Below are 57,671 nucleotides of genomic sequence, written 5' to 3' on the forward strand. Positions count from 1 at the left end.
AGTTTAAGCCAGCTGTTACTGCTAATTGATGACCGTGATTTCTAGATAGCAAAACCCCTGTGAAACGTTTATCTTTTTTACATAGTTGTTCAATTAAAAGAGGAGTTCTGTCTCTACTGCCATCATTAATTAAAATAACTTCACAAGAAAAATTTGTTTGGTTAATTACATTAGAAATACGTTGAATAAGCTTATCAAAGACAGCTTCTTCGTTATAAAGCGGAACGACGATAGAAATTTTTATTTCTTCCAAAATTATTTTTTTTGGGTTTTAATTGCTTTTTCAAAAGTAGATAATTCTATTATAAAATCTAATTTTAAATTAACTAAAAAGTTTGTGTTTAAATTAATCAAAATTGTTCGTAAAAAAATGATTTAAACTAGTTAATTACAAAAAAAAATTAGAAAGATTTCAAACTCTCCTCCCAATACTTTACCTCAACGCCAAACACCTTTTTAATCTTACTCTTATCCAAAACACTATACACCGGTCGTTTTGCAGGTGTTGGAAAGCTTGTTGTTGGAATGGGTTCTAAATTGATTTTAATGTTATTAAATTCAAATATTTTTTTAGCAAAATAGTACCAACTGCATTGACCTTCGTTCGAAAAATTGTAGATTCCAAAATGGTTGTAGGTTGTAGGTTGTAGGTTGTAAGCTAGGCAGATTTTTACTAAAACTTCTGCCAAATCGACTGCATTTGTTGGTGTGCCGATTTGGTCGTTAACCACGGATAACTTATCTCTTTCTTTTGCTAAACGAAGCATTGTTTTCATAAAATTATTACCAAATTGTGAGTAAACCCAAGAAGTTCGGATGATAAAATGCTTTTGCCAATTTTCTTGAATGGCTTTTTCACCCTCTAATTTGGTTTTACCGTAAATTCCTGTTGGATTTGGAACATCCGCTTCTGTGTAGGGAGTGTTTTTTGTTCCATCAAATACAAAATCAGTGGAAATGTGAAGTAAAACAGTGTCAAATTCTTTGCAAACAACGGCTAGATTTTTTGGACCAACCACATTGATTAATTGGGCTTTTTCAGGTTCGCTTTCCGCTTTATCAACGGCTGTGTAGGCAGCAGCATTAATGCAAAAAGTTGGTTTAAATTGTTTAAATACTTGTTTTACGTTGTTCAAATTGGTTATGTCCAACGTACTTGAATCACAAAAAATAAACTGAATACCAGGATAATTGGCTGCAATAAACTGTAAACTCTGTCCTAATTGACCACCCGCTCCTGTTACTAAAACTACCATGCTTTTTTGGCATTTGCTAAAGTGGGTAATTGTGTGTCTTTTTCGGAAATAATTAGCTTTTCAGCGTCAAAATTCCAGTCAATTCCAATCGTTTCATCGTTGTAAATGATCCCGCCTTCTGATTCTTTATTGTAAAAATTATCACATTTGTAGAAAAAAGTGGCTGTTTCACTTAACACTAAAAAACCATGGGCAAAACCTCTGGGTACAAAAAATTGTTTTTGGTTTTCACCTGATAAAATAACAGCCTCATATTGACCGAATGTTTTTGAATTTGGACGAATATCGACCGCTACATCGAGTACTACACCTTGCAAAACCCGAACTAATTTAGCTTGAGCATAATCGCCCGTTTGATAATGTAAACCTCGTAAAACCCCTTTTGTTGAAAACGATTGATTGTCTTGTACAAAGACAACTTTTTGACCGATTCCCTCCTTAAAAGTTTGCTCGTTAAAACTCTCCATAAAATATCCGCGTTCATCTTGAATAATTTTGGGTTCAATAATAAAGCAGTCTTTTAATTTGGTTTCTATAAATTTCATACAGTAATGTGCCAATTTAGATTAAACCCATTAAGTGAGTTCCGTAGCCGCTTTTAAGTAATGGTTCTGCCAAATATTTTAACTGATTTGCATCAATAAACCCCATTTTATAAGCCGCCTCTTCAATCGCACCAATTTTCAACCCTTGTCGTTCCTCAATTACTTGAACAAACTGTCCTGCCTGCATCAGCGATTGAAACGTTCCGGTGTCTAACCAAGCTGTTCCTCTGTCTAAGATACTAACTTTTAATTTTCCTTGGTTTAAAAACTCTTTATTTACATCGGTGATTTCTAACTCTCCTCGACGACTAGGTTTTATGTTTGCAGCAATTTCTAAAACACTATTGTCGTAAAAATAAATGCCGGGAACCGCATAATTTGATTTAGGCTGACTTGGTTTTTCTTCTATCGACAAAACATTCCCGTTTGTATCAAAATCTACCACACCATAACGTTCAGGGTCATGCACATGATAAGCATAAATGACTCCTCCATTTGGGTTATTATTCGCTTGGAGCAATTCTGCCAAACCGGTTCCGTAGAAAATATTATCGCCCAATATCAAAGCTACTTTATCGTTTCCAACAAATTCTTTTCCAATTATAAAAGCTTCGGCTAATCCGTTTGGATGTTCTTGAACCGCATATTCAAACCGACAACCTAACTTGCTACCGTCACCCAATAGCTGACGAAATAAGGGCAAATCGTGTGGTGTAGAAATAATTAAAATTTCACTAATCCCAGCCCACATTAAAGTAGATAAAGGGTAATAAATCATCGGTTTATCATAAATTGGCATCAATTGTTTACTAACCGCCAGTGTTAAAGGGTGTAGTCGAGTGCCTGATCCTCCGGCTAAAATGATACCTTTCATTTAACTATTATTATGTTTTTTAAACATTTGTTTGATATAAAAGTTTTTTACGAAACTGAAAGTAATAAATAGAAGAACAAAAAGAAACGGAAGAATCAATTTTCTTTTTCCATTCATTCCTTTTGTGTTTTTTTCATTTAAAATAACACTCGTTTCTTTAATAATTTTATCAAGATTAACTAAGTTTATCCTTAAATTAGCTTGTTCGCCAATTAAGTTTTCCTTGGTTTGTAAAACATCATTTAATTGTGTGTTTTCGTTAAAATAAACCAATTTATCACTATTGTTTGAATTTGTTCTACTTTTAAATTGATTCATTAAACCATCTATTTGAGCTATGGTTGAATCATTCGCCTTCATTTTTAGTTGAATATTATTCAAATATTCTTTTTTTAATTGCTTAAAATGATTGCTGTCGTTTAAGAAGTTCAAAATAGGTAGAACCGTTTCATCATCCGAAGTTAACTTTGAAGTACTAAAAGTGAGTAAATGGAAAGGATAATTTTTACTTGTCAATTCGTTTTCAACCACTTTGTCAATATTTCCATCTTCAGCTAATAATTTAATTAATTCAAAATTATCTTTGTTATTATTGATAAACTTGTACACATCAATAATTGGTTTTATTTCAATTGTACCAAATTTTTTTGTGTTTTGAATACCAATATTTTTTAGGAAAGTAGTATCACCTTCGTTGATTTTAGACTCTAACAAATCAACTTTTGCATACAAATAATCGACACTTCCAAAATTAGGAGAAACTATAATTTGATGATCATAAGATTTTATTTTTTTATCTAAATAATATCCAATTCCGGCTCCTAGAATAAAAAGGATGGCAAATATGGCGAAATTCTTTTTTACAAAAAGGATGAAATGAAAAAGTTTATCAATTAAACGCCCATATATACCGTTAACTTTTTGGGCAATTTGCGATAAATCAATTTCTTGATTATCAGAATTTTGAGTTGAGTTAGAGCTCATAAGTAATCTAGTTAGAATTAAAAATCTGTTCTACTATTTTAATGGTAATTAAATACGTTGGTTTTACGCCGGTTGTTCCTAATCCACCGGACGCTAATGTACTTCCGGTTTCCAAAGGATTATCAGAAGCGTAATAAGCATAACGTACTTTTACTTCTTGTGGTATACTTTTTCGAATTCTTGAGGCAGATTGAATGGCTTTTTGGTAATAGGCTCCTTCCATTTCTAATCCAATAACTCCCCAGGTAGATTCATGAAAAAACTTTAATAAATCTTTGTTTTGAAGTGAAGTGCCCAATACCGTTACCATCGGGCCAGCATACACCGGAATATCATTACCCATTAGCATCGCTGCGGTAAGCTCGTTTTCAAACGGATAATTATCGCCTGTTCCTTCGTTGATATGTGCAGATGGAATCATAATATCTCCTTTACCTCCTTGTAAAATTCCGGCTTTGCCCATGATCGAAACCGATTCAACATCCAAAAAGGTTTGTTTTGCTTTGCCCTCCTTGTAAGGTTTTAATAATTCATCAATGGTTTCGTACGCCTGTTCACCAAAAGCATAATCCATTACAATTAAAACGGGTTTTTGTCCGTTGAATTTAGCTTTTGAAAAATTAGTTTTCGTAAAATCTATTTTAGCCGTATCAAAAACCTGTACGTCAATATTGGTACCTGATGTATCCAACAATGAAATCATACCGTTTTTAAGTGCAAATTCTTCTACTTTGTTTCTCAGATCATTCGCTCCGGGCTTGCTCAATTCTTCATATATAAAGAAATCAGGTTTGTCTTTAAATTTCGTTTTTAAAACTTGCGTAGCAAAAATAGAATTCATCACACTGTGCATGTTGGCACTAATAATATGGATCGGTCTTTCCAATAAATTATTTTCTTTTAGTACCTCTTTGATTCTAGTTGCCCAAATTTCACCGTGGATATGATGTCCTAACCGCTCTCTTAATATTGGACTAAAGGTGATGGTTCTTTTATTGTTATCCAACACTTCTTCAATAGCTAATTTTCCCAACCAATAAATGATGTGTAAAAAACGATCCGGTTTTTCGGTTGAACCAAACGAATCATAAATTTCTAAAACCTCCGAAAAACTTCTTCCTAAAACATTCGAAGCATGAGAAATAGCCTTTTCTTTATCTATTTGTGCTAACTTTTTGTTTTGTAAAACATAGTGTTCAACCTTTTTCCAATCGCGAGTTACCTCAAATTGATTTTCATCCAATAAAACGCGGTCTTTAATTTTGTGTGACTCTATAAAAATAAACGTTAAATGTGTCAAAATATCATAAATATCCGAACGACCACGTGTAATTTCTACATTCATTTGCTCTTCGTCAATGCGGTAACAATTACGTCTTCTTTTGGGAGGAACAATCGCCTGAAAGTGCGATTTAGAATACCCTTCGTCTGAAGTTAAATTAATGTAGCGACATTCTTCAATTCCAATAGGAAGTCGTTCAATTACATACAATAATCCGTTTAATTCAACTTTTTCTTCGGCAATAGAACCATAAATTTCAGGGCGTAATTGCAACAATGCTTCACGTAAGGTTTCACCCGAAACACCCATTGGTTTATAGAAACCTCTGTTGAACAGGTGACGCATGGTAATATACAATCGTTCAATGGCTGCAGAAGATTCCTGAGCTCTTGAACGGGATATGTTTTTTATTTCTTTCATTAAATTCTGTTTTCTAACCTGCAAATTTACACTTTTTTAGTTTGGCTAAAATAATCTGCAATTTTTCTATCATTACTCAAACGAGGCAATTTATTTTGCCCTCCTAATTTCCCAATAGATTTCATGTACTCTTGAAAACCGTTTTGATCTACTTTTGTTATCACTAATGTTCGCAATACTTTACCCACTATTAAATCGTCATAATAGGAGTTTTGTTTTCGCATGGCATCATCAATTTTTAGAGCAAAAACCTCTAAATTTTCAGGTTCGTTTTCAAATTCGATAAACCATTCGTGATAGGGTAATCCTGATTTGGGTGTAATTTGTGGGGCAACGGTAAATTCATTCACACGAATAGACGTGCCTTCCATCGCTTCTTTCAAAGCGTGTTCTACTTCTTTGCCAATCACATGTTCACCAAAAGCGGAAATAAAATGTTTGATTCTGCCTGAAACAATTACACGATGTGGTTTTAGCGATGTAAATTGCACAGTATCACCTATGTTATAGGCCCAAAGTCCGGCATTAGTTGAGATAATGAGTGCATAATTCACCCCTAATTCCACTTCCCCAATCGTATATCGTTTTGGATTTTCTGTAAAGAAATCTTCTGTTTTTATAAATTCATAAAACATTCCGGAATTCAACAACAATAACATTCCTTTTTCGCTTTGCTTATCTTGATAGGCAAAAAATCCCTCGGAAGCGGGAAATAATTCCACCGAATCGACTTTTCGTCCGATTAAATTTTCAAATTTAGCTCGGTACGGTTCAAAATTTACACCGCCGTACACATACAAGCTGAAATTTTTAAACAATTCACCCACTTTTTTTTCTGACTTTTCCTGCAATTTTTCAAAATACATTTGCACCCATGCCGGTATTCCGGAGATAACCGTCATATCTTCGTCGATAGTCTCATCAACAATGACATTTACTTTGGTTTCCCAATCATCAATGCAATTAGTTTCCCATGATGGCATTCTGTTTTTGAGTAAATATTTCGGAACATAATGGGCGACAATTCCGGAGAGTCGTCCCAATTTGATTCCGTTTTTTTCATCCAAAATCGGACTTCCCTGTAAGAAAATCATTTTTCCTTTGACAAAATTGGCATTTCCGCTTTCATGAATATAACTTAACAACGCATTTCGAGCGGCTTGAATATGAAACGGAATCGATTCTTTGGTAAGCGGAATGTACTTGGCACCCGATGTTGTTCCCGATGTTTTAGCAAAATAAATGGGTTTGCCTTTCCACAAAATATCTGGTTTTCCTTCTACAACTAAATCTATATATGACCGTAGTGCTTCATAATCGCGAACCGGAACCTTTTCAGCAAAATCTTGAAAAGTGTTGATTTGGTTAAAATGGTGGTCTTTTCCAAATTTGGTCTGGGTAGCATCTTTGATTAGATTTTTAAAAACCTTTTGTTGAGTTTCAATCGGTTTTGAAGACCATTTCTGAGTATCTTTATTTACTTTATTAGCTAAAAGTTTAGCGGCTAAAACTTTAATTCGCGTCATTATTCAAAATCAATAAATTGAGTAGGATCGATTGTAAATCCGTCTTTCCAAAGTTCAAAATGTAAATGAATTCCCGTTGATTCTTTTCCGGTAGATCCGGCCAAACCAATTACCTCGCCTGTTCGCACCACGTCGCCTTGGGTTTTGGTTAGAGTTGCCGCGTGTTTGTAGACAGATAAAATAGCATCACGATGTTTGATGATAATTACGTTTCCGGTAGTGGGCGTCCAATCAGCAAAGACAACGGTTCCATTAGCAACCGATTTGATTGGTGTGTCTTTTGGCACCGCAATATCTACTGCAAAATGTTTGTTAACGGCACTGTAATGCTCCGTTATATGTCCTTTTACCGGAGGAAATAAAACCAAATTTACCTTTGATTGAGCTTTTTCAAAAAGATTGTATTTATCTTCTAATGCCACTTGTTCACGAAGTTTTAATTCTTCTTCCGAGGGGTTTAATTTATCTTTTGAAATATCATTGTTTTCAGGATTTAATATAGAATCTTTGTTAAAGTTAGCATATTCTAAATCTCCTGTGAGAATCTTTTTGATAGACTCAATATACAGTTCGTTTTTTTTAACTTCCAAAGCCAAAGAATCAGATTTAACAGCTAAAATAGTAGCGTCTTTTTTCAATTTATTAGAGGCATAACCCGGAATAAATTCTCGCAAAGGGGTAAAGGCAATAATATAGGTCGTGATAGAAATAATCAAAATGGCAGAAATAGTCACAACCACAAAAACATTCATTAAATTTAGTTTTAATGAAAAAATCTCTTCAAATGATTCTTCATTTAAAATGACTAATCTGTTTTTTGTGAAAAGTTGTTTTTTTAGGCGTTGTCTTTTTAGTCTTTTTGCAGACATGTTCAAAAATTATTATACAAATATAGGAATTAATGCTTCTTGAAAATGTATCGGTTTTCCTGTTTATAAAAAATATAGTTTACTTTAACGCAATTTTGGGTTAAGAATTGCTTGTGTTCTGACCAAATACATAAAATTATTTTTACCTTTGTAGTCTTAATTTAGATATTATGAATGCATTAACAATAGTTTTAGGTTTCATTGGTGTACCACAAGTCATTTTGATTGTAGTGGTTTTGCTATTACTTTTCGGAGGTAAAAAAATTCCGGAACTAATGAAAGGATTGGGGAGTGGCATCAAAGAATTTAAAAACGCTGCCAAAGAAGATCAACCGGCCGATAAAAAGACAGAAGAGGATAAAAAAGAGTAGTTTTGGTTTCCTTTATTAAAAATCCAGATACTGATTCAATATTCAGTATCTGGATTTTTTATATCACCATCGTCAACTGAATGCGTTTCCTCACTTCATCTACTTCAACTACTTTTACTTGCACGTGTTGATGCAATTTTACGACTTCATTTACATCAGAAACGAATCCGGCTTTGAGTTGCGAAATGTGCACCAAACCGCTTTCTTTTAATCCTACATCTACAAAACAACCAAAAGCAGTAATGTTATTGACAATTCCCGGTAAAACCATGCCGGTTCGCAAATCGGACATTTTCTTCACATTCGGGTCAAATTCAAAAACTTTGGCCGATTTTCTGGGGTCAAGTCCGGGTTTTTCGAGTTCTTTTAGAATGTCTTTAATTCCTAAAATTCCAATGGTTTCATTGGTGTAATTTTCAGGCTTTATTAATGCTATTTTTTCTTTGTTTCCGATTAAATCGGTTAAGGAAATTTTCAAATCTTTAGCCATTTTTTCCACAAGTGCATAGGCTTCCGGATGCACTGCTGAATTATCTAGCGGATTTTTTCCGTTTTGAATACGAATAAAAGCCGCTGCTTGTTGATAAGCTTTTTCGCCCAATCGTGGTACTTTTTTCAATTGCTTTCGATCTTCAAACGGACCATTTTCTGAACGGAAAGCTACAATGTTTTCGGCCATTTTTTCGCCAATTCCCGAAACATAACTCAACAACGATTTACTGGCGGTATTCAAGTTGACACCCACCGAATTCACGCATCGAACCACAACCGTATCTAATTCTTCCTTCAACTTCGTTTGATCTACATCGTGTTGGTATTGCCCCACTCCGATAGATTTAGCATCTATTTTTACCAATTCAGCCAACGGGTCGGCCAATCGTCTTCCGATGGAAACTGAACCACGAACGGTTACATCATAATTCGGAAATTCATCTCGTGCAATTTTGGAAGCCGAATAAACAGATGCTCCCGCCTCAGAAACTACAAAAACCTGAACAGGCTTATCGAATGCAATTTTTTTAATGAAAAATTCAGTTTCGCGACTAGCCGTTCCGTTACCAATTGAAATCGCTTCAATATTGTAAGCATTTACCATTGAACGAATTTTCTTCATCGCCATGGCATGTTCATTTTGTGGCGGATGTGGATAAATGGTTTCATTGTAGAGCAAATCGCCTTTTTCATCCAAACAAACTACTTTACATCCGGTGCGATAGCCCGGGTCAATAGCCAGAATTCGCTTTTCACCCAAAGGCGGAGCAAGTAGTAACTGACTCAAATTCTGAGCAAAAACATCAATTGCTTTGGCATCTGCTTTCGTTTTAAATTCTTGAAGTGTTTCGTTGGAAATAGCCGGTACGAGCAAGCGTTTGTAACTATCTTTTATAGCTAACTTTAATTGATGTGCGGTTTCTTTGTTGTTTTTAATCGTATTATTTTCGATGAATTCAAGAGCTTCTTCAGGTTCAATTTCGATATTCATTTTTACAAAACCTTCGGTTTCGGCACGCAACATGGCCAACAATCGGTGCGATGGTGTTTTTGAAAGTGGTTCGGCCCAATCCAAATATTGATTGAATTTTTGTGCCGCTTCGTCGTCTTTTTTGCTTTTTACAACTTTGGTAGAAACAATCGCTTTTCGTTGAAATAATCGTCGGAGATTTTTTCTAATAAACGTGTTTTCATTGATCCATTCTGCAATAATGTCTCTTGCTCCTTGTAACGCTTCGTCTTCATTGGCTACTTGTTCATTCAGGTATTTTGAAGCAATAAATTCAATATCATCGCTGTTTTGAGCCATGATGATTTTGGCTAAAGGTTCCAACCCTTTTTCGCGAGCTACATCGGCTTTGGTTTTTTTCTTTTTTTTGTAAGGGAGATAATAATCTTCTATTTCTTGTAAGTCGAACGAATTTTCAATTTTTGCTTTCAATTCCGGCGACAATTGTCCTTGCTCGTCAATCGATTTTAAAATAGATTCTTTTCGTTTAACGATTTCTTCAAATTGTTTGTTGAGTTTGAAAATTTGTTCGATTTGTACTTCATCTAAATTTCCGGTTTGATCTTTTCGGTAACGGGAAATGAATGGGATTGTGCAGTCTTCGGAAAGAAGTTGTAACGTGTTTTCAATTCCTTTAACGGGAAGTTGTGTGGCTGATTGGATATATTGGATGTGGGTCATTAGGTAATAAATTCTATATGTATTGTAAAAACCTTGATATAAAAAATACAAAAAAATGTAAATTCAGTCAATTGATTGACGGAATTTACAAAAACATGTAAATATCAAACAATATAAAATGAATTTAATCCATTAATTCAGTGATATTTACCTCTAATACAGAAGCTATTTTATGTATAGTTGCTAAATTTAACTTCACTTTTCCATTTTCCAGTTTGGCATAATGACTTTGAGAAACACCGATTTTATCTGCCACAAATTCTTGTGTAAGGTTTTTATCGTTTCTGAGTTGACGAATTTTAAGTAAGGTTTTAGAGAACATAGCATTGCATTAAAACATGAATAACTGTTTTAGGCAAATTTGTTTTGGGTTTTACAAAAGTAGAAAAAAAAAAAAAATGATTCCTACAAATTTTAAGTGTTAATTTTAGTCAGATTCTGACTAGGTTTATCATTTTTAACTCCTTAAATTTGAAATAATTAAGATAACATTCAAATTAATAAGGGTTTAAAAGGACTAACCACCCGCTTGTGACACGACACAAAAAATGCTTTTCTATTTTTTTGTAAGTACTTTTTTTAGAAACTAATTGTTGACTATTGAAGTTTGTTGAGCAACAATTTGAAAGACCTAACAAACACAAAAAAGCAGCCTTACTTTTTTAATGTTTTCGACGACATAGTAAGACTGCAATTCATTTAATAAATACAAATTTATGAAAAAATTAATTTTTCTTTTTATAATTTCTTCTTTTGGATTTTTATCATGTGAAAACAATGATGAAACAAACAAAACTTCAAATAATGATACTATATTTAAAAGGGATGGAATAAGATTTCATGTAATCTTTGCAGATTGGTCAGAATGGGGTAGAACAAGTAGAGATTGCGATGGTTGGGGATTGTGTAATTTTAGAAGTTGTACCTTTTGTTGCACAGATTCTAACGGAGTAATTGTTTCATGTAATGAAAATCAAAACAGAATATCTAGGTCGGGTAAAATTGTTTTATATGAAGACAATGAAGAAGGATTTTTGGAAATTAATCTTGATGTAGTATTTCCAGATGAAAAAAATGCAATTGATAATAAACTAATATTATACATTGATCAAGACTTAGTTAATGATGGTGTAAAACTTCACAAAGGTGAATATGAATTTAATTTAAATGTAGGAAGATATGGGGGTTATATTATCAAAGCTTCTAAAGTTTAAATCAAGGGAAAGGTTTAAAACCTTTCCTTTTCTTCATAAACTAAAAATATTGTTGTTTTTTGTTTTATTAGTTATTCTTTACTCTTGTAAAATAAACGGAAGTTTTCAGGGGCTTTACAGTTATTATCATTCAACAAAAAAAGCGAAACCTTCTTTAATTGAAAAATATGATATAACAAAAGAATGTCAATTTGAAAACCAAAAAAAAGTGATTGTAATCAATCATGAAGATTTAAAAAATTGCTTGAAACAAAACCCTAAGTCGCTCATCTATATTTGGAAACCAAAGTGTAAAAGTGAGTTTTGTTATGCTTTGAATATTGTGCAAAATAGATGTTTACAAAATGATATTGAATTATTTGTAGTTGCGGAATATTATGATGCTACATTAATGGATATAGATTATCTTCTAAAAAAACCGCTATTTGGAATTGATGTTGAATACTACAACACAAATCTAACAGAAAAATACTTGAATTTGTTTGTTTCAGGGATAACGTCAAATCAAACAATAGAAGGAAGTTTTATCTATTTTATTGATGGTAAATATGAAAAATCTTTTAAAAAAATTAATGAAATAGACGAATTATAGTGCTAATCCTGCACAATAAAATCCTTTGGATCCACTTTTTGAAATTCCGGCTGGATATTTACATGATTGATGTTGAATTTTTCATAAAGCACTTCTTCAATTTCGTGCAATAAGTCGTTAAATTCACTCATTTTGATGTCGGCAGCACAATCGAGATGAGCTTCTAAATGCAGTTCTTCTTCGTTCAAATGCCAAACGTGAATGTGGTGCAACTTCCCTACTCCTTTGATTTGATGTACCTCGCGAACAATTTCTTTAATGTCGATGGTATCCGGTGTAAACAACATCAACATTTTGGTGGATTTTAAAAACAAATCAAATCCTACAACTATTAGATAGACAGCAATCAATAATGTCATCACACTATCCACCCAATAAATTTCATAATATTTCATCAATAAACCACCTGTTAAAACTGCTACAGAAGCCATCATGTCGGTTAGCAAATGCAAATAAGCCGATTTCATATTCAAGTTATGAGCGGCATCTTTACGAAGTAATAAAACAGAAAATCCGTTGACTACAATCCCTAAAAGAGCCAACCAAATCACTAAATCCGATGCAATAGGCTCGGGATGCATTAATTTTAGTATTGCATGATAAATCAATATAAACGCCACAATAATCAAGGTAGAGGCATTGATAAATGCCGCAATTAATTCCGCTCTTTTGTATCCAAATGTGTGACTGATAGACGCTTTACGCCGCGATAATTTGTGAGCCACTAAACTAAAAATCAGTGAAAGCACGTCGGAAAAATTGTGCAACGCATCCGAAATTAATGCCAAACTACCTGAAACAATTCCACCAATTACTTGAGCAATGGTAATTAACGTATTTAATAAAATTGAATAAATTAAATTATTGCCTTTGACGTTATGTTTATGGATTTTTGGATTGGAGGACATTTAGGATTTTTTTAAACCATTAAGAGCAACTTATTTTATTCACTCGATTTAAATGTCTTCCGCCTTCAAAATCAGTATTCAAAAAGGTTTCCACCATTTCCACTGCTTGCGGAATCGAAGTAAATCTTGCCGGAATACTAATGATATTTGCATCATTATGTTGTCTGGCTAAAGCTACAATTTCTTTGGTCCAACACAATGCTGCTCTGATACCTTGGTGTTTGTTGACAGTCATTGCAATGCCGTTTCCACTTCCGCAAATGACGATACCAAAATCCGCTTTTCCGGTTTCAACATCGGCGGCTACAGGATGACCAAAATCAGGATAATCTACACTATCAGTAGTGTTTGTACCGTGATTGATGACTTGGTGACCTTGTTTTTCTAAAAAATCAACGATGGCTTTTTTATAATCCGGACCAGCGTGATCGTTTCCAATTGAGATTTTCATAAAGAGTTGTGTTGTTATTTTTATCTTTACAAAAATAATCAAATTCAATCAGGTTAGGATGAAATTTAACGGTCAGGTTTGTTCGTTTGAAGATAATGCGTTGTATTGGGAATTACACATCCCGATTCCGGCTGCAATTTTCGAAGAATTAATTGAAGAAGCCAAAGACAAACGTGTGGTATGCACACTCAATGAAAAATTTTCTTTTCATTGTGCGATGTTACCCAAAGGTAGTTTTCATTATATTTTATTGAATAGAGAAATCTCTAGAAAATTGAATTTGCATTTGAATGATGATGTGGAAGTTGAATTAATAAAAGATGATAGCAAATACGGGATGTCACTTTCGGAAGAAATGGAAGAAGTTTTTTTTAGCGACCCAGAAGGAAGTGATTTGTTTCATAAACTAACTCCCGGTAAACAACGCTCATTAATTCACATAGTCAATAAATACAAAAGTTCACAGCTACGAATTGAAAAATCGTTTGTTATTTTAGATCATTTGAAAAACAGAAATGGTATTTTGGATTTTAAATGCTTAAATGAAGATTTTAAACGATTTAAAAAATAATAATCACCACAATAACAGAATTGAATAACATTGAACAACGTTTTGTTCAGACCGCATTTGTAAGTTTGGTTAAGTTTCTATGTTCTGAATAGAGACACTCTTTCATGAGTCAATAAACGTTTAAACAATTCTCACACTCTTATCATATTATCCCAAAATTCCTTACTTTCGCAAATTGATTTTTTAGAACGAGAAAACATGAGTACAAAATTTGCAGAATACAAAGGACTTGATTTGCCCACAGTGGCTTCGGAAGTGCTAAAGTATTGGAAGGAAAATCAGATTTTTGAACAAAGTGTCACTAGCCGTGAAGGGCAACCACCGTATGTGTTTTTTGAAGGTCCGCCTTCGGCCAATGGTTTGCCGGGAATTCATCACGTGATGGCTCGTGCGATTAAAGATATTTTTTGCCGTTATAAAACCCAAAAAGGCTTTCAAGTAAAACGAAAAGCGGGTTGGGATACCCACGGTTTGCCGGTAGAATTGGGTACCGAAAAAGAATTAGGCATTACCAAAGAAGACATCGGCACCAAAATTACCGTTGCCGAATACAACGAAGCCTGTAAACGCACCGTGATGCGGTATACCGATGTGTGGAACGACCTCACCGAGAAAATGGGCTATTGGGTAGACATGAAAGACCCGTATGTGACCTATAAATCGAAATACATGGAGTCGGTTTGGTGGTTATTAAAGCAGATTTACGACAAAGATTTGTTGTACAAAGGCTACACCATTCAACCGTATTCGCCCAAAGCGGGAACTGGTTTGTCTTCGCACGAAGTAAACCAACCCGGAAGTTATAGAGATGTGACCGATACCACCGTTGTGGCTCAATTCAAAACCAAACCGGAAACCTTACCGAGCTTTTTACAAGGATTTGGCGACATTCATATTTTAGCTTGGACGACTACCCCTTGGACATTGCCCAGTAATACGGCGTTGACCGTTGGACCAAAGATTGATTATGTGTTAGTGAAAACGTTTAATCAATATACGTTTGAGCCGATAAGTGTAGTGTTGGCGAAGAATTTAGTGGGTAAACAATTGGGCGGAAAGTTCGCTTTAGCCGAGAGCGAAGCTGATTTTACGAACTATAAAGCAGAAGATAAAAAGATACCTTATCAAATCTTAACCGAATGCAAAGGAGCAGATTTAGTGGGCATTCGTTACGAACAATTGTTGCCTTGGATTTTACCGTATCAAAACCCTGAAAATGCGTTTCGTGTGATTTCAGGTGATTTTGTGACGACGGAAGACGGTACCGGAATCGTACATACGGCTCCCACTTTTGGTGCAGATGATGCGAAAGTGGCGAAAGAAGCTACGCCTGAAGTACCGCCGATGTTGGTGTTGGATGCCGCCGGAAATCCGGTTCCATTGGTGGATTTACAAGGGAAATTTATTCAAGGATTGGGTGATTTTTCCGGCAAATATGTGAAAAATGAATATTACAACGAAGGTGAAGCTCCGGAACGATCTGCGGATGTAGAACTTGCCATCTTGTTGAAAGAAGAAAATAAAGCCTTCAAAGTAGAGAAATACGTGCACAGTTATCCGCATTGTTGGCGAACGGATAAGCCGATTTTGTATTATCCGTTGGATTCGTGGTTCATCAAAGTAACGGAAATCAAAGACCGTATGTTTGATTTGAACGACACCATCAACTGGAAACCTAAAGCTACTGGAGAAGGTCGTTTTGGCAACTGGTTGAAAAACGCTAACGATTGGAATTTATCTCGTTCCAGATACTGGGGAATTCCGTTACCCATTTGGCGTACAGAAGATAAATCGGAAGAGGTAATCATGGGTTCGGTAGAAGAATTGTACAAGGCCATTGAACAATCCATTGCGGCCGGTTTCCAAAAAGATAATCCGTTTAAAGGATTTGAAATTGGCAACATGAGCGAGGAGAACTATGACTTAGTGGATTTACACAAGAATGTAGTGGATGAAATTGTATTGGTTTCGCCTTCCGGAAAACCGATGAAACGCGAAACCGATTTGATTGACGTTTGGTTTGACAGTGGAGCGATGCCGTATGCTCAATGGCATTATCCGTTTGAGAACAAGCATTTAATTGACAATAACGAAGCATTTCCGGCTGATTTTATTGCAGAAGGAGTGGATCAAACCCGTGGTTGGTTTTATACCTTACATGCCATCGGAACGTTAGTTTTTGATACAATTGCGTATAAAAATGTCGTTTCCAACGGTTTGGTATTGGATAAAAATGGGCAAAAAATGTCGAAGCGTTTGGGTAATGCGATTGACCCGTTTAAAACGTTGGCTGATTACGGTCCGGATGCCACGCGATGGTACATGATTGCCAATGCGAATCCGTGGGATAATTTAAAGTTTGATATAGAAGGGGTTGCCGAAGTGCGACGTAAGTTTTTCGGCACCTTATATAATACCTATTCGTTCTTTTCGTTGTATGCGAATATTGACGGATTTACGTATAAAGAAGCAGAAATTCCTCTAACGGAAAGACCGGAAATTGACCGTTGGATTTTATCGGAATTGCAAACGTTGGTGCAGTTGGTAGATGAAAGTTATGCCGATTATGAACCAACCAGAGCCGCGAGAGCGATTTCTGATTTTGTTCAGGAGAATTTGAGTAATTGGTATGTTCGTTTGTGCCGAAGAAGATTTTGGAAAGGCGAATACGGAACAGATAAAATAGCGGCCTATCAAACGTTGTACACGTGTTTAATCACGGTGGCTAAATTGTCGGCTCCTATTGCACCGTTTTACATGGACAGACTTTACCGAGATTTAACACAAGCCACACATTCAGAAAATTTTGACAGTGTACATTTGGCCGATTTTCCGAAATATGTTGAAAAATATGTTGATAAATCGCTGGAGAGTAAAATGTTGAAAGCACAGACGGTTTCGTCACTGGTTTTATCGCTTCGCAAGAAGGAGATGATTAAGGTACGTCAACCGTTGCAAAAGGTTATGATTCCTATACTTGACGACCAACAGCGTGTTGAAATTGAAGCGGTTTCTGACCTGATAAAAGCGGAAGTAAACGTAAAAGAAGTGGTGTTGTTAGACGATGCTTCGGGGGTGTTGGTGAAGCAAATAAAACCGAATTTCAAGGCCCTAGGCCCTCGTTTTGGAAAAGATATGGGATTGATTGCCAAAGAGATACAAAACTTTAGTCAGGAACAAATCAATGAATTAGACCGCAACGGCAGTTACACGCTTGTTATTTCGGGAAATTCAATAACTTTAACACAAGATGAGGTGGAGATTTCTTCACAAGACATCCCGGGTTGGTTGGTAGCTAATGCAAACGGAATTACAGTAGCCTTAGACATCACTATTACAGATGAATTGCGAAAAGAAGGCATTGCAAGAGAGTTAGTCAATCGTATTCAAAACCTTAGAAAGGACAGTGGTTTTGAAGTTACTGATAAAATAAAAGTTCAATTGTTGAGAAATGGTAGTTTAGAAGAAGCCGTTTTAGCCAATGAAACGTATATTAAGTCGGAAACATTAACGGAAACCTTGGTTTTTGAAGAGGATATAAAAAATGGTACAGAAATTGAGTTTGATGATATAAAAACAATAATAATAATTTCAAAATAGATTAGATTATGACAGATGAAGTAGTACGTTACTCAGAAGCCGATTTGGCGGAGTTCAAAGAAATTATCTTAAAAAAAATTGAGAAAGCACAGAATGATTTGGAGCTCATCAAGAGTGCCTATATGAATGATTTGAATAATGGAACAGATGATACTTCTCCTACTTTCAAAGCTTTTGAAGAAGGTTCTGAAACCATGAGTAAAGAAGCAAATTCTCAATTGGCCATTCGCCAAGAAAAATTTATCCGCGATTTAAAAAATGCTCTTTTCAGAGTAGAAAATAAAACGTATGGTGTTTGTAAAGTGACGGGTAAATTAATCTCGAAAGATCGCTTAAAATTGGTACCGCATGCTACTATGAGTATAGAGGCGAAGAATATGCAACGATAAGAAATTCGTAGTTGCCAATGGAAATAATTTTTAGAGAATAACAAATAATAGAAAAAGAGATAACTTTCGGGTTATCTCTTTTATTATTTCACCACTAATTTTAGAATTAAAAATTCACTATACTCATTAGCTCTAATGAGTGATTTGCACCATAGTTGTATTGAATAATTTTGTTGGTTCCTACAGCAATCAAGTGTGAATCTAAAGCAATAACATCGGTAACGTCGTCTTCATAGGTGTTTTCTAGAGATAAATCTGCTGCATTTGTTGCGTCAAATACATTTAAATTACCATTGGCACAAACGTAAAGAACATTGTTTTTGATACCCAAACCATAGGGTTGTGTCAATAAATAAGTTGAAATCAAAGTTGGATTTTCTATTGTTGTAATGTCAATAACATTTACTTGGTCCTCAATTGAACCACATGTAGAACCACCCCTAACAGTAATATACGCTTTATTACCATCTACCACTACCGGGTCACAAGCCGTTGCATGTGAAAAACTAGATAAAAAATACGGATTAAATTCATCCTCAGCATTCACAATATACATTCCGTTTGTTGAACCTATAAAAAGAAACTCTTTTTGCTTAAACAAAGTTTCAAATTGTCCACCTCCCAACCACTCACTCATATACACCGTTTTGTCGTAATAAGTTTGGCTAGGATTGGTAATATTGAAGACTTTTAAATTAAACGATTCAACGGTATACAAAGCGTTGTTGTTGATTTGGAATTTGGCATAGGAACCACCCGTTCCAACATTTCCTCCGCTAGCACTTTCAAAGCTTGCAAGAGCATCGTCAGCCCAATTCGCATATTCCTCAGAAGGTCTTTCCCTAGTTTCAATTGTAAATCCAACCATGATTTCACCTTCGGAAGGATAAATGTCATAGGCATAAAATTCAGCATCACTAGGAAAAGTAGGGTAGAAGGAAATTACATTCTCAGTCACACGAACAACTTCTATATTATTGATGTTGCTAATATCAAAAACCACTAAGTCCACAAAGTTATCCGCATACAAATAGTTTCCCTTTACCGCAATATCATGCACTCCTTCTAGGTTGATAAAAGCCATATTTTTGGGATTAGCCGGGTTAGAATTGTCAAAAATGTGGATGCCGGATTCTTGAGCAATATAAAACAATAGGTTTTCTGCAATATAAATTTTGCCCTCGGAATTAGTTTCTTGAGCAGAAGTAACCGAAATGGAATTTCGTAATGTTTCTAATGATTTGATTACGGGAACCGCAAATTTTGCAGTTTCCGTGGAACGGTCATCTTCTTGATTACAACTTGCAAAAAAGCCAACAAACAAGCACAAGCAAAGTAATTTTATTGTTTTCATTATCAGTTAGGTTAGGTTAAACAAATGTACAAATTGTTGTATGTAGTTGAGACGTAAAATCTAAAAAAGGTTGCGTAAAATGCTAAAAATTTTTTAAAGTTTTGCCTTCTGTTTTTATAAATCGGCATTTGTTTGAGATAATTGTTATTTTTGCACGATAAAATTGTCAGCATGTCTTTAAAGAAAGCTTATTTGATTGTCTTTATCATCTTGTTAGTTGATCAACTTTCCAAAATATACATTAAAACTAACTTTGTTCTAGGAGAAGAAATTAAAGTTTTTGATTGGTTCAGAATTCACTTTATCGAAAACGAAGGCATGGCTTGGGGAACCAAAATACCCGGTGATTACGGAAAATTGTTTTTAACGTTATTTCGCATAGTGGCCGTTTTTGGGATTGGGTATTGGCTTTGGGATAGCGTCAAAAAACACAGTTCAAACTACCTGATTGTTGCGGTTGCTTTGATTTTAGCCGGAGCATTTGGGAACATTATCGATAGTGTTTTTTATGGTGTGATTTTTAACGATAGTCATCACGCAGCTTCTACATTATTCTCTGATAATCCTTATGGGACTTGGTTTCATGGTAAAGTGGTAGATATGCTTTATTTTCCCATTTGGAAAGGAACTTTGCCTGAATGGCTCCCTGTTGTAGGTGGAAACTACTTTACTTTCTTTAATGCCATTTTTAATATTGCCGACATGGCTATTTCTACCGGTGTGGGTATTTTGATTGTATTCAACAAAAAGGCATTTGGTACAGATAAAAAAGAAGAATCAACTGAGGAAGTTGCTGCTTAATCAAACGAATATATTTCATTTGGTGTAATGCAGTAATTCAATTGGATATCCGATTCAAAAGCGTCTTCAATTTTTTTTTCCGGTTCAAAAAAAGACAATCCGATTTTAAGGGTTTTGGGATGACATTCCTTTAAAAATCGGTCATAAAATCCTTTTCCGTAACCCACCCGATGGCCTTTTTCATCAAACGCCAATAGCGGAATAAACACTACTTCTATTTTATTTACCGGCACTTCCAATCCGTTAACGGGTTCCGGAATATTGTATTCGTTTTTTTTGATTTTGGTGTTGTCGGTTAACAGGAAATGAGTCATGGTTCCGGTTGTAAAATCACTTTTGGAAAGGACAATTTCTTTGTCTTTTCCAGCGAGAATTTGCAGGATGAATTCGGTATCAATTTCTTTTTGTTCGGTTATGGAAAGAAAAAGATGGTAATAGGTTTTATCCCAAATGTTCAACCGAAGCAATTGGTTGGCAATGGCTAAGCTTTTTTCTTCTATCTCTTCCGACGTAAGTGTGGCTCTTAAGGATTTATACTTTACCCGAAGTTCTTTTTTATGCATATACCGAAGCGTTCAATTCGGCTATAAAAGTAATTAAATGTTCGGGTTCTACGTGGTTCATCACGACAATTTTATACCACTTGTTATCGTTCAGGTGCGATTGAGGGACGAGACGAAAACGTTGAGCCATTGCGTTGGAAATGTATTTTGCTTCGATGGTCACAATATTCATAAATGGTTCTCGGAAATAACGAATGTTCAATTGGTCAAGTTCGCGACAGAGAAAATCGGTACGCAATTGTAGCGTGCTTACTTTTTCAAACCAACCGTGCGGACCGTAAGTTGACAAAATCATCCATACCGCAATGGCGTTTGCTCCGGAACGACTACCACAAAGGGTAACATCCATCCCTTCCACATATTCTGCTTCTTTGGTGAGTACATGATGGATGAGGTTTTTTCGGCAAATAAAAATACCGGTTCCATATGGAGCTTGTAGCATTTTGTGAGCATCAATAGTTATTGAACTGATGTCTGGATTCGTGAAATTGATAAGCGAATTTTGATTGCTAAACGGATAAACAAACCCACCGTAAGCTCCATCTATGTGTAATTTAAACGATAGGTTTAACTCGTTCAAAACGGCTATGTAATCATTTGGGTTATCAACCGAACCAAACATAGTAGTTCCCATATTTGAGATAACAATAAAGTGTCTTTTACCTTTTTCTTTTGCCAGTAAAAGAATCAATTTTAATGCTTTTTTATCCACTTGACGGGTTGAAAAATCAACGGGTATTTTGAGCCAATCTACTTGTAAAAGGTTAGCCCCTTTCGGGATGGAATAATGTGTATCTTCTGATGAAACAATAGCAATTTCCTTTAAAGAAGCTTGGTGTTCTTGAAGGAAATAATTGCGGTACATCCATAAGGCTTGAATGTTAGCTTCTGTTCCCCCGGGGGAAATATATCCGTCAAAAGCATTGGGTTTTGATTTAAAAACATCAATTGCTAACGCGTTAAGTACCTCTTTTTCCAATTGTTGTGTGCCACTAAACACATTTTCGGATTGACCTAAGGTGTGACAACCAATATGATTGGGGTTGGCCACAAAAGTTTGCAGTGTTGGAGCTTCTTTCAAAAACGGAGCATTGTCGTAAAACACTTTTCCATCCAGTTTGGAAGCCGGAAATCCCAACGAAATATCTTTAGAAAAGTTTACGTTTTCTTCCAAAGCCGAATTAACTCGGTTTATCCGTTCCTGATGTGAATATTTTTTCCAATACGTCATAATAAAATTATTTTGGACAAAACTAAAAGTATTATACTAAAGGAAATATGATAAATGTTAGTTCATCCTCTATTGTTTGCTCTTCATTTTACTAATATATTTGTACGATGCAGACCACATCTTTAGAACTTCAACTTCAAACACTTCCCGACAGTCCGGGAGTGTATCAATATTTTGATAAAGAGGGCAAAATTCTCTACGTAGGAAAAGCAAAGAATTTAAAAAAAAGAGTAGCTTCTTATTTTACCAAATCGCATGACAATTATAAAACAGCGGTTTTAGTGAAGAAAATTGTGGAAATTCGTCACATCGTGGTTTCATCGGAACAAGATGCACTATTGTTGGAGAATAATTTGATTAAGAAACTACAACCTCGCTATAACATCAACTTAAAAGACGACAAGACTTATCCGTGGATTTGTATCAAAAAAGAACCGTTTTCCCGCATTTTTCCCACTCGAAAAATGATTAAAGACGGATCAGAGTATTATGGTCCTTACACCAATTTTAAAACGGTAAATACGTTGTTGGAGATGATTAAAGAATTGTATCCACTGCGAACATGTAATTACGATTTAAGTGAGCAAAATATCCGCAATCATAAATACAAAGTATGCTTAGAATACCACATTGGTAATTGCAAGGGACCTTGTGAAGGATTGGAATCGTTGGAAAATTATCAAAAGCAAGTGGATACCATCCGTGAAATTTTAAAAGGAAATTTTAAAGACAGTTTAAAAGAATTCAAGTATAAAATGAATGATTTTGCCTCTGCTATGCAATTTGAAGAAGCTCAAAAAATCAAAGAAAAAATAGAAGTTTTAGAAAATTACCAAGCTAAATCCACGATTCTCAACCCAAAAATATCCAATATTGATGTGTTTTCAATTGTATCTGATGAGTCGATGGCGTATGTTAATTTCCTTCAAATTGCTCATGGAGCAATTATTCGTTCGTATACCTTGGAGATGAAAAAAAAGTTGGACGAAACTGACGAGGAGCTATTGGAATTGGCCGTTGTAGAGCTTCGCGAACGATTTCATTTGACTTCCAAAGAACTCATTTTACCTTTTGAATTGGATTTTGGTGATAAAATCAAAGTTACCGTCCCGCAATTGGGCGACAAAAAACAAATTTTAGAACTTTCGCAACGCAACGCCAAGTACCACCGTTTGGAGCAATTGAAACAAATTCAAATTGTTGACCCGGATAGGCATACAAACCGAATTATGGCTCAAATGCAAAAAGATTTACGCCTTTCGGTAGAGCCTCGTCACATCGAATGTTTTGACAATTCCAATATTCAAGGGACTAATCCTGTTGCTGCCTGCGTTGTGTTTAAAAATGGAAAAGCTAGCAAAAAAGATTACCGTCATTTTAATATCAAAACAGTGGAAGGACCTAATGACTTTGCCTCCATGGAGGAAGTAGTGTACCGTCGTTACAAACGTTTATTGGAGGAAAAACAACCTTTGCCACAATTGATTGTTATAGACGGAGGTAAAGGTCAACTTTCTTCTGCCCTGAAAAGTTTAGATGATTTAGGATTACGTGGGAAAGTGGCTATTATTGGAATTGCCAAGCGATTGGAAGAATTGTTTTATCCGGGTGATTCTGTGCCATTGTACTTAGATAAAAAATCGGAAACACTGAAAATTATTCAGCAGTTGCGTAACGAAGCTCATCGGTTTGGCATTACACATCATCGTGATAAGCGGAGTAAATCTGCTTTGCAAACATCACTCGAAACCATTCCTGGTATTGGAGAAAAAACGACGATAACGTTGCTAAAACATTTCAAAAGTGTTAAAAGATTGTCTTTAGCCACCGAAAGTGAAATTTCTGAAGTAGTAGGTATGTCAAAAGCAAAAAAAATTCACGAATTTTACAGAACATTTATAAAATAATTTTTTTGAAGCGAATTTTTTTCAGCTTTTTGGCTTACGTTTTTCCGTCTTTGCTTATGTCTAAACTTTTTGTTAAGCGGATAAAGGCTCAATCCGGGCCAATAAAGTTTTGTCTATTATTTTTAGCTCTGTATATTTTCCCATTCGGCATTTACGCTCAAGATTCCATTCCGAAGAAGCCTAAAATCGGATTGGTTTTAAGTGGTGGTGGAGCCAAAGGATTAGCTCACATAGGTGTTCTTAAAGTCATTGAAGAAGCCGGTATAAAAATAGATTATATTGGCGGAACCAGTATGGGAGCAATAATAGGGGGTTTATATGCATCAGGTTATACTGCAACTCAATTGGATAGTATTTTTAACAATACCGATTACGACGCTGTGATTCAAGATTTTATTCCTCGCTCATCTAAAAATTTTTATGAGAAAGCAAATGATGAAAGGTATGCTTTCGCGTTACCCTTTGACAAATTTAAAATTGGAATTCCAACTGCACTCTCTAAGGGGCTGTACAATTACAACATGATGACTCGCTTAACAGCAAATGTTCGTCATGAGCGGGATTTTAGAAAATTACCCATTCCTTTTTTATGTATCGCTACAGATATTGAAACCGGTCAAGAAGTGTTGTTGAACCAAGGTTTTTTGGCTCAATCTGTTTTAGCGAGTGGAGCTTTCCCTTCACTTTATTCACCGTTAGTTATTGATGGGAAGTATTTAATTGATGGTGGAGTTGTCAATAACTATCCTTTAGATGAAGTAAAAAAGATGGGGGCTGATATCATCATTGGTGTAGATGTTCAAGATGATTTAAAAAACCGCGAATCACTAAAAGACGCCACTCGTATATTGGTTCAGATTTCGAATTTGCAAATGATTCAAAAAATGCAAGAAAAGAAAAAAAGGACAGATGTTTACATTCGTCCAAAAGTTGAAGGATTTTCTGTAATTTCTTTCGACAAAGGGAGTAAAATTATTGATGCCGGAGAAGAAGCTGCTCGAGAAGTATTAGCAGAGCTCGATAAACTAAGCACTTCTTTTAAAAAGAAAAAAACAGTAATTCCTTTAACAGATAGAGATAGTTTATATATTTCTGCTATTTCACATACGCAATTAGAAAATTACACCCGAGCATATATTGTGGGGAAATTAAGGTTCAGGGCAGGCAAAAAAATAAGCTATTCAGATTTAAAACAGGGAATAGAAAATTTGAATGCCACACAAAATTTTGGATCAATTAATTACACTTTGGAAAATGATGATGCAGAAGGTGATAGGGTTCATTTAAATTTAACTGAAAATCCCTATAAAGCTTTTTTAAAATTAGGGTTGCATTACGATGGGTTGTTTAAAAGTGGAATATTAGTGAATTTTACACATAAGAAAATATTGTTCAAAAACGATATTATTTCTACTGATATAGTGTTGGGTGATAACTTTAGGTATTATTTGGATTATTATGTTGATAATGGCTTTTATTGGAGTTTCGGAATCAAATCAAAATTTACTACTTTCAATCGAAATGTCACCACCGATTTTAGTCAAGGGGTATTATTTACGTCGGAAGATGTGAATTCTATCAATGTTGATTTTTCAAGTTTTACGAATCAGGTATATGTACAAACAATTTTTATTCAAAAGTTTTTGATTGGGGGCGGGTTGGAACATCAACATCTCAAACTAAAATCAGAAACCTTAAACACAGGTGATCCGGTTATAGAAAACAGTGATTATTTGAGTGCTTTTGGGTATTTGAAGTATGACTCCTTTGACAATAAATATTTTCCCAAAAGAGGTTGGTATTTTAATGGTGATATACAATCGTTTTTTTATTCTACGGATTACACAAACACGTATAACAATTTTTCAATTTTAAAAGCAGAAGCCGGTATTGCTCAAAAATTGTTTAACCGAACGACACTTAATCTTCAAACCGAAGGAGGTTTAACCATTGGAGAACAAACGGTTCCCTTTTTTAATTTTGTTTTTGGGGGATATGGATTTTATCCTATCAACAACTTTAAACCGTTTTATGGCTATGATTTTTTAAGTTTTGCCGGGAATAGTTATGTTAAAGCACTGTTTCAGTTGGATTATGAAATTTTTAAAAAGAACCATTTGAACTTCTCTGCCAACTTTGCAAATGCCGGCGATAAAATATTTGAATCGGATGAATGGCTCACAAAACCCTCTTATACAGGTTATGGGTTTGGATATGGTTTAGAAACTATTTTTGGCCCGGTAGAAATAAAACACAGTTGGTCTCCCGAAACAAAAGATCACCATACGTGGTTTAGTGTAGGTTTTTGGTTTTAATTGTGTTGTATTCAAATTTTTACGATATTTGTATAGTATTTTTATAAAACTTTAAAATGTATATAATTCTTGGTTTTTTAGTCGCTTTTGGTCTTGGTATTATAGTGGGTGTAAACATCAAAAAAAATCAAAACTAAATTCAAACAACTTGTAGAATGAATGCTTTTTGGCCTGGATTATTAGATTACCTTCAATTCCTTATCAAACGGAATCCCGAATGATTTGGGTTAATTAGCCAACATGGCAATTTGTCAATGTGACAATTCATAGAATGTTTAATCTAAATTCAAAAAAATGCCATTTTATCATAAATTAGGAGAAATTCCTCCCAAACGGCATACACAATTCCGAAAACCGAACGGCGAGCTTTATTATGAGCAACTCTTTGGTACTGTTGGTTTTGATGGAATGTATTCCAACATGTATCACGTTCATCGACCAACGCAAGTAAAAGAAATTCGCAAACAATATTCGGTGGCACCATCCATCGCCAAATCAAATAATATGCAATCCTATAAATTGCACGGTTTTGATGTTACTCCCGAAAAAGACTATTTAGAAAGCCGTAAAATTGTATTGACCAACTCAGATTGTCACATCACATTGGCAGCACCTCAAAACAAAACACAGGATTATTTCTATAAAAATACTGATTCGGACGAAATGATTTTTATCCATAAAGGAAGTGGAAAACTTCGTACCCTTTTAGGAAATATCGACTTTAAATATGGTGATTATTTGTTGATTCCACGTGGAATTATTTATAAAATCGACTTTGATACCGAAGATAATCGTTTGTTTATTGTAGAATCCAGAAGACCAATTTATACACCAAAACGGTATCGAAATTGGTTCGGTCAGTTATTAGAACATTCACCCTTTTGCGAACGCGACTTACGTCGTCCAACAGAATTAGAAACGCATGACGAAATAGGAGATTTCATCATCAAAGTGAAGAAAAAAGATGAAATCATCGAAATGGTATATGCTTCTCATCCTTTTGATGTGGTGGGTTATGATGGCTATAATTATCCGTATGCGTTTTCCATTCACGATTTTGAACCGATAACCGGACGAATTCATCAACCACCTCCGGTTCATCAAACCTTTGAAACCGATGCGTTTGTGGTTTGTTCGTTCGTCCCGAGATTATATGATTATCATCCGCTTTCTATTCCTGCACCTTATAATCACAGCAACATTGATAGCGATGAAGTATTGTATTATGTAGATGGTGATTTTATGAGTCGAAACGACATAAAACCCGGTAATATTTCGTTGCATCCTGCGGGAATTCCGCATGGTCCGCACCCGGGTGCTTATGAACGTAGTATCGGAAAAACAGAAACAAAAGAGTTGGCCGTAATGGTTGACACCTTTAAACCATTGATGGTAACAGATGAAGCAATGAAAGTTGCTGATGATAAGTATTACCAGTCGTGGTTGTAATTGTTTAATAAATTAAAAGAAAAATCATGTCACAAGAAATAAAATCAGTAGAATACGGATTAGAAAAAATATTTGAAGGAGCACAAGATTTCCTTCCCTTAATGGGAACCGATTATGTAGAGTTTTATGTTGGGAATGCCAAACAAGCCGCTCACTTTTATAAAACGGCTTTTGGTTTTCAATCATTAGCCTATGCCGGATTAGAAACCGGAGTAAAAGACCGAGCTTCGTATGTGTTAAAGCAAGACAAAATTCGATTGGTATTAACCACCGCCTTAAAAAGTGATTCGCCAATTGGGGAACACGTAAAAAAACATGGCGATGGAGTAAAAATCGTGGCTTTGTGGGTAGAAGACGCTCGTAAATCGTTTGAAGAAACGACTAAACGCGGTGCAAAAGTTTTCATGGAACCTACGGTTGAAACGGATGAATATGGCGAAGTGGTTCGTGCAGGAATTTATACGTACGGCGAAACCGTTCATCTATTCGTAGAACGCAAAAATTACGAAGGGACTTTTTTACCGGGTTATAAAGAATGGAAATCGGATTACAACCCTACATCAGTTGGTCTAAAATACATCGATCACATGGTGGGTAATGTGGGTTGGAATGAAATGAATACGTGGGTAAAATGGTATGAAGATGTCATGGGATTTGTGAATTTCTTATCGTTTGATGACAAGCAAATTACCACCGAATATTCTGCTTTGATGAGTAAAGTAATGAGCAACGGAAACGGAAGAATTAAATTCCCCATCAACGAACCGGCCGAAGGGAAGAAAAAGTCGCAAATTGAAGAATACTTAGATTTTTATGAAGGTCCGGGTGTGCAGCATATTGCGGTTGCCACCGATGATATCATTTCCACCGTAGCTGAAATGCGAAAAAGAGGAGTAGAGTTTTTGAGCACCCCACCGCAAGCGTATTACGATGCCATTCCGGAACGTTTAAAAGACCATATGTCGAAATTTAAAGAAGACATCAACGAACTTCAAAAATTGGGCATAATGATTGATGCGGATGAAGAAGGCTATTTGTTGCAGATTTTTACCAAACCGGTAGAAGACCGACCAACGCTTTTCTTTGAGATCATTCAACGTATGGGTGCCAGAGGTTTTGGAGCCGGTAATTTCAAAGCTTTGTTTGAAAGTATTGAGCGAGAACAAGCCTTACGAGGAACATTATAGACGCTTTTGTAAATTTAAAATCCGCTAAGCCTTATTCAATGTGTATAAAACTTAGCGGATTTCTATTTTATTACGATAACAAGAAGTTTTTTGTACAAAAAAATTAATCAAGCAGGCTTAAAATTACGAATAGTGAAATTTTACACCTTCTTTAGATGTGTTTTTTGTTGAATATGTGTTAAAGTCAAAAAACAACTAACAATTTAGCAACCAACTAATTACCTTTGCACTCGCAAAAAAGGAGGAGTGGTTACCTTCTTTAAGAAGTATAAATTTTCATAATTTATAGTTTTTTTGGTTAGTTAATTAGCATACAGCCCAATTGGAAATAGTTGGGCTTTGTGTTTTTATAATGTTTCGTTTGGGCAATCTGCCAATTGGTCGATACGCCAATTTGTTGGGAACGAAATACGTTTAAAAAAGATAACAATACTACTTCCTGCTACAAAAAGTATTCAACAAACAATTTTGATTATTTTTTCACAAATTTAACTGTAAAACTTTCAAAGTTAGGTGAGTCAATTCTGCCCAAATAAAGACCTGTTGTAAGGTTTGAAACATCCAATTGATTATTGATAATTTCACCACGATAAATTTCTCTTCCATTTATGTCAAACAGTCTAATTGAATTTGCAATACCGTCTTCTAAATGAAAATTCAAAAAATCGGTAGTTGGGTTCGGGTAAATTGTGTTGCGTTGATTGTTTTGTGCGAGGCTTAAGTTTTCACTTAATGCATTTCCAAATTTAACTACTGTAAATCTATTTTGAATAACCGTGTAAATTTTTTCCTCAGAGTCTAAAACAATCGCCATCGGTTCAGTGCCTTGAATGTTATACATAGTTGTCCATTCAAACCCGTTTTCAGCAGAATAAGCATAAATAAATGTTTCTGAGGGAGCACCTCCATTGTTATTAGAATTCCCAATAAAATAATAATTATCGTTCTCAGAAACAGTGACATCATACACCCAATTATTACTTTGTGATAAAAGCTGTTCGTTTTGATATAAAACTGAACCATCTGTTGGAGAAACTTTTGCTACATATAATTTGTTCTCTCCACCAGTAGACCAATTTGTTCCGGAGATAATTAATTCACCGGAACTTAACGATTTTAACCTTCCTGAAGTAGCTGGAACTTGAATATCGTAAGTTTGAGAAAAAATTACATTACCATTAGTATCGTATTTTGTTAATCCAATGTATGGAATGGAGCCTACATAAGTTTGTGTAAGAGAATATGTATTGCCTGAATTGTCTAACAAAACATCTGTTGCCCACGTTTGGTAGCTGTTTTGACTGTTTCCTGACCAAATCAAATTGCCATCCGAATTCCAAACGGCATATTGGTTATTGTAACCTGAGATCAACGTATTTCCAGCTAAGACAATTTTTCCATTTTTATAATTCATGCCATGAATACCGTGAACGTTACCAAAGCTTTTTACCCGTTCCCAAATTAACTCTCCATCACTGCTAAGTTTGAACAAGATAAATCCTGCTTGTGATGATGTATTTGAAATACCCGCAGTGCCAACATACAAGTTGTCAAACTCATCAATTATGCCCATGTTTCGTTTACGGATTCCCATTATATCTCCTGAATTAAATGTCCCTGGAATTGTTAAATTATAAAGTAATTCGCCTGAAGGAGAATATTTTAATACTTTTATTGCATTAGGAATTTCATTTTGAAGTGAGAAAATAAATTGATAACCCACTACGATAATGTTATTACTGCTGTCCGTTCCGGTCCAGGTTGCACGATGTGAGTTGTTTGGTAATGTCGTTGAAATAGAATCCTTCCAAATTAAGTTTCCTTCGGAGTCCATTTTTTGAGTGTAAATATAATTAGCATACCCGGCTTGATTGAGCCCATTTCCTACTGAAATTATTTTATCCGCAGAATCTACTACAATCATTTTCCCTAAAACAAGATAATTTGGGTAGACATTTTCCCATAATAAATTTTGAGAAAAAGAACTTTGAAAGAATAAAATAGTTGCGAATAAGTAAAAGTATTTCATTGTTTTTTGATTTATAAATTATAATGTTGTTAAAGTTGCAGTATTCAAAGTTATTTTAAAAAAATCATTAAAAATGTGACAAATGTCACCTGACTGCGTTTAAGTCATTAGATTCAAACATGAAACAATCTACAAACTTATTACCCTACTAAAAGGTGAAGTTTTTTAAAAACATCATAAAAAAATATTAAAAACTCCCCTTTTTTTGAGGTCTTTTTTAGATTTATTACATTTGGAACAGAAATTGCAACGGCTTCTGAAAAAAGACAAAGTTTTATGAAAAAAGTACTGTTTCTCTTCCTGTTTTTATTAACCGTAAGCTTTGATTCTCAAACGAGTTATCCTCCAAAAGAAGATGCTTTTGATGTAGGTGAATGGTTTCAGTTTCGCATTCATTATGGTTTAATAAATGCCGGTATGGCAGAGTTGAGTGTGCACGAAGCCATTAGAAACAATAAAAAAGTTTTTCATGCCAAAGGACGTGGTTACACTACTGGAATGACTAAATTTTTCTTTAAAGTAGAAGATGATTATCAAAGTTATTTTGACAAACAAACCGGAAAACCTTATCAATTTGTTCGAAAAATTGATGAAGGAGGTTATACCAAAAACCAAGAAGGTTTCTTTAACCAAAGTAGCAATACGGTTTTAGTAAAAGATTATAAACGGAAGACAGAAAAAACATTTGAAGTACCCGACAAAACCCAAGATATTTTATCTACATTCTATTATTTGAGAAATCACCCTAATGTTGATAAACTAAAAGTAGGTGAGTCAATAGACATCGATATGTTTTTTGATGAAGAAATAACAAAATTTAAACTTAAATTTATTGGTCGTCAAGATTTAAAAACTAAATTTGGGGTCGTTCCCACAATGATTTTCAGACCGTATGTGCAAGCCGGACGTGTTTTTAAGGAACAAGAAAGCTTAACTGTCTGGATTTCAGATGACGACAATAAATTACCTATTCGAATTAAAGCCGAATTAGCCGTAGGATCACTCAAAGCTGATTTGGAAAAATTTAAAGGATTAAAACATACATTTACCGTTAAAGCAAAACCGTAATGAATACTACCGCACACGAAGAAATTCTTGAAAAATTAGAAGAAAAGTTTCAAGCAATTAACCAAAAAACTGAAACGCATTTAGAAGGACTTCTGTGGGCAAAACCTATCACTTATTGGGATTATATTCAAACCGATGCTTTGCTGAACCTTCAAACGCAACGCACCACTTTGCCCGATGAAATGGTTTTTGTAATGTATCACCAAGTAAATGAGTTGTTGTTTAAAATGATTCTTTGGGAAATCGAACAAGTGTGTCGTTCCCAAAAACCGGAAACTTCTTTTTTTACCGAAAAATTAATGCGAATTAGTCGTTATTTCGATATGCTTACCACTTCTTTTACTATTATGAAAGACGGTATGGAAGTAGAACAATACATGAAATTTCGAAATACATTAACACCGGCCAGCGGTTTTCAAAGTGCTCAATACCGATTGATAGAGTTTGCATCAACCGATTTAATAAATCTAATTGATTATCGATTCAGAAGTTCAATTGATCGCAATACACCTTATGAACATGCGTTGGAACATTTGTATTGGCAAGCAGCCGGTAAAGATTATAAAACAGGTGAAAAGTCCTATTTAATTTTAGAATTCGAAAAAAAATACAAGAAAGAATTTTTGTCTTTCATGGAAGAATACAATACGATTAATCTTTGGCAAAAGTTTAAGCAATTACCGGAAGAAGATCAAAAAAATGAAGCTTTGGTTAAAGCCATGCGACACTATGATTATACCGTTAATATCACGTGGGTAATGGGTCATTTTAATGCCGCAAAGAAATACATCGAAAGTGGTCACGGTAGCGGCGAAGCAACCGGCGGAAGCGATTGGAAGAAGTACATGCTTCCTAAATACCAACGAAGAATTTTCTTCCCTGAATTATGGTCAGAAGAAGAATTGGCAACTTGGGGAGAAAAAGAAAGTGTTTAATTAGATTAAAAGCAGCAAATTGAAATTTAACAAAATACTGCCTATACTATTTGCATTGAGTTTGTTTTCATGCGAAAAAAAGGTTGATAAAGTCATTATAGAAGAAGATACAAAACCTAAAATTCCAATTGTCGTTGAATTCGGATTCACGCTAAACGATTATTTGGTTGTTCAAGACACGATTAAAAGTGGCGATACCTTCGGAAAATTATTAGAAAATCATAATATAGGAAACTTCAAAGTGCATGAAGTAACCGAACAAGTGAAAGACAGTTTCAAAATGCGTGATATTCGCATAGGAAGACCAATCACATTACTCAAATCAAAGGAAAAACCCAATCAACTTCAAGTTTTTATCTATCAAAAAGATAATATTAATTATAGCGTAGTCGATTTTCGAGATACGATTGTAAAGGCTTACAACAAACAAAAACCCATCACAATCAAACGAAGAACCATTGCTACTGCCATTCACGGTTCATTATCAGAAACGTTGAACAAAAATGGAGTTGATGCTGGAGTGGCAAATAATCTGGCTAAGATTTACGAATATTCCATCGACTTTTTTAAGATTCAAAAAGAAGATAAATTTGCTGTTACGTTTTATGAAAAATTCATCAACGATAGTATTTATGCCGGAGTAGACCGATTAGAAAGCTCGTTTTTTGAACATAAAGGAAAGAGAATTTATGCTTTTCCTTACAAATTAGATAGTCTTTCCAGAAAATTAGATTACTATGACGAGGAAGGTAAGGGGTTGAAAACCATGTTTTTAAAAGCTCCTTTGGATTTTTTTAGAATATCTTCTCGTTTTTCGCCCAAACGTTTCCATCCCGTTCAAATGACATGGAAAGCTCACAAAGGCACTGATTATGCTGCTCCACACGGAACGCCAATTAAAACCACCGCTTCCGGTGTAGTTGAACGAACTGGCTACACCGCCGGAAACGGAAACTATGTAAAAGTAAAACACAATGGAACCTATTCTACCCAATACCTCCACATGTCTAAAATATTGGTGCGTCAAGGTCAACGAGTAGAACAAGGACAAGTCATTGGAAAAGTAGGAAGCACTGGCCTAGCTACCGGTCCGCACGTATGTTATCGCTTTTGGAAAAACGGCGTGCAAGTTGATCCGCTGTCTCAAAAGTTACCCAATACCGAACCAATGAATGCAAAGCACAAAGCAAAATATTTAGAATACATTGCTCCTTTAAAGAAAGAATTAGACAGTATCGCGACACTTAAATTAAAATAAAATGGCTTTAGAAAATACAAATCCATCCGGAACAGCAGCTTGGCAAAGTTTGCGAAATCATTTTGAAGAAATGCAATATGTCACGATGCAAGAACTTTTTGAAAAAGATTCGAAAAGGGCAGACAACTTTCATTTGCAATGGAATAATTTTTTGGTAGATTATTCTAAAAATATCATCACCCAAGAAACAATGAACCATCTTTTGGATTTGGCAAAAGAAGTCAATTTAGAAGATGCTGTTAAAAAATATTTTACCGGAGATGCAATTAATCAAACAGAAAACAGAGCGGTTTTACACACGGCTTTGCGTGCTCCGTCTGATGCAATAATTTTAGTGGATGGTCAAAATGTAATGCCGGAAATTTATTCAGTTAAAAATAAAATTAAAAACTTTACAGACGAAGTTGTCAACGGAAGTAGAAAAGGATATACCGGGAAATATTTCACAGATATTGTAAACATTGGCATTGGCGGCTCCGATTTAGGTCCGGCGATGGTGGTTGAAGCTCTTCAATATTATAAAAATCACTTAAACGTTCATTTTGTTTCCAACGTAGATGGTGACCACGTGAATGAGGTGATTAAGAAATTAAACCCTGAAACCACTTTGTTTGTTATTGTTTCCAAGACATTTACCACACAAGAAACGTTATCCAATTCAGAAACCATTCGAAATTGGTTTTTACAATCGGCCAAACAAGAAGATGTAGCCAAACATTTTGTGGCTGTTTCTACAAATATTCAAAAAGTAACCGAATTCGGAATTCATTCTGAAAACATTTTCCCAATGTGGGATTGGGTTGGCGGACGATTTTCGCTGTGGAGTGCTGTTGGTTTATCGATTAGTTTAGCCGTAGGCTTTGATAATTTTGACAAATTATTAAAAGGAGCAAACAACATGGATGAACATTTTAAAACGACTCCTTTTGACAAAAACATTCCGGTTGTTCTGGCTTTGTTGAGTGTTTGGTATAACAATTTCTTTGGAGCGGAAAGTGAAGCGTTGATTCCGTATACACAATATTTACAAAAATTGGCTTCCTACCTGCAACAAGGAATAATGGAAAGTAACGGAAAAAGCATTGGACGCGATGGAAATCCGGTCAATTACCAAACGGGAACAATTATTTGGGGCGAACCGGGAACGAATTCGCAACATGCTTTTTTTCAATTAATTCACCAAGGAACAAAATTGATTCCGACCGATTTTATTGGTTATGTTAAATCGCTTCACGGTAACCAAGACCATCACGATAAATTAATGTCTAACTTTTTTGCTCAAACCGAAGCTTTATTAAACGGGAAATCGGCTGAGCAGGTGTTGGCAGAATTCGAAAAACAAGGCATATCCGGTGAAAAAGCAGAATTTTTATTACCTTTTAAAATATTTTCAGGAAACCGTCCCACCAATACGCTATTAATCAACAAATTGACTCCTGAAAGTTTGGGGGAATTAATTGCTTTGTATGAACATAAAATTTTTGTACAAGGAGTGATTTGGAATATCTTTAGTTACGATCAATGGGGAGTTGAATTGGGAAAACAATTGGCAAATTCTATTTTGGATGAAATTCATTCGGGAACCATCAAGGAACATGATAGTTCTACTAACTTTTTATTGAAGTATTTTTTAGACAATAAATAAACAGTTTTTACCATATCTTTTACGCCATGCAGAGAACTATTGCATGGTTTTTTTATTTTTAGGAAGTATATTATTTTATTGTCAAGTTATAATTTCCTAAAAATGATTAAAAAAGGCATAATCACAGTTTATGTTTCTTTTGTGTAAGCATAAGTTTATAAAATCTTCACGTTAGTTTCCTTAACATTTTCATAACGATTTTGGTTTGGTAAAGACTGAATTTTGCGGTCAAATTAAATCAAAAAAGATGAAAGAAAATTTACACTTATTTTTAATTCTTTGCTTTATGTCTGTTTTTATGACAGAAGGGCATGCCCAAGGTAACACAACAGCATCCATCTTGGGTAAAGTTGCAGAAAAAGGGGAGGATACTTTACCTGGAGCAACTATAATAGTAACGCACCAACCTTCCGGAACTCGCTATACAGCTACAACCGACGATAAAGGAGCTTACCGAATTGCCAATATGAGGGTAGGAGGACCTTATGTTATAGACGTTACTTATGTTGGCTATAAACCATTTAAAGGCGAAAATATTTACCTTCAACTAGGTGATTCTAGACTGATAAATATTGATTTAGATAGTGAGGTTAGTGCTTTAGAAGAGGTGGTTCTAACAGGGTCGAAAGATGCGGATTTTAACTCTAAAAAAACGGGAGCACAAACAATTATTGATTCTAAACGTATACAAAACTTACCAACGCTTTCAAGAAATGTTTCTGATTTTGCTCGTTTAACTCCTCAAGCCCAATTGAGAGGAGATGATGTTATTTCGATAAGTGGACAAAACAATCGTTTCAATGCTATCTATATCGACGGAGCTGTAAACAACGATGTTTTCGGTTTGGCTGCCAACGGAACTAATGGAGGACAAACAGGAGTTAGCCCTATTTCCGTAGATGCTATTGAGCAATTTCAAGTGCAAGTTGCTCCTTTTGATGTGAAAATTTCGGGATTTGCCGGAGGTTCAATAAGTGCTATCACCCGTTCAGGAACAAATAATTTTGAAGGTTCGGCTTATTATTTAAACCGAAATCAAAATTTAGCAGGTATGACACCCAATGCAATTAGTGAAACTAATAGAAGCAAGTTAGCTGATTTTGATGCCACTACTATTGGAGTTAGAGCTGCAGGTGCAATTAAAAAAGACAAGTTGTTTTATTTTATTAATTATGAACGCCAAGATAATGAAACGCCTCAACCTTTTGAAGTGAATAATTATGTTGGAAACATCGCTCTACAAGGAAGTAGCCCGGATGTTGTTCCGGGGTTAGCGGCTACAAAAATTGAAGAATTACGAAATTATTTAATTTCGAATTATGGTTATGACCCAGGAAATTACAGTAGTACAAAGTCTTCTTTAGTAAGTGATAAATTTATTGCTAAAGTAGATTGGAACATCAATGACAACCATAAGTTGGCTGTTCGTCACAGTTTAGTAAAAGCAGTAAATATTTCGCCAAACAGATCCTCTAATACCGCTATCAATTTTTATAACGGAGCCCAAGAGTTTACTTCTACAACAAACTCATCTTCAATTGAATTAAGTTCAAGGTTTAGTGATAGAGTTTCAAACAGTTTAGTTTTGGGATATACTAGTGTTAAAGATGACCGTAATGCTTTGGGAGACCCTTTTCCGTATTTAGAAATTAGAGATGGTTTAGGAACTATTTTTGTAGGTTCAGAGCCTTTTTCTACAGCAAATTTATTGGAACAGAATATTTTTACATTTACCGACAATGTAGAAATACAAGCGGGTATTAATACAATAACCATTGGAACCCACAACGAATTCAGTTCTTCTAAAAATGTTTTCTTTGGAAGAAATTATGGCTATTATCGTTATAGCAATTTGCAAGATTTCTTAGACAACAACAAACCAAACCGATTTAGAATTGGTTATTCGTTAGTGGGTGGTGATGGAGATGGTTCTCAAGGAGCTGCCGAATTTGATGTGGTACAGTTTGGGGGATATTTACAAAATGAAATGAGACTTTCTGACAATTTCAGACTTTCATACGGATTTAGAGTAGATGTTCCTGTCTGGGATGATTATATTGTGAATGAGGATTTTAATAACAGAACAATTCCTCTTCTTGAAGCTGCCGGAAAAGATTTAAAAGGAGCAAAAGTAGGTAGTAGAATCGATACCAGAGCACACATTTCGCCTCGATTAGGTTTTAATTATGATGTGAGCGGGAAAAAAACAACTCAAATTAGAGGTGGCTTAGGAATTTTTACGTCAAGACTTCCTTTAGTATGGCCAGGTGGAGCGTATAACAATAATGGGGTTACACAAGGGACTGTTGATATTAATGGAGCAACAAACCCTAATATGCCCGATTTTAATTCTAATACAAGTGTGTCATCTCAAATTGCCGGATTGCCCTCTAATATTGCTCCAGCTCAAGGTAACCCTGGTGCTCCCGGACAATTTTCTGGTGCTGTGGATTTGTTTGCAAAAGATTTTAAATTACCACAAGTATTTAAAGCTAATTTGGCAATTGACCAAAAATTACCTTTAGGAATACGTTTAACAACTGATTTTACGTACAACGATAATATAAGTGCAATAACTTACGAGAACATAAACCTAAGAGAGCCTGCATCAAATTTAACAGGGGCAGACAATCGTCCTAGATATAATGCGAATAATAGAATTGATAATACTTATCAAGGAATTTATTTAGCCTCTAACACAAATGAAGGAAAATCTTGGAATGCAGCATTTACTTTAACAAGAAATTTTATAACAGATAAAATAGATGCTAGTATACAAGCTACTTATTCTTATGGCGAATCAACTACGCTCTTTGATGCTACTTCTTCACAAAATAGTTCTCAATGGAATAATATAGAAACAGTAAACGGTTCTAACGCAATAGGAAGAGTAGCTCGTTCCGATTTTGATCAAGGACATAGAGTTCTAGCAAATTCTTTCGTTACTTACAAGTGGAATAAAAACTTGAAAACAAGAATCGGTTTATTTTATGAAGGTACTGAAGGAACCCCAATTAGCTATGTTTACAATGATAACGGAAGACTTTTAAGCGATACCTTCTCAAATTCAGCTCTTATTTACGTACCGGCAAGTCAATCTGAAATTGTTTTAGTTACAGACCCTTCTACAGGATTGGACCCTCAGCAACAATGGGATGCTTTAAATACTTTTATTGAAGGAAATGATTACCTAAGAAGTAAAAGAGGTAATTATGCGGAACGAAATGGAGATCGCTTAAAATGGAGTCATGTAATTGATTTAAAATTTGCTCAAGAGTTTATTTTAAACATTAAAAACAAGAAGCATACATTTGAGTTAACCACCGATATTTTTAACTTTACAAACTTATTAAATAAAGATTGGGGAAAACGTTATTTTGCCACTTTTGACCAAGTACAGTTATTAAATCAAGTAGGTTTTTTGGCAGATGGTACAACACCAACATTTCGTTACAACCCAGCTGTTGAGCAATCATTAAATCAAGTAGATGATCAGGGGTTAAATTCCTCAAGATGGCAAATGCAAATTGGAGTAAGATATACATTCAATTAACGTAGCGACTTTTTTCATTTGTTTTGACAGAAGCCTTTGGTTAATTTAGCCAAAGGTTTCTCTTTTTTGATTATATTTGTTTTTCAAAAAAATTTATATGTACGAACTAATTCAAAAACTTCATTCTTGGTGGGCTTATTTAGCTCTTCTAGTACTTTTTATTGCAGTTGTAAACGCTTTCTTAGGCTATACTTCTAAAAAAATGTTTTCATCCAAAGATTTACGCATTTCACTTTTTGCATTAATTTTTACACACATTCAATTGTTATTGGGATTAGCTGTTTTTTTTGTTTCACAAAAAGGGCTTAAGGCTTTTGGTGTTGAAGGAGCAATGAAAAACGCTGAATTGCGTCTCACAATGTTAGAGCATCCTTTGATTAATATTATTGCCATCGCCTTAATTACTATTGGTTGGTCTAAACACAAAAAAGTAGCTCAAGAGCTAAAATTTAAAAAGATATTTTTCTTTTACGGCATTGGATTGGTACTTATATTAAGCCGACTTCCATGGAAATCTTGGCTAGCATAAAAAAACAAACCACGGAAGACGTGGTTTTTTTATTTTTTGGGACATTTATTGTTAAATGAAAAACACAAATAAAAGTTGGATTATGAAATACAAAACCGAACTTCTTGTGTTTGGCTCAATAGCCTTACTTTTTTTTAGTAGTTTTTCTTTTAAGACAAATCGTTTTGAAAAACCTACCCTACAACGTTTGATGCTCAACGACACGATTAAGAAAGATAGTATAACAAATGATAGTATAAAAATAGAAGGTAACTATCGTTTTATAGTGTACAAAAAAGGAGCACATGCCTCCTATTATCATGATAAATTTACCGGAAGGAAAACAGCGAGTGGTCAAATTTTTGACAATCAAAAGTATACAGCCGCCCATAAAAAACTACCATTTGGTACTAAAGTGCGTGTAACCAATGAAGCCAATGATAAATCGGTGATGGTTACCATTAATGATCGCGGACCTTTTACCAAAGGACGAGAAATTGATTTAAGCAAAAGAGCTTTTCGAGATATTGCCAGACATCACGGCTACGGTACAATGAAAGTAACTATTGAAATTGTGGAACAAGTGGTAGACAGTTTAAAATTGGATTAGTAGTTACTTACTTCAATCTACTGCCTTTTGCTGCCCACCACGGAAGTGTTTCTACTGCCAATCGACCCGCCTTTACCGCAGGATCAAGGTTGGCTAAACTATCAGCCTCTTCAAGCGTCTCGGTATTAAACAGTAAAAAACCAGAAATGGTTTTATGGTTTTCAGATGGGCCAGCCAAACTGATTTTACCGGTTTTATCCAACCAAGCAATGTGAGCCAAGTGCTTTTTTTGTATTTCGGCAGTTTCTTCTTTAGAATGATTTCTGTTTTCGCCTTTTTTTAATAAAACCAAAAAATATTTTTGCATTATGTAAGTGGTATCTCCTTCTTGATAAGCAAATGTTTCGTGTTTTGTTTTAGCAATAGGAGTACTTATTGTATGAACTTTTTTAGTGTTTTGCTCTTTCGTTGAGTTACAGGAAATGAATAGTAAAAGGCAAACTAGGTTGATTAATTTGTTCATTTTTTCCAGTTTTTATAGGGATTATTGCTTAAATATGCATTGTAATATTTTTCATCATTGGTTACTTCTTTGCCCAACCAATTGGGCTTTTCAAAAGATTCTGATTCAGAATTCAATTCAATTTCTGCTAATACAAGACCTTCATTTTCGCCACAAAAAACATCTACTTCAAACACATGATTGCCCTTTTTTACTTCGTAACGCATTTTTTCAATAACGCCTTTTTCACAAATGGAAAGTAGTTGCTTTGCATCGGAAACTGTAATTTCTTTTTCCCATTCCAATCGGCTCATGCCGGAATCATTTCCTTTACCTTTAATGGTCAAAAATCCTTTTTCGCCTTTCATTCGAACACGAACCGTTCGTTCTGGAGCAGAGCTTAAATAGCCTTGAACAATGCTATATTGTTTGAATGCCTCTGTTTTAAAAGCTTCGGTAAGTACTAAAAATTTTCGTTCAATTTCTATCATAGAAATAGTTATCCTTTATATTGTAAGGTAAAGATAATTCAATACATTCGTATTGTAAAAACAAAATTGTAAAATGCCACAATTGTCTGGGAAAAAGAAAAAAGAATCGGTTGTTGAAATGGTGCTTTACTATTTTGATGAAGAAAAACGATGGGAAAATGCAACCGACACCCATGAAGTATTAGTCAATATTGTTGCGGCTGTTCGCCCCCAAAAATTAAAAAATCTTGCACCCGTTGACATCTCCGATTTGATTTGTTTATTGGCTGATAATGAACATATTAAAAAAGAATTTTCACGATATATTAAAACTTTGTTTTCCGGGAAAAAGATAAATAAGATTATTGCTGATGCTGCTATCTTGGAAGACACTGATTTTTTATTTGAGGTTAAAAAAAGAATATTTGCTAAAGTTTTACCCTATCAACATCAAACAGACTCATTAGAGTACATACTAAATCAGGTATTTTACAGTGATACAGATTCACTTTGGTTGCAAAAAATTCCACAAGGACAAATTGAAACACTGTATGATTTGTTAGAATTGACATCTATTTATGAATCAATCGGTGAAGACTCTATTTTATCAGAATTAATCATGTCGATGACATTGATTGCTCAACGTATGAGCGGTCGTGCATTGGAGTCGGATGTACTCAAAATGGTGCCGGAGTACTTTCATCACGAAAGCCCTTTTGCTGCTTTTGAAAAAGAGCTTCAAATTTTACAAAAAGACCTGAAAACCAAAGAGCGTAATCCAAGTGTTACTTCTGAAAACCTAACATATAAACAACTTTTAGTATTACATAAACAATGCGAAGAATATGTAGAAAAAGCATTTCACAATTCTTCTAAATATGGTATCACAATTCATGTAAATCAAAGTTTGCTTAGAATTCGCCAACAATTATTGCGATTAAAAGTAGTGTTGCCCTTACTTACAGTCGATTATGAAATTGATAAAAAGCGAAATACTATTCGCTTAGCTTACAAACTCATCAAGTACAATAGTACACGAAATAATCTTCGAAAATTCATTGGCGATAGTATTCAATTGTTGTCCTATGAAGTTACGCAGCATACTGCCAAAACGGGCGAAAAATATATTACACAATCCAAGGGAGAGTATTTTAAAATGTTTAATTCTGCTTTAGGCGGGGGATTAATAGTAGGCATTTTATGTATTATCAAAGTATTATTCTCAAAAGTGGAGACTAGTGATTTTGGCTATGCATTTTTGTATAGTATGAATTATTCCTTTGGTTTTATTGCCATTTTTTTGTTGGGTTTTACTCTCGCTACTAAGCAACCTGCGATGACTGCAGCAGCTTTAATCAGAGCTTTAAAAGAAGGGATGAATAATCCGGATACAGATGAAAAACACAGAGGATTTGCCATATTTTTTGCACGTGTTTTTCGCTCGCAGTTTATTGCTTTTGTAGGGAATGTGATTATGGCGTTTCCGGTTTCTTTGTTTGGAATTTGGCTAATCGATTTACTTTTAGATTACAATATTGCTGAGACCAAATGGCTTACGTTAGCAACCAATTTAAGTCCGATACATTCGATGGCTATTTTTCATGCAGCCATAGCAGGGTGTTTTCTTTTTTTATCGGGAATTATTTCCGGTAGTGTTGCCAACCGCGATAAACATTACGAAATTTATCAACGGATTAAAGAAAACCCTTTCTTGAAAAGAAGTCTAGGAAAGCGAGATGCCGAAAAATTAGCTCATTGGTACGAGCATAAATGGGCAGGAATAACATCTAATTTTTGGTTTGGTATTTTTATGGGCTCAACAGCTTCGGTAGGAATCTTTTTCGGATTGAATTTGGATATACGCCATATTACTTTTGCCAGTGGAAATCTTGCTTTGGCACTATATGGCTCTAATTTTTCCCTTGATTTTTCACTGCTTTTTTGGGGAATTTTTGGGGTTGGAATCATCGGATTGGTTAACTTTATTGTGAGTTTTGGTTTATCGTTGGGACTCGCTTTTCGTTCAAGAGATATTCCTTTTTCCGAGGTAAAAAGCATTGCTATTTCAATTTGGAGTTATTTCAAACAAAAACCATTTTCTTTCTTTTTTCCCATCGGAACCAAACCTGTAACCCATGAAGGAGGAGAAAAAACTTCGCAAAATCATTCACATTGATATGGATGCTTTTTATGCTTCTGTGGAGCAAAAAGATTTTCCTGAGTTAATAGGAAAGCCTTTGGCTGTTGGCGGAAGCGAAATTCGAGGGGTTATATCGGCAGCCAGCTACGAGGCAAGAAAATTTGGTGTTCGTAGTGCGATGAGTGGGGTACAGGCCAAAAAATTATGTCCTGAATTGATTTTTGTGCGACCGCGTTTTGAAAGGTATTCCGAAATTTCAAAAATAATCAGACGTATTTTTTATGAGTATACCGATTTGGTTGAACCGCTTTCGTTGGATGAAGCTTATTTGGATGTGACACAAAACAAAAAAGGAAACCCAAGTGCAACCTTACTCGCACAAGAAATCCGAAAACGTATATTTGAAGAAACGGGACTTACCGCCTCGGCAGGAATTTCCATTAATAAATTTGTGGCAAAAGTGGCTTCGGATTATAATAAACCGAATGGACAAAAAACGGTTACTCCAGATGAAGTTGAACCTTTTTTGGAAGCCTTAGACATCCGAAAATTTTATGGAATAGGAAAAGTCACAGCCGAACGAATGTATCAATTTGGCATCTACACCGGAAAAGATTTAAAAAACCGAAGTTTAGCATTTTTAGAACAACATTTTGGCAAAAGCGGAACACATTATTATTACATTGTTCGAGGCATTCACAACAGTCCGGTAAAGCCCAATCGAATCTCAAAATCGGTGGGAGCCGAACGAACATTTAATGAAAATTTATCCTCCGAAGTGTTTATGGAAGAACGTTTGGAAAGCATCGCCAAAGAACTCGAAAAACGATTACAAAAACATAAAATCGCAGGAAAAACAGTAACCTTAAAAATAAAATATTCCGATTTTTCGCAACAAACCAGAAGCAAAACCTTGCCTTATTTTATTTCGGATAAAGCCTTATTATTAGAAACTGCCAAAGAATTATTATACCAAGAAAAACTAAAAGAATCCGTTCGTTTGTTGGGCATTTCATTAAATAATTTGAATACTGAAATTAAAAAAACGGTGGTGGTGCAGTTGCGGTTTGAGTTTTAAATGTTTTTGTATTTTTGGTTGATGAGTAAGAAGCAGTTTGATTAATTGAAATTCGTTCACGCCACACGAAGGGATTCGTGCGGTGGCGGTACGGAGTTTGTCCTCTAACTACTAAATTACTAGCAAATTCACTTCACAAGCCAAAATTCCCCTATTTTTGTAAAAAAACATTTTGCTTTAGTAAGCTTAGTCCATTTCAATGAAAGATAAATTCTATCCATACATACAAAATCTTCAAAATAAAATTACTTCCAAATTAGAAGAAGTAGATGGCGAAGCCAAATTTAGAGAGGACATTTGGGAACGTCCCGAAGGCGGCGGTGGCAGAACCCGCGTGATTGAAAACGGAAGAGTTTTTGAAAAAGGCGGTGTCAACATATCTGCTGTTCACGGAAAGTTACCTGATTCGATGCAAAAATTATTCAATGTTGGTGAAGCCGATTTTTTTGCTTGTGGATTAAGTTTAGTGATTCATCCCAAAAACCCGATGGTTCCAACCGTTCATGCCAATTGGCGGTATTTTGAAATGTATGATGAGAAGGGTACGGTTATCAATTCATGGTTTGGTGGCGGTCAGGATTTAACGCCGTATTATCTTTTTGAAGAAGATGCCATTCATTTTCATCAAACGTGCAAAAAAGCTTGCGATAATCACAATTCTGAATTTTATCAGAAATATAAAAAACAATGCGATACTTATTTTTGGAATGCACACCGCAACGAAGCCCGTGGAATTGGCGGTTTGTTTTTTGATTATTGCAAAGCTACCGACACGATGAAGATGGAAGATTGGTATGATTTTGTGACCGAAGTAGGGAATAGTTTTTTAGATGCATACGTTCCAATTGTTGAAAAAAGAGTAAATTTACCATATTCAAACGAACAAAGGGAATGGCAAGAAATTCGTAGGGGTCGTTATGTGGAATTTAACTTGGTTCACGATAAAGGAACCCTTTTTGGTCTCAAAACCAACGGTAGAATTGAAAGTATTTTAATGAGTTTGCCTCCACATGTACAATGGGTGTATGACCATCACCCGGAAGCAGGAAGCGAAGAAGAAAAATTAATTTCTGTACTCCAAAATCCAAAAGAATGGGTCTAAAAATTATAATTGTACTATTTTTGGGAGGAATTAACTGTTCGTTTGCTCAGCAGGATGCTGAACAAGGTAGCCATTTTACAAACTACGACCAGAAAGTAATAACCAGTTTATATTATTTTGATATGTCAAATAGTTTTTTGTTTAACTACACAGAAGAGGGAATAAAAAACTTTTTGGAATTAATTCCAAACAAACGAGAACAAATAGGGATTAATGTGAGTTATAAATCAATTGATGTTTCCTACGGATTTTCGCCAACTTTTTTTGCTGAAAATAAAGATAACAATGATTCCAAATTGTTTACATTATCTACACGATTTTATTATAAAAAATGGATGCAATCTGTTTCTTTCATTAATCAAAAAGGGTTTTATGTGAGTAACGATGAAGTAGAAGTTTCTTTCCCAAGATTGCGAACAACTAAGATTGGAGGTACTACTTCTTATATTTTTAATGAAAATTTTTCGTTTAGAACACTTGCTAATCAAAAAGAATGGCAATCTAAAAGTGCGGGTAGTTTTATCCCGACTTTTTCGGTGTATTACACCAACTTCGATTTAAATGACGGTGGGAACAGCTCTAAAAGCGATGTGTTTTTTGTTTCTTTAGCTCCTTCTTATTTTTATAATTTTGTCATCAATAATCATTTTTTACTTTCCGGCGGATTGTCTTTGGGGTCAGGATTTAATAGTGTAGATGGTGATTTTTCACTGATTCATGAATGGAGTGCAAGTGCAAAAATAGGCTATAATTCAGATACCTTTTTTACCTTTATTAACCTGAATTACATAGATTTTATTCAAGATTCAGAGGCTCAAATTCAATTGAATGACGAAATATCGACTATAAAAATAACAGCAGGTTATCGTTTTGACCCACCTAAAAAAGTAAAACAAGTATACGATAAAACAGCAGAAAAAATAGGACTATAGCTCTTCAATTGGTTACAATCCTAATTCTAAAACAAATCAAAATATGTTTCCACTCATACGAAACCGTCGACTCAGAACCAACGAAACCATTCGCTCCTTAGTGCGAGAAACGATACTTTCTCCTAATAATTTTATTGTACCTCTTTTCGTTGTGGAGGGTAAAAACGTAAGGGAAGAAATTCACTCTATGCCCAACTACTTCAGGTTAAGTTTGGATTTGTTGGAAAAAGAAGTGAAAGAACTTGCAAAATTGAATTTAAAAACTGTATTGGTTTTTGTAAAAGTTTCAGACAACTTAAAAGACAATAAAGGGACAGAGGCAATAAACCCTAATGGTTTGATGCAGCGAGCTGTTAAAGTAATAAAAAATGCTGTTCCCGATATGGTCGTGATGACAGATGTAGCTTTGGATCCGTATTCATCTTACGGTCATGATGGTATATTAGAAAACGGAATGATTATAAACGACGTTACTTCGGCTATTTTAGCCGAAATGAGTTGTTCGCATGCTGAAGCCGGTGCCGATTTTGTAGCTCCAAGCGACATGATGGACGGTAGAATTTTAGAAATCAGAGAAGCTTTGGAAGACGAGGGTTACGTAAACACAGGTATTATGGCTTACAGTGCCAAATATGCATCGGCTCATTACGGGCCTTTTCGCGACGCTTTAGATAGTGCCCCTATAGAGGGACAACACGTTCCGAAAGACAAAAAAACCTATCAAATGGATTACCATAATCGCATCGAAGCCATTCGCGAAACCCAAATGGATATTGACGAGGGAGCTGATATTGTGATGGTAAAACCCGGTATTGCTTATTTAGATATTGTTCGGGAGATTAAAAATACTTTTGATGTTCCTGTGGCGGTTTATCAAGTATCCGGTGAGTATGCTATGATAAAAGCTGCTGCGGAAAAAGGATGGTTAGATCATGATGCCGTGATGTTGGAGCAAGTAACTGCAATTAAAAGAGCCGGTGCCGACATGATTGCAAGTTATTTTGCAAAAGATGTGGTAAAATTATTGCACAGCTGATAAATATCACCTCTACACCTAAATTATCAATGTACATTTGAGCATATCAAATTCTTGGTTCATGAAAAAAATTGTTCTTTTTGTTGTTGTTGTAATGGTATTCTCTTGTCGTAATACAAAAGAAGAACCTTTTTGGACTGATTCGAAAGTGGTTTCTGAAGGCACAAATAATTCCGGTGATGAAAAAATTAAAGAAGGAGAAAAACTTTTTAACGGTGTGGGCTTGTGCTATACTTGTCACAAGCCAAACCAAAAGGTAATTGGGCCGAGCATTGCCGAAATAGCAACAGTATATAAAGAAAAAGAGGCAAATATGGTAGAATTTCTCAAAGGGAACGGCAAACCTATCGTAGACCCAAGTCAGTATGAGGTAATGAAAGCCAATTTTGCTATCACCAAAAAAATGAAAAAGGATGAATTAGAAGCAATTGAGCACTACATTTATAGCTTTAGTAATTAAAAATAATTTTACTCAACAACTAATTTGAACCCAACTCTAGGAATATTTTCAAACCGTATGTTGTGTTCTTCTTTAAACAGTTTACGCAAGCGGGAAATAAACACATCTAAACTTCTTCCCACAAAATAATCATCGGTTCCCCATAGCTCCATCAAGATTTTTTCTCGCTTTAATACGGTGTTTTTATGGTCCAAAAATAACTTCAATAAAGCAGCCTCTCTTTCGGTTAAATTGGTCAATTCTTTACCTTTAGAAACACAGTAATTGGTTGGGTCAAATTGAAACGAACCTATCGAATAGGTTGCATTATTTTTAGATACTGTTTTTTGACTTCGATTTAAAAACACTTCAATCTTTAAAGTCAATTCTTCCATACTGTAAGGTTTTACCAAATAATCATCAGCACCTAATTTTAATCCTTTAATTCGATCTTCTTTCATTGTTTTTGCCGAAAGAAAAATAATCGGAATTTCCTGATTTCGCTTTCTGATTTGTGTAGCAATTTCAAAACCATCCATGTCCGGTAACATAACATCTAATATGCACAAGTCAAAATCTTCTTGACAAAAAGCTTCAAAACCTGCTTGACCATTGGTAAAATGAGCTACCTCATATTGGTTTTCCAAACTATCGGCGGTTAAGAAACCTAAAGTTTCATCATCTTCTACATAAAGAATTTTCTTTTTACTCATAAAACATCTTTTTTTGGAATGAAAATAGAAACTGTAATCCCTTTGGTTGAATTATTTTTGATTGAAATTTTCCATTGGTGCAAATCAATGATTTTTTTTACATAAAACAAACCAATGCCAAACCCCTCAATGTCTTTTTTGTTTTCTCTGGGAACGCGGTAAAACTTATCAAAAACATAGTCGATGTGTTGTGCCGAAATTCCACTGCCATTGTCAGAAAAATTGAGTAATAATCCTTTTTGGGTTGTTGCAGATTTGATTGTGATTTTTGGGTTTTCTTGACAGTACTTGATTGCGTTGTCTACCAAATTGAATACGATATTATTAAAATGAAATTCGTCTGCTACAATTGAAATTTTAGCAGAGACGTCAATATCAATTGTACATTTTTTGGTTGATTTGAGCAAGGTGTTTTCTTTAACCAATTCAAGTATTTCTTTTAAATTGAAGGCTTTTTTTTCCAGTTCAATCCATTTGGCATCTCCTTTGGCTACATTTAGAATCCGCTCAATATGATGATTTAATTTATGGCTTTGATTAGTGATAATTTGCATGTACTTAGCCAATTTAGGATTACCTTTAATTTCTTCTTGAGAAGTGGCATATTGCGAGGCTATCAAAATAGACGAAAGAGGCGTTTTAAATTCATGGGTCATATTGTTGATAAAATCTGTTTGCAGTTCAGTATATTTTTTTTGCTTTAATAACAAAATAACAGAGTAAACATAAATGATTAAAACCAAAAATAAAATGGCCGTATAAATCCAATATTGACCTAATGATGTAATGAATTTGTGTTGTAAATCGGGAAAGCGAATGCCAAAATAATAAATTAGACCTTCATTTTTTTTAAAACATTTTTCGCATTTTTCCGGTTTTCCGGCATCACTTGAAATATAACTCCCATAAATCATTTCGTCGGTAGCACAATCATAAATGGCATACTCATAATCTAACTCAAGGTTTACTTTTTGAAACTCGGTTTTAAGATAATATTCCAACACTTCGTGCTCAAAAACATCATCAAGGTTAACAATGTAGTAATCGTCTGTAATTTTTTTTACTTGATTGGTAATGGTTAATGGGGTTTTATTGTCGCGATAAATTCTTTTAACCACATCTTGAAGTGCAAAATGAATTTTTTCTTCAAAATCTTTTTTCTCAAATTGATAGGCTTGGTTCAACATCAGTAGCTGCATGACTAATACGCCGATGATGCAGAGAAGACCTGCAAAGATGATGCTGTTTAATCGACTAAATTTCAATCCTTTGTTTGTTTTAAGTTAACAAATTTACTGTGAGAAAGAGATATATTTTAGTTAATCTGTTTCGATTAACATGTTATTAACAAAACTTATATTGTGCTTAACAAATATCTGATTTCTTGTGAATATATTTGCTATGTTCAAAGATGAATAAATTAACTAATTAAATAATTACGTATGAAATCATTAAAAGTATCATTATTTGCAATTGCTGCCACATTATTTTTTTCAGCCGGAGTAAATGCACAAGAAAAAAAACCGTTAGCTACTAAACCGGCTATAACCACAACACCTGCTGCTCAAAAACCAACTTCTCCGGTAACTTGGAAAGAGGTTTCTCATGATTTTGGTGAAATCAAAAAAGGTACACCGGTATCTCACGATTTTACTTTTACAAATACAACCAAGCAAACAGTTATTATTACAAATGTAAAAGCTTCTTGTGGTTGTACGGCTACCAACTATACAAAAACTCCGGTAAAACCAGGAGAGACAGCTTCTGTAACAGCTACTTATAACGCGGCTTCTGTTGGGAATTTCTCCAAAACAGTTACCGTTTCTTTAAATGAAAATGAGGTGCCAAAAGTACTTACGATTAAAGGAAAAGTTATCGATACAACACCTGTAAACCAATAATCTACCTTCTAAATTATAATTCATCAGGACCATCTTGAAAATCAAGATGGTTTTTTTATTTTAAAAAATTTTAGTATTCATATACATGTGTTTTTCTTTTTTATATATTTATATATTAATTGAAAAGCCATGATAGATAAAATTAAACTCGACAACATCTTATTTTTAGACATTGAAACCGTTCCGGAAGCGGAGAATTTTAATCTTTTAGACGAAGAAAAACAATATCTCTTTGAGTCTAAAACACAATACCAACGTAAAGAAGAATTTACACCCGAAGCGTTTTACGATCGTGCCGGAATTTGGGCAGAATTCGGGAAAATAATTTGCATATCTGTAGGTTATTTTGTCACCAAAGGTGATATACGAAATTTTAGGGTGACCACTTTTTTTGGAGAAGAACAAAAAATTTTAAAAGACTTCAGTAACTTACTGAATAACCATTTTAACCAACCGCAGCATATTTTATGTGGCCATAATGCCAAAGAATTTGACTTCCCTTTTATTGCCAGAAGAATGATTATTAATCAAATTGAAATTCCGGCAAAGTTGAATTTATTCGGTAAAAAACCATGGGAAGTTCCTCATATTGATACTATGGAGTTGTGGAAATTTGGCGATTACAAACACTTTTCTTCCATGCGTTTGCTAACTAAAGTACTTCAAATTCCATCACCAAAAGACGATATCGACGGAAGCGAAGTGGCTCATGTGTATTATGTTGAAAAAGACATCGACAGGATTATCTCTTATTGCGAAAAAGATGTAATCGCTGTGGCACAAATTTTCTTACGATTTAGAAGAGAGGATTTACTAATCGAAGATGAAATTATTCACATATAAAAGAGGCTCCGTTTCAGGAGCCTCTTTTTATTTTTCTAAAACAATTTTCTTGGTCACTTTTGTTTTTTCATTTTGAATAGAAACCAAATAAATCCCTTCAGAAAAAGAGTTGAGATTAATTTCTGTAGTGGAATCGTTAATTTTTTTGGTTAAGATTATCCGACCTTGTAAATCAATTACATTGATAAAAGTTTCTAAATTGTCTTTCCAGTTAATGGAAATAATCCCTGTGGACGGATTTGGATAAACAACCACATCCAGGAAGTTGTTTTCAATCAATTCAAGACTATTTTCAATAGTAATTGGAATGATGATATTGGGCAACCACGCCGAAGAAGCATTCAAAACATTAACCTTGAAGCTGTCTGTAGCAGCTTCAGAAAGAGAATTGTCATACGTTATTCTATTCAAATTTATATCTTCTTGCGAAAAACTATCACCAATAGTCAAAGGAATATTATCTTTATTTAAAGAACCCAATAAAGGTAACTCTAACAAAGTATAAAAGTGATTATTTGGCTCTTGTAGTGGAGTAGTGGCGTTGATTTCATTTTGTAAAATTATTTTTGTTGTATTTATTTCCGTGACAACACCATTATTAATAAAGTTTATCTCATTTTCAATGTTTTCGGAATTACAAAAACTTAGACTAACAGCATTAATTGTACCACCATCATTATTGTATTTATCAATCACAAACAAGGTCCAAATACCATCAGCCAAAAGACCATTTAACTCATGTAAAGGTTGGTTTGGTTTAATAGTCCCTGAAATAGCAGGATTTGAACCGCAACTCAGTAATGAACCTGAATCATCGAGTGTTGCCAGAATGTCATCTTGCCCACCACAAGGTTCATCGAATAATTCAACAGAAGGGCTACCAATCTCGGGAGGACCAATCAAATAAATAGATAAATCCTGAACCCAAGTATGAGAAATGGAAAGACTAACATTCACATCGGCTATTGTCATTCCACCATTTACTAAAATTGGAACAGACGCTTCAGAATTGGCAGTATTGCCAATCGTTGCATCTATAAAATCAGTAGCATCAAACAGAAAGCCACATTCAAAAATACCGGTTTGAAAACTTGACACTGTAAATTCCGATGCTTCTCCACAACGATTGCTTGGTTTTACTCGCCAATAGTATATTGTTTGACTATTTAAGTCAGTAATAGTAATAGTTGAATTTTCAGTGTTTTCAGACCAAATAATAGTGTTGAAAGTAACATCTGTGGCCACTTCAACCAAATAATTTTCTGCATTGATGTCTTCTTCCCATGATAAATTTACTGATGCGGTTACGGCAGTTTGTCCATTAGCGGGAGAAATTGGTTGAATAAGTCCAAAATCAGCTCGTAATACTTTCAAAGAGACATATCTTATTTCAGTTTCAGTAGCTGTTGAAGCAACAATGCCTATTTCATATTCACCTGGAACCACATTCAAAAGATCAGAGAAAATTAATTCAAAAGTACCATTACTATTGATGACGTTTTGATCAAAATTAGAAACGGAACCTTCCGGCAAATTCATAGCTGTCAATGTTACATTTTCATTACTATTGGTGTTAAAAGCAAATAAAAAGGAGGTGTTTTCATTAGCACAAACAGTTTGGTTATATCCAAGAGGTACAAAACCAAATTCAGAATCAATTCCGGAAATAATCAAGGAATAATTTTGTTGATTGGTTTGTAAAGTTCCTTTGTGTGAAACAGTAATGGTGTAATCTCCACCGTTGGTCGAATCAATTGTAACAGTTTCTACAGTATCTACAAAATTATCTTCAGTTCTTATAGCGTTTAAACTCGCATCAGCTTGTAATTGCCAAGGGTAAAACACAGAAGTTCCTTGAGTAATTCGAATATCCAAATCGTGTACGATTGCCGGTGTTGGGTCGTTCAAATTACCCGTATTAGCAATTCCCGGTAAATCTGTCCAACAGATTGTAGCAACTAAAGGTTGTCCACTAATTGATTTTATAGTTTTAGTGTAAACTTGATTTTGGGTTAATTTTTCCTCCGAAATCCACGTATTTAATCCGTTGTTTGTGATAGCAGTAGCTGCTTTTTTAGCATTCAGTAGACCCCAACCAAAGACAGCATCGGGGCCAGGATTTCCTGCATCATCTGCAGTATGACATGCCACCCCTTTTAATGTGGCCGATTTCATAAATCGTTGATATAAACTGTTGTGATGCTGTTGTAATAATAATAATGTTCCCATGACATTTGGGCTAGCCATTGAGGTTCCGGACAGTGTTGTATAATCGTTATCACCACTACTATTGGTAGAATATACGCCAGTGCCGTTTCCTGTAATGTCGGGTTTGATACGCAAGTCATCTGTAGGACCTTCGCTGCTGGCTGAATTAATATTTACCGAAATAAGATTTCCATTGCTGTCAATTACTGCATCTTGGCCATTAGCTACAACCAGATTGTTTTTTGCCGTTTTATTTCCGTTGAGCTTATCGTAATTTATTGTTGTTGGGTTTTCGTTATCAACATTACCATCATTACCAGCAGCTGTAACCATAAGGTAATAGGGAGAGATGTAATGAATTAAATCCCATTCAAGTGCATCTTGCGTGTAAGCTCCGGCATACCAACTGGGTACATTAAATAAACGCGAGCCATAAGAATGATTAGAAAGCAACAATCCATCTTGGATTTCTCCTAAAACTTCTGCTTCGTCTTGTGTCCAATCAAAGGTTTTAACTGTTGCTTGAAATGCCATTCCTTTTGCATTAATATCTATTCCTGCTGCACCAACCGTTCCTGTAACGTGTGTGGCATGAAAACTATTCCCATTCAATTCTGTGGTGCCGTCTCCAACAATCATTCTTCCACCAAATTCTTGATGTGATACACGTGTTGGGCCACCATCCCAAACACCACCCACCATTCCTTGACCATTAAGGTTTAAACCTAAACTTCCTCCTGAATTCACATGATTAGCACGAGTTGAAATTGCCGCGTCAACATTTTGAATCGAATAATATTTCGGACTTCCATCGGAAAACAAACCTATTAATTCATCAACACTTCCATCAGGGTTTCTTTTAAAGACTTCCCATTGATTCGCTTTAGCAGTGGAAAGTGCTTTTTCTTTATCAACTTTTGCTTTTTCATAAAGTGTTGACTGTAATTGTCTTATTTTAGATAAATCGTATTGCTCTATCACTGCTTTTTTCTGATCAGGCGTCTGAGCCACAGTGATGTAGGGAACAAGTATTAGTAGGAGCGTTATACTAAAACAAATTTTAGAAAAGTAGCAATTTTTCATCGGTTGATTTGGAATTTTAAGAATTCAAAGATATAAATTTAAATTTTTCTGATGATTTACTTTAAAAAATAAACATTATTTAACAATGGTTTAATGTCTAATTCTTTATTGTAAAGAATTTATTAGTATTTACGAAAAAATATAAAATGCAGATGTAGATAAAAAAAATCGGTTAATTTTATAGTCATGGAAAATAAGATTCTGTTAGCCGTAAAAAAGTTGATTATTTCTTTTAAAAAAGAGAAAGAATATGTGCCGGTGGTACATGACTTAACATATTGTTTATATGAAAATGAAATAGTAGGAATAGTTGGTGAATCCGGTTCTGGAAAGTCGGTTTCATCATTAGCTATCATGGGATTGTTGCCAAAAAGAATATCATTAATCAATAACGGTTCAATTATTTTTGATGGGAAAGATATCACACATTTATCGGATAAAGAGTTCCAAAAAATTCGAGGTAACGAAATTGCTATGATTTTTCAAGAGCCAATGAGTTCGTTAAACCCATCTTTACAATGTGGTTTTCAAGTTGCCGAAATTTTAACAAGGCATACTTCATTACCAAAAAAAGAAATTAAGACAGAAGTTCTTTCGTTATTTGAGAAAGTAAAATTGCCCAACCCAAAAGAACTCTTCAACAAATACCCACATCAAATCTCAGGCGGACAAAAACAACGCGTGATGATTGCAATGGCGATTGCTTGTAAGCCAAAAATACTGATAGCCGATGAACCCACAACCGCCTTAGACGTAACCGTTCAAAAAGAAATCATTCATTTATTGAAGGATTTGCAACAAGAAACCAAGATGAGTATTTTGTTTATTTCGCATGATTTATCGCTGGTTTCCGAAATTGCCAATCGGGTTTTGGTCATGTACAAAGGTGAAATTGTTGAACAAGGAAATGCTAAAGCCATTTTTGAAAACCCACAGCATAATTATACAAAGGCTTTAATTGCCTCCCGACCGTCATTGGAATATCGGTTAAAAAGGCTTCCAACAATTCAAGATTTTTTAAGTGAAAGAGGAAAAAGAGAAGTTGTTTCTGCCGAAGAACGAAAAGAAAATCAGAAAAAAATATACGCAAAAGCTCCTCTTTTGGAAGTGAAAAATGTAGAAAAAGAATATTTGTCAACGGTAGGTTTATTCGGTAAAAAGCTGTCGTTTAAAGCGGTTGATGACGTGAGTTTTAAAATTTACGAAGGCGAAACGGTTGGGTTGGTTGGCGAATCGGGTTGTGGAAAATCAACTTTAGGCAACGCCATTTTGCAATTGGATAAAGCAACTGCCGGACAAATTTTTTACAAAGGAAATGATATTACGAAATTGAATAAAGACGAAATTCGAAAACTCAGAAAAGAAATTCAACTTATTTTTCAAGATCCCTATTCGTCTTTAAACCCAAGAATTCCAGTTGGAAAAGCGATTATGGAACCGATGAAAGTGCACGGTTTGTATAAAAATGATGCAGAGCGAAAAGCGAAAACAATTGAAATTTTGGAGCGAGTGGGTTTGGGTGAAGATTTTTTTAACCGTTATCCTCACGAATTTTCAGGTGGTCAACGCCAACGTGTCGGAATTGCCCGAACCATTGCTTTGCAACCCAAGTTGATTGTGTGTGACGAATCGGTTTCGGCGTTAGATATCTCTGTTCAAGCTCAAGTTTTGAATTTATTGAATGAATTAAAAGAAAATTTCGGATTTACGTATATCTTTATTTCCCATGATTTGGCTGTGGTGAAATACATGAGCGACCAAGTTTTGGTCATGAACAAAGGAAAGATTGAAGAAATGGCCGATGCAGATGAACTGTATGCCAATCCAAAAAGTGAGTATACCAAAAAATTAATTGAAGCTATTCCGAAAGGATGATTTTAATCCAAAACCATTTCCGGAATTTCTCCTTCTACAATTAATGTTCCTTCGGTAGCTTTGATGATTTCTTCTACAGAAACACCGGGAGCTCGTTCAAGGAGTTTGAAACCTTTAGAAGTAACATCCATAACGGCTAATTCGGTGACAATTTTTTTAACGCAGCCCACACCTGTTAGCGGCAGTGTACATTGTTTTAAAACTTTTGATTCTCCTGCTTTATTAACATGCATCATGGCTACAATGATATTTTCAGCAGAAGCGACCAAATCCATCGCTCCGCCCATTCCTTTCACCATTTTTCCGGGAATTTTCCAGTTGGCAATGTCGCCGTTTTCGGAAACTTCCATCGCACCTAAAATCGTTAAATCTACTTTTTTGCTCCGAATCATTCCAAAACTAAAAGCCGAATCAAAAAAGGAAGCTCCGGGCAACGTAGTGATCGTCTGTTTTCCTGCATTAATGATATCCGCATCTTCTTCGCCTTCAAATGGAAATGGGCCCATACCCAATACCCCGTTTTCACTTTGAAATTCAACAGAAATATCAGTGCGAACAAAATTGGCAACCAAGGTCGGAATGCCAATTCCTAAGTTAACGTAGTAACCGTCTTTTACTTCTTTTGCAATACGTTTTGCAATTTGATTTTTATCTAAGGCCATTTTTAATGTGTCAATTTGTAAATTAGTCGATGTGTCAATTGTACCATTGCCACATCATTTCTGTCTAACTGTTCTTTGTTCAATTCTTTTCTCATATTTTTCACCTTGAAATATGCGATTAATCATAATTCCCGGTATATGAATTTGATTGGGGTCTAATGTTCCAACAGGAACTAATTCTTCCACTTCAGCAATGGTAATTTTTGCTGCTCCGGCCATGCACGCATTGAAATTTCTGGCAGTTCCTTTAAAAATAATATTTCCGGCCTCATCACCCTTCCAAGCTTTAACGATGGCGAA

General features: G+C 34.9%; 50 protein-coding genes (1 of these 50 running past the window's edge). 27 read left to right on the plus strand and 23 right to left on the minus strand.

Annotated features, from left to right (window positions below):
* The 8 genes from R2782_RS08735 to R2782_RS08770 all read right to left on the minus strand — a co-directional run.
* A partial coding sequence (locus tag R2782_RS08735; RefSeq protein ID WP_371267850.1) for a glycosyltransferase occupies positions 1-253 on the minus strand: 253 nt, incomplete at its 3' end.
* Positions 254-401: 148 nt separating this feature from the next.
* A complete protein-coding gene (rfbD, locus tag R2782_RS08740; RefSeq protein ID WP_371267851.1) occupies positions 402-1,256 on the minus strand; it encodes a dTDP-4-dehydrorhamnose reductase in 855 nt (284 codons plus the stop codon).
* Entirely contained in the window at positions 1,250-1,801 is a 552-nt protein-coding gene (gene rfbC / locus R2782_RS08745; RefSeq protein WP_371267853.1) for a dTDP-4-dehydrorhamnose 3,5-epimerase, read from the minus strand. Before rfbC ends, rfbD begins: the two co-directional genes overlap by 7 nt.
* 16 nt (positions 1,802-1,817) lie before the next feature.
* The gene (rfbA, locus tag R2782_RS08750; RefSeq protein WP_371267854.1) at positions 1,818-2,675 is read right to left on the minus strand and encodes a glucose-1-phosphate thymidylyltransferase RfbA; all 858 of its coding nucleotides are present in this window, start codon (positions 2,673-2,675) and stop codon (positions 1,818-1,820) included.
* Entirely contained in the window at positions 2,676-3,659 is a 984-nt protein-coding gene (locus tag R2782_RS08755; RefSeq protein WP_371267855.1) for a hypothetical protein, read from the minus strand.
* A 7-nt stretch (positions 3,660-3,666) separates the two neighbouring features.
* On the minus strand, positions 3,667-5,361 hold the full coding sequence (locus tag R2782_RS08760; RefSeq protein ID WP_371267856.1) for a hypothetical protein: 1,695 nt from the start codon (positions 5,359-5,361) through the stop codon (positions 3,667-3,669).
* Positions 5,362-5,387: 26 nt separating this feature from the next.
* Positions 5,388-6,887, minus strand: coding sequence for a GH3 auxin-responsive promoter family protein (locus tag R2782_RS08765; RefSeq protein WP_371267857.1), 1,500 nt, complete (start codon positions 6,885-6,887; stop codon positions 5,388-5,390).
* Positions 6,887-7,756, minus strand: a complete 870-nt coding sequence (locus tag R2782_RS08770; RefSeq protein ID WP_371267858.1) for a M23 family metallopeptidase — start codon at positions 7,754-7,756, stop codon at positions 6,887-6,889. The genes R2782_RS08765 and R2782_RS08770 overlap by 1 nt, the downstream gene beginning before the upstream one ends.
* 170 nt (positions 7,757-7,926) lie before the next feature.
* Here R2782_RS08770 and tatA point away from each other — a divergent pair, with 170 nt between their 5' ends.
* A complete protein-coding gene (tatA, locus tag R2782_RS08775; protein WP_371267859.1) occupies positions 7,927-8,127 on the plus strand; it encodes a twin-arginine translocase TatA/TatE family subunit in 201 nt (66 codons plus the stop codon).
* 58 nt (positions 8,128-8,185) lie between these two features.
* Here tatA and R2782_RS08780 read toward each other — a convergent pair whose 3' ends face one another.
* Entirely contained in the window at positions 8,186-10,309 is a 2,124-nt protein-coding gene (locus R2782_RS08780) for a Tex family protein (protein WP_371267860.1), read from the minus strand.
* Positions 10,310-10,433: 124 nt separating this feature from the next.
* The gene (locus tag R2782_RS08785) at positions 10,434-10,631 is read right to left on the minus strand and encodes a helix-turn-helix domain-containing protein (RefSeq protein WP_371267861.1); all 198 of its coding nucleotides are present in this window, start codon (positions 10,629-10,631) and stop codon (positions 10,434-10,436) included.
* A gap of 394 nt (positions 10,632-11,025) precedes the next feature.
* Here R2782_RS08785 and R2782_RS08790 point away from each other — a divergent pair, with 394 nt between their 5' ends.
* Positions 11,026-11,523, plus strand: a complete 498-nt coding sequence (locus R2782_RS08790; RefSeq protein ID WP_371267862.1) for a hypothetical protein — start codon at positions 11,026-11,028, stop codon at positions 11,521-11,523.
* Positions 11,524-11,572: 49 nt separating this feature from the next.
* The gene (locus tag R2782_RS08795; RefSeq protein ID WP_371267863.1) at positions 11,573-12,115 is read left to right on the plus strand and encodes a hypothetical protein; all 543 of its coding nucleotides are present in this window, start codon (positions 11,573-11,575) and stop codon (positions 12,113-12,115) included.
* Between the two features lie 2 nt (positions 12,116-12,117).
* On the opposite strand, the gene R2782_RS08800 is transcribed toward R2782_RS08795, so the two are convergent.
* Entirely contained in the window at positions 12,118-13,023 is a 906-nt protein-coding gene (locus R2782_RS08800; RefSeq protein ID WP_371267864.1) for a cation diffusion facilitator family transporter, read from the minus strand.
* 19 nt (positions 13,024-13,042) lie between these two features.
* On the minus strand, positions 13,043-13,474 hold the full coding sequence (rpiB, locus tag R2782_RS08805; RefSeq protein WP_371267865.1) for a ribose 5-phosphate isomerase B: 432 nt from the start codon (positions 13,472-13,474) through the stop codon (positions 13,043-13,045).
* 58 nt (positions 13,475-13,532) lie between these two features.
* On the opposite strand from rpiB, the gene R2782_RS08810 reads away from it, so the two are divergent.
* From R2782_RS08810 to R2782_RS08820, 3 genes are all read left to right on the plus strand, one after another.
* Positions 13,533-14,045 carry a DUF1905 domain-containing protein gene (locus R2782_RS08810; protein WP_371267866.1) on the plus strand — a complete coding sequence of 171 codons (513 nt, stop codon included), beginning with the start codon at positions 13,533-13,535 and terminating at the stop codon, positions 14,043-14,045.
* A 198-nt stretch (positions 14,046-14,243) separates the two neighbouring features.
* Positions 14,244-17,645, plus strand: coding sequence for an isoleucine--tRNA ligase (gene ileS / locus R2782_RS08815; protein ID WP_371267867.1), 3,402 nt, complete (start codon positions 14,244-14,246; stop codon positions 17,643-17,645).
* 8 nt (positions 17,646-17,653) lie between these two features.
* The gene (locus R2782_RS08820; RefSeq protein WP_371267868.1) at positions 17,654-18,034 is read left to right on the plus strand and encodes a TraR/DksA family transcriptional regulator; all 381 of its coding nucleotides are present in this window, start codon (positions 17,654-17,656) and stop codon (positions 18,032-18,034) included.
* 106 nt (positions 18,035-18,140) lie between these two features.
* Here R2782_RS08820 and R2782_RS08825 read toward each other — a convergent pair whose 3' ends face one another.
* The gene (locus tag R2782_RS08825) at positions 18,141-19,388 is read right to left on the minus strand and encodes an LVIVD repeat-containing protein (RefSeq protein WP_371267869.1); all 1,248 of its coding nucleotides are present in this window, start codon (positions 19,386-19,388) and stop codon (positions 18,141-18,143) included.
* A 171-nt stretch (positions 19,389-19,559) separates the two neighbouring features.
* Here R2782_RS08825 and R2782_RS08830 point away from each other — a divergent pair, with 171 nt between their 5' ends.
* Positions 19,560-20,189 (plus strand): lipoprotein signal peptidase, encoded by a 630-nt coding sequence (locus tag R2782_RS08830; protein ID WP_371267870.1) that lies wholly within the window; start codon positions 19,560-19,562, stop codon positions 20,187-20,189.
* Here the strand turns inward: R2782_RS08830 and R2782_RS08835 are convergent.
* Positions 20,186-20,752: a 5-formyltetrahydrofolate cyclo-ligase gene (locus R2782_RS08835; protein ID WP_371267871.1), complete on the minus strand. Its 567-nt coding sequence runs from the start codon at positions 20,750-20,752 to the stop codon at positions 20,186-20,188. The genes R2782_RS08830 and R2782_RS08835 overlap by 4 nt on opposite strands.
* A complete protein-coding gene (locus tag R2782_RS08840) occupies positions 20,745-21,983 on the minus strand; it encodes an aspartate aminotransferase family protein (protein ID WP_371267872.1) in 1,239 nt (412 codons plus the stop codon). Before R2782_RS08840 ends, R2782_RS08835 begins: the two co-directional genes overlap by 8 nt.
* Positions 21,984-22,090: 107 nt before the next feature.
* Here R2782_RS08840 and uvrC point away from each other — a divergent pair, with 107 nt between their 5' ends.
* The 4 genes from uvrC (at position 22,091) to hppD (ending at position 28,841) form a co-directional block, all read left to right on the plus strand.
* Complete coding sequence (uvrC, locus tag R2782_RS08845; protein WP_371267873.1) at positions 22,091-23,890, plus strand: excinuclease ABC subunit UvrC; 1,800 nt, start codon at positions 22,091-22,093, stop codon at positions 23,888-23,890.
* 5 nt (positions 23,891-23,895) lie between these two features.
* Positions 23,896-26,205 (plus strand): patatin-like phospholipase family protein, encoded by a 2,310-nt coding sequence (locus R2782_RS08850; RefSeq protein ID WP_371267874.1) that lies wholly within the window; start codon positions 23,896-23,898, stop codon positions 26,203-26,205.
* Positions 26,206-26,499: 294 nt separating this feature from the next.
* The gene (locus R2782_RS08855) at positions 26,500-27,654 is read left to right on the plus strand and encodes a homogentisate 1,2-dioxygenase (RefSeq protein ID WP_371267875.1); all 1,155 of its coding nucleotides are present in this window, start codon (positions 26,500-26,502) and stop codon (positions 27,652-27,654) included.
* Between the two features lie 26 nt (positions 27,655-27,680).
* The gene (gene hppD, locus R2782_RS08860; RefSeq protein WP_371267876.1) at positions 27,681-28,841 is read left to right on the plus strand and encodes a 4-hydroxyphenylpyruvate dioxygenase; all 1,161 of its coding nucleotides are present in this window, start codon (positions 27,681-27,683) and stop codon (positions 28,839-28,841) included.
* A gap of 472 nt (positions 28,842-29,313) precedes the next feature.
* Here hppD and R2782_RS08865 read toward each other — a convergent pair whose 3' ends face one another.
* The gene (locus tag R2782_RS08865; RefSeq protein WP_371267877.1) at positions 29,314-30,870 is read right to left on the minus strand and encodes a T9SS type A sorting domain-containing protein; all 1,557 of its coding nucleotides are present in this window, start codon (positions 30,868-30,870) and stop codon (positions 29,314-29,316) included.
* A gap of 276 nt (positions 30,871-31,146) precedes the next feature.
* Here R2782_RS08865 and R2782_RS08870 point away from each other — a divergent pair, with 276 nt between their 5' ends.
* The 7 genes from R2782_RS08870 (at position 31,147) to R2782_RS08900 (ending at position 40,447) form a co-directional block, all read left to right on the plus strand.
* Entirely contained in the window at positions 31,147-31,938 is a 792-nt protein-coding gene (locus tag R2782_RS08870) for a DUF3108 domain-containing protein (RefSeq protein ID WP_371267878.1), read from the plus strand.
* Positions 31,938-32,873: a tryptophan 2,3-dioxygenase family protein gene (locus R2782_RS08875; RefSeq protein ID WP_371267879.1), complete on the plus strand. Its 936-nt coding sequence runs from the start codon at positions 31,938-31,940 to the stop codon at positions 32,871-32,873. The genes R2782_RS08870 and R2782_RS08875 overlap by 1 nt, the downstream gene beginning before the upstream one ends.
* Positions 32,874-32,892: 19 nt before the next feature.
* Positions 32,893-34,131 (plus strand): peptidoglycan DD-metalloendopeptidase family protein, encoded by a 1,239-nt coding sequence (locus R2782_RS08880; protein ID WP_371267880.1) that lies wholly within the window; start codon positions 32,893-32,895, stop codon positions 34,129-34,131.
* A 1-nt stretch (position 34,132) separates the two neighbouring features.
* Positions 34,133-35,776, plus strand: coding sequence for a glucose-6-phosphate isomerase (gene pgi, locus R2782_RS08885; RefSeq protein ID WP_371267881.1), 1,644 nt, complete (start codon positions 34,133-34,135; stop codon positions 35,774-35,776).
* 247 nt (positions 35,777-36,023) lie between these two features.
* The gene (locus R2782_RS08890) at positions 36,024-39,329 is read left to right on the plus strand and encodes a carboxypeptidase regulatory-like domain-containing protein (protein ID WP_371267882.1); all 3,306 of its coding nucleotides are present in this window, start codon (positions 36,024-36,026) and stop codon (positions 39,327-39,329) included.
* 97 nt (positions 39,330-39,426) lie between these two features.
* The gene (locus R2782_RS08895) at positions 39,427-39,858 is read left to right on the plus strand and encodes a hypothetical protein (RefSeq protein ID WP_371267883.1); all 432 of its coding nucleotides are present in this window, start codon (positions 39,427-39,429) and stop codon (positions 39,856-39,858) included.
* A gap of 82 nt (positions 39,859-39,940) precedes the next feature.
* A complete protein-coding gene (locus tag R2782_RS08900; protein ID WP_371267884.1) occupies positions 39,941-40,447 on the plus strand; it encodes a septal ring lytic transglycosylase RlpA family protein in 507 nt (168 codons plus the stop codon).
* A 7-nt stretch (positions 40,448-40,454) separates the two neighbouring features.
* Here R2782_RS08900 and R2782_RS08905 read toward each other — a convergent pair whose 3' ends face one another.
* Entirely contained in the window at positions 40,455-40,910 is a 456-nt protein-coding gene (locus R2782_RS08905) for a YciI family protein (RefSeq protein ID WP_371267885.1), read from the minus strand.
* Positions 40,907-41,380, minus strand: coding sequence for a CYTH domain-containing protein (locus tag R2782_RS08910; protein WP_371267886.1), 474 nt, complete (start codon positions 41,378-41,380; stop codon positions 40,907-40,909). Before R2782_RS08910 ends, R2782_RS08905 begins: the two co-directional genes overlap by 4 nt.
* A 73-nt stretch (positions 41,381-41,453) precedes the next feature.
* Between R2782_RS08910 and R2782_RS08915 the strand changes: the two genes are divergently transcribed.
* The 6 genes from R2782_RS08915 to R2782_RS08940 all read left to right on the plus strand — a co-directional run bounded on the left by R2782_RS08915 (position 41,454) and on the right by R2782_RS08940 (position 48,107).
* Positions 41,454-43,535, plus strand: a complete 2,082-nt coding sequence (locus tag R2782_RS08915) for a recombinase (RefSeq protein ID WP_371267887.1) — start codon at positions 41,454-41,456, stop codon at positions 43,533-43,535.
* The gene (gene dinB, locus R2782_RS08920) at positions 43,495-44,577 is read left to right on the plus strand and encodes a DNA polymerase IV (protein WP_371267888.1); all 1,083 of its coding nucleotides are present in this window, start codon (positions 43,495-43,497) and stop codon (positions 44,575-44,577) included. Before R2782_RS08915 ends, dinB begins: the two co-directional genes overlap by 41 nt.
* Positions 44,578-44,776: 199 nt before the next feature.
* Complete coding sequence (gene hemF / locus R2782_RS08925; RefSeq protein WP_371267889.1) at positions 44,777-45,679, plus strand: oxygen-dependent coproporphyrinogen oxidase; 903 nt, start codon at positions 44,777-44,779, stop codon at positions 45,677-45,679.
* Complete coding sequence (locus R2782_RS08930; protein ID WP_371267890.1) at positions 45,670-46,611, plus strand: DUF4421 family protein; 942 nt, start codon at positions 45,670-45,672, stop codon at positions 46,609-46,611. The genes hemF and R2782_RS08930 overlap by 10 nt, the downstream gene beginning before the upstream one ends.
* A 43-nt stretch (positions 46,612-46,654) precedes the next feature.
* The gene (hemB, locus tag R2782_RS08935; protein WP_371267891.1) at positions 46,655-47,647 is read left to right on the plus strand and encodes a porphobilinogen synthase; all 993 of its coding nucleotides are present in this window, start codon (positions 46,655-46,657) and stop codon (positions 47,645-47,647) included.
* Positions 47,648-47,708: 61 nt separating this feature from the next.
* A complete protein-coding gene (locus tag R2782_RS08940; protein ID WP_371267892.1) occupies positions 47,709-48,107 on the plus strand; it encodes a c-type cytochrome in 399 nt (132 codons plus the stop codon).
* 8 nt (positions 48,108-48,115) lie between these two features.
* On the opposite strand, the gene R2782_RS08945 is transcribed toward R2782_RS08940, so the two are convergent.
* Entirely contained in the window at positions 48,116-48,799 is a 684-nt protein-coding gene (locus R2782_RS08945; protein WP_371267893.1) for a response regulator transcription factor, read from the minus strand.
* Positions 48,796-50,064, minus strand: coding sequence for a sensor histidine kinase (locus R2782_RS08950; RefSeq protein WP_371267894.1), 1,269 nt, complete (start codon positions 50,062-50,064; stop codon positions 48,796-48,798). Before R2782_RS08950 ends, R2782_RS08945 begins: the two co-directional genes overlap by 4 nt.
* Before the next feature lie 177 nt (positions 50,065-50,241).
* Here R2782_RS08950 and R2782_RS08955 point away from each other — a divergent pair, with 177 nt between their 5' ends.
* A complete protein-coding gene (locus tag R2782_RS08955; protein WP_371267895.1) occupies positions 50,242-50,700 on the plus strand; it encodes a DUF1573 domain-containing protein in 459 nt (152 codons plus the stop codon).
* Between the two features lie 129 nt (positions 50,701-50,829).
* Positions 50,830-51,543 carry a 3'-5' exonuclease gene (locus R2782_RS08960; protein ID WP_371267896.1) on the plus strand — a complete coding sequence of 238 codons (714 nt, stop codon included), beginning with the start codon at positions 50,830-50,832 and terminating at the stop codon, positions 51,541-51,543.
* Positions 51,544-51,570: 27 nt separating this feature from the next.
* Here the strand turns inward: R2782_RS08960 and R2782_RS08965 are convergent, their stop codons facing one another.
* Complete coding sequence (locus R2782_RS08965; RefSeq protein WP_371267898.1) at positions 51,571-54,834, minus strand: S8 family serine peptidase; 3,264 nt, start codon at positions 54,832-54,834, stop codon at positions 51,571-51,573.
* A 186-nt stretch (positions 54,835-55,020) separates the two neighbouring features.
* Here R2782_RS08965 and R2782_RS08970 point away from each other — a divergent pair, with 186 nt between their 5' ends.
* Positions 55,021-56,709, plus strand: coding sequence for an ABC transporter ATP-binding protein (locus tag R2782_RS08970; protein ID WP_371267899.1), 1,689 nt, complete (start codon positions 55,021-55,023; stop codon positions 56,707-56,709).
* 2 nt (positions 56,710-56,711) lie between these two features.
* Here R2782_RS08970 and R2782_RS08975 read toward each other — a convergent pair whose 3' ends face one another.
* Together R2782_RS08975 and R2782_RS08980 are read right to left on the minus strand one after the other, a co-directional pair.
* Positions 56,712-57,371 (minus strand): CoA transferase subunit B, encoded by a 660-nt coding sequence (locus R2782_RS08975; protein WP_371267900.1) that lies wholly within the window; start codon positions 57,369-57,371, stop codon positions 56,712-56,714.
* A gap of 54 nt (positions 57,372-57,425) precedes the next feature.
* On the minus strand, positions 57,426-57,671 hold the 3' portion of the coding sequence (locus R2782_RS08980) for a CoA transferase subunit A (protein WP_371267901.1). The gene runs 453 nt beyond the window's last position; the window shows 246 of its 699 coding nt (coding positions 454-699); its start codon lies off the right edge, out of view; it ends in the stop codon at positions 57,426-57,428.

This window comes from Flavobacterium sp., from assembly GCF_041392085.1.
GTDB lineage: Bacteria > Bacteroidota > Bacteroidia > Flavobacteriales > Flavobacteriaceae > Flavobacterium.

Bases quoted from the DNA above. Each gene is read 5' to 3' on its own strand.
- R2782_RS08810 (WP_371267866.1), top strand. From the start codon at position 13,533: ATGAAATTTAACGGTCAGGTTTGTTCGTTTGAAGATAATGCGTTGTAT.
- R2782_RS08770 (WP_371267858.1), bottom strand. From the start codon at position 7,756: ATGTCTGCAAAAAGACTAAAAAGACAACGCCTAAAAAAACAACTTTTC.
- hemF (WP_371267889.1), top strand. From the start codon at position 44,777: ATGAAAGATAAATTCTATCCATACATACAAAATCTTCAAAATAAAATT.
- R2782_RS08875 (WP_371267879.1), top strand. From the start codon at position 31,938: ATGAATACTACCGCACACGAAGAAATTCTTGAAAAATTAGAAGAAAAG.
- tatA (WP_371267859.1), top strand. From the start codon at position 7,927: ATGAATGCATTAACAATAGTTTTAGGTTTCATTGGTGTACCACAAGTC.
- R2782_RS08955 (WP_371267895.1), top strand. From the start codon at position 50,242: ATGAAATCATTAAAAGTATCATTATTTGCAATTGCTGCCACATTATTT.
- R2782_RS08825 (WP_371267869.1), bottom strand. From the start codon at position 19,388: ATGAAAACAATAAAATTACTTTGCTTGTGCTTGTTTGTTGGCTTTTTT.
- rfbD (WP_371267851.1), bottom strand. From the start codon at position 1,256: ATGGTAGTTTTAGTAACAGGAGCGGGTGGTCAATTAGGACAGAGTTTA.
- R2782_RS08800 (WP_371267864.1), bottom strand. From the start codon at position 13,023: ATGTCCTCCAATCCAAAAATCCATAAACATAACGTCAAAGGCAATAAT.
- R2782_RS08780 (WP_371267860.1), bottom strand. From the start codon at position 10,309: ATGACCCACATCCAATATATCCAATCAGCCACACAACTTCCCGTTAAA.
- hppD (WP_371267876.1), top strand. From the start codon at position 27,681: ATGTCACAAGAAATAAAATCAGTAGAATACGGATTAGAAAAAATATTT.
- R2782_RS08965 (WP_371267898.1), bottom strand. From the start codon at position 54,834: ATGAAAAATTGCTACTTTTCTAAAATTTGTTTTAGTATAACGCTCCTA.
- dinB (WP_371267888.1), top strand. From the start codon at position 43,495: ATGAAGGAGGAGAAAAAACTTCGCAAAATCATTCACATTGATATGGAT.
- R2782_RS08975 (WP_371267900.1), bottom strand. From the start codon at position 57,371: ATGGCCTTAGATAAAAATCAAATTGCAAAACGTATTGCAAAAGAAGTA.
- R2782_RS08870 (WP_371267878.1), top strand. From the start codon at position 31,147: ATGAAAAAAGTACTGTTTCTCTTCCTGTTTTTATTAACCGTAAGCTTT.
- R2782_RS08765 (WP_371267857.1), bottom strand. From the start codon at position 6,887: ATGACGCGAATTAAAGTTTTAGCCGCTAAACTTTTAGCTAATAAAGTA.
- R2782_RS08820 (WP_371267868.1), top strand. From the start codon at position 17,654: ATGACAGATGAAGTAGTACGTTACTCAGAAGCCGATTTGGCGGAGTTC.
- R2782_RS08930 (WP_371267890.1), top strand. From the start codon at position 45,670: ATGGGTCTAAAAATTATAATTGTACTATTTTTGGGAGGAATTAACTGT.
- R2782_RS08970 (WP_371267899.1), top strand. From the start codon at position 55,021: ATGGAAAATAAGATTCTGTTAGCCGTAAAAAAGTTGATTATTTCTTTT.
- R2782_RS08915 (WP_371267887.1), top strand. From the start codon at position 41,454: ATGCCACAATTGTCTGGGAAAAAGAAAAAAGAATCGGTTGTTGAAATG.
- R2782_RS08840 (WP_371267872.1), bottom strand. From the start codon at position 21,983: ATGACGTATTGGAAAAAATATTCACATCAGGAACGGATAAACCGAGTT.
- R2782_RS08855 (WP_371267875.1), top strand. From the start codon at position 26,500: ATGCCATTTTATCATAAATTAGGAGAAATTCCTCCCAAACGGCATACA.
- R2782_RS08760 (WP_371267856.1), bottom strand. From the start codon at position 5,361: ATGAAAGAAATAAAAAACATATCCCGTTCAAGAGCTCAGGAATCTTCT.
- pgi (WP_371267881.1), top strand. From the start codon at position 34,133: ATGGCTTTAGAAAATACAAATCCATCCGGAACAGCAGCTTGGCAAAGT.
- ileS (WP_371267867.1), top strand. From the start codon at position 14,244: ATGAGTACAAAATTTGCAGAATACAAAGGACTTGATTTGCCCACAGTG.
- R2782_RS08895 (WP_371267883.1), top strand. From the start codon at position 39,427: ATGTACGAACTAATTCAAAAACTTCATTCTTGGTGGGCTTATTTAGCT.
- rpiB (WP_371267865.1), bottom strand. From the start codon at position 13,474: ATGAAAATCTCAATTGGAAACGATCACGCTGGTCCGGATTATAAAAAA.
- R2782_RS08940 (WP_371267892.1), top strand. From the start codon at position 47,709: ATGAAAAAAATTGTTCTTTTTGTTGTTGTTGTAATGGTATTCTCTTGT.
- R2782_RS08900 (WP_371267884.1), top strand. From the start codon at position 39,941: ATGAAATACAAAACCGAACTTCTTGTGTTTGGCTCAATAGCCTTACTT.
- rfbA (WP_371267854.1), bottom strand. From the start codon at position 2,675: ATGAAAGGTATCATTTTAGCCGGAGGATCAGGCACTCGACTACACCCT.
- R2782_RS08785 (WP_371267861.1), bottom strand. From the start codon at position 10,631: ATGTTCTCTAAAACCTTACTTAAAATTCGTCAACTCAGAAACGATAAA.
- R2782_RS08790 (WP_371267862.1), top strand. From the start codon at position 11,026: ATGAAAAAATTAATTTTTCTTTTTATAATTTCTTCTTTTGGATTTTTA.
- R2782_RS08835 (WP_371267871.1), bottom strand. From the start codon at position 20,752: ATGCATAAAAAAGAACTTCGGGTAAAGTATAAATCCTTAAGAGCCACA.
- R2782_RS08755 (WP_371267855.1), bottom strand. From the start codon at position 3,659: ATGAGCTCTAACTCAACTCAAAATTCTGATAATCAAGAAATTGATTTA.
- R2782_RS08830 (WP_371267870.1), top strand. From the start codon at position 19,560: ATGTCTTTAAAGAAAGCTTATTTGATTGTCTTTATCATCTTGTTAGTT.
- R2782_RS08945 (WP_371267893.1), bottom strand. From the start codon at position 48,799: ATGAGTAAAAAGAAAATTCTTTATGTAGAAGATGATGAAACTTTAGGT.
- uvrC (WP_371267873.1), top strand. From the start codon at position 22,091: ATGCAGACCACATCTTTAGAACTTCAACTTCAAACACTTCCCGACAGT.
- R2782_RS08905 (WP_371267885.1), bottom strand. From the start codon at position 40,910: ATGAACAAATTAATCAACCTAGTTTGCCTTTTACTATTCATTTCCTGT.
- R2782_RS08960 (WP_371267896.1), top strand. From the start codon at position 50,830: ATGATAGATAAAATTAAACTCGACAACATCTTATTTTTAGACATTGAA.
- rfbC (WP_371267853.1), bottom strand. From the start codon at position 1,801: ATGAAATTTATAGAAACCAAATTAAAAGACTGCTTTATTATTGAACCC.
- R2782_RS08865 (WP_371267877.1), bottom strand. From the start codon at position 30,870: ATGAAATACTTTTACTTATTCGCAACTATTTTATTCTTTCAAAGTTCT.
- R2782_RS08910 (WP_371267886.1), bottom strand. From the start codon at position 41,380: ATGATAGAAATTGAACGAAAATTTTTAGTACTTACCGAAGCTTTTAAA.
- hemB (WP_371267891.1), top strand. From the start codon at position 46,655: ATGTTTCCACTCATACGAAACCGTCGACTCAGAACCAACGAAACCATT.
- R2782_RS08890 (WP_371267882.1), top strand. From the start codon at position 36,024: ATGAAAGAAAATTTACACTTATTTTTAATTCTTTGCTTTATGTCTGTT.